This is a genomic window from Spirosoma rhododendri, from assembly GCF_012849055.1.
Taxonomy (GTDB): domain Bacteria; phylum Bacteroidota; class Bacteroidia; order Cytophagales; family Spirosomataceae; genus Spirosoma; species Spirosoma rhododendri.
This window is the reverse complement of sequence record NZ_CP051677.1, coordinates 5,111,861-5,169,402: the sequence shown is the minus strand read 5'-3', so window position 1 is coordinate 5,169,402 and position 57,542 is coordinate 5,111,861. Positions and strand designations below refer to the sequence as shown.

Below are 57,542 nucleotides of genomic sequence, written 5' to 3'. Positions count from 1 at the left end.
ACATCCTCCAGGCCACCGGCAGCTACGAACTCCCCGTGCGGCTCATCGGCGGTATCGTGATTCTGGGCGGCCTGCTCTGGTTCAAAATCGACGCCAGCCAGCAACTCCGCGACGAAACCGACCAGCCCCAACCCGCCACCGAACTGACGGTCTGATAGCGTTTTGATGTTTCTGTAGTAAGCGCCCACAACCAATTGGCCGCTCGATAGTGATTCATTTGCCCCACCGTGCCGATGAATTGCTGTTGAGCGGCCAATTCGTTGTGGGCTTTTTCGTTCCCGGAGTCTGGTTGCGTTGGGGCTGGTTGTTATTCCGCATTTCGGCTACAAATCCCCGCAATTTGCCTACAGCGCCGGAATCACAGCCCCTGACCTTTGTCGTGTCATTAATCAATCATTCATCATGACACAGCAACAGGACACTACTAATGCACAGCCGATCACGAATACAGCGGCTAAAGTTTGGTTTATTACTGGTACGTCGCGCGGGTTTGGCCGCGTCTGGGCCGAAGCCGCTCTCCGGCGTGGCGACAAGGTAGCTGCCACCGCCCGCAGCCTCGACAGTATCGCCGACCTGACCGAAACCTACGGCGACAACGTGCTGACGCTCGCCCTCGATGTCACGCAGCCCGATCAGGTAAAAACTGCCGTGGAGCAGGCGCACGCGCATTTCGGGCGGCTGGATATCGTGTTCAACAACGCGGGCTATTCGCTGGTAGGCACCATCGAGGAAGCCAGCGCGGATGATATTCGCGCGCTCTACGAAACGAATGTTCTCGGCCCGGTTTCCGTTATTCAGGCGGCTTTGCCACTGTTGCGGGCGCAGGGGGGCGGGCATATTCTGGGTACGTCGAGCAATCTGGGTCATGTAACGCTGCCGGTGATCGGATACTACTGTTCGTCGAAATGGGCGTTTGAAGCGATTCACGAAAGTTTGGCGGCCGAGGTCAAACCGTTCGGGATCAACGTAACGATTATCGAGCCGGGGGCCTACGCGACTGAGTTTGGCAGTCAGGAATCGCTGAAGTTCGCGCAGCCGCTTGATTTGTACGCGGGTTTCAAAGACCAGTTTTTCCAGGGCCTACGAACCATGGAACGGGGCGACCCGGCCGCGACACCGGAGGCCTTATTCAGCGTTGTCGACACCGAAAACCCACCGCTGCGGTTCTTTCTGGGTAGTCACAACTTACCCTGGGTGCGTGCTGCCTATGCCGAGCGGATGGCAACCTGGGAAGCGTGGGAGGCTATTTCCAATGCTGCGCAGGGTGGGGCAAAGTAAAGCCTCACCTGCCGCATGGCTGAACCAGAACTAATTTAGTTTTTGGCATGCTGAGGGACGAAGCATCTTTGATAGTAACTGGTTCTTCAGATACCGAAGATGCTTCGTCCCTCAGCATGACAAACCGGTTATTCCAAAAACTGGCGTTATCAATCACTCACGTTAGTCCAGTAAGCAACACATGAAAAAAGACGACGACAGCCCGCTCAGAATGAACTCCCTGACCGAGGTGCACCGGGCCTTCGGATTGCCCAAACCAGCTCATCCGCTGATCAGCCTGCTCAACGGAACCGTCGCGCAGATCGACCCGGGAAGACTCCCCAAAGCGCATGTGCTCGGTTTCTACAAAATATCGTACAAGCCAAGACTCGGCGGCCGGTTAAAGTACGGGCAGAGTTACTACGACTTCGACGAGGGCGGTTTGCTGTTTGCTTCGCCGGGGCAGATCATCGGCAGCAACGACAACGACGCCAGTGTATGTTCGGAATACACGCTGCTGATTCATCCCGATTTTCTGCTGGGCTACCCGCTGGCGAAAACCATCCGGCAGTACGGTTTCTTTTCGTACGCTACCAACGAAACGCTGCACCTGTCTGACGCGGAAAAAACCGCGATTATGGGTGTCTTCGGGATGATCGAAACGGAACTGACCAGCCGGATCGACGAGTTCAGCCAGGATGTGGTTATCTCCCAGATCGAGTTGCTGATGAACTACGCCAACCGGTTCTACAATCGGCAGTTCATTACCCGCAAGGCGGTCAGTCACGAGCTGCTGCAAAAACTGGATGATCTGCTGGATCGGTATTTTACGGATAACACGTCGGCGAGTCAGGGCCTGCCAACGGTCGGGTATCTGGCCGAGCACGTGAACCTGTCGCCTAGCTACCTGAGCGATATGCTACGGGCGCAGATCGGCCAGAACGCCCAGCAGTACATTCACAACAAGCTGATCGAACGGGCAAAAGAACAGCTGTCGACTACCAACGTGTCGGTGGGCGAGGTGTCGTTTGCACTGGGTTTCGAGCACTCGCAGTCGTTCAGCAAATTCTTCAAGACGAAAACTAACCTGTCGCCCCTTGAATTCCGGCGGTCGTTCAACTGACCTTTATCAGCTTTTCTGAGTACGTTCCCGATGGGCTACACCCTCGGTTGGTGGCTTTACACAGCGTGTACAACGTCGTCATGATTGGTATTTGCTGATGCCGCTCGGCAGTTTGCCTCCAAACAATCTCACAGAGGGCGTGGGGTAGTTGAGCGTCGACGCAGCCTTTAAGTCAGTAATCGACGAATTATGCTGACAAGAAGACATCTGCTGAAAGGAATGGCGGGCGCTGTACCTGCCTGGTATCTGTCCAGACTGGAAGGACTGGCGCACCCCAAGGCCCCGCTGGTGGCTGGCGAACCCATGGCTACCGGTAAATTCAAACCCACCTGGGAATCGCTGGCTCAGTACCAGGTACCCAACTGGTACAGCGATGCCAAATTCGGTATCTGGGCGCACTGGGGGGCACAGTGCCAGCCCGAAGACGGCGACTGGTATGCCCGCGAGATGTATGACGAGGGTAGCGGAAAGTACAAATTCCACCTACAGAAATACGGTCTTCAGTCCAAATTCGGCTTCAAGGATGTGATTCACGAATGGAAAGCCGATAAGTGGAATCCCGATCAGTTGCTGAACCTGTACCAGAAGGCTGGGGCGGAATACTTCGTCGCCATGGCGAATCACCACGATAATTTCGACAACTACGACAGCAAGTACCAATCCTGGAATTCGACCCGGCTGGGGCCGAAAAAAGACCTGATTGGCGGCTGGGCCAAAGCGGCCAAAAAACACGGTCTACGCTTCGGCGTCAGCATCCACGCAGCGCACGCCTGGAGCTGGTACGAAACGGCGCAGCGTTCCGACAAAGCTGGCCCTTACGCCGGTGTTCCGTACGACGGGAAGCTAACCAAAGCCGACGGCAAAGGCACCTGGTGGGAAGGCTACGATCCGCAGGAGTTGTATGCCCAGAACCACGCCCTGAGCGAAGGCAGCGCCAATACATCGAGTATTCATAAGCAGTGGGAGTGGGGCAACGGCGCCAGTGTACCGTCGAAGGAATACTGCGAGAAATTCTACAACCGCACGGTCGATCTGATTAACAAATACGGGCCGGATCTGGTGTATTTCGACGATACGGCGTTACCGCTCTGGCCCATCAGCGATGCTGGTCTGCGGATCGCGGCCCACCTGTACAACAGTAATATGAAGCGGCACGGGGGGAAACTGGAAGCGGTACTGAACGGAAAAGTCCTGACGCCCGAGCAGCAGAAATGCATGGTGTGGGACATTGAACGCGGTCAGTCGAACCAGATCGAGCCTTACGTCTGGCAAACCGATACGTGCATTGGGAGCTGGCACTACAACCGGCAGATCTACGACAAAAACGAGTACAAAACGCCCAAAACCGTCATTCACACGCTAGCCGACGTGGTGAGCAAAAACGGTAACCTGCTGCTAAGCGTGCCGGTGCGGGGCGACGGCTCCATCGACGAGAAGGAAACCGCCATTGTGGAAGGCATTGCCAGCTGGATGGCAGTGAACAGAGAAAGCATCTTCGGCACACGGCCGTGGAGCGTATTCGGCGAAGGACCAGCAATCGAGTCAGCCGCTCCGCTGAACGCGCAGGGGTTCAACGAAGGGAAGGGCAAACCGTTTGGGGCAGAAGATGTTCGCTTCACCACGAAAGACAACGCGCTCTACGCCATCGTGATGGGTTGGCCTACAGACGGAAAAGTGCGGATCAAAACGCTGCGTTCGGGCAACACCGCCCTGAAACACACCGTCAACAAGGTAGAACTGCTCGGCCAATCGGGCGGTCTGTCCTTTACCCCGACGGGCGAGGCTCTTGAAGTCACGCTCCCCGATCGCAAACCCACTGACTACGCTCACTGCCTGAAAATCACTTAGAGGTTGTTTGGGGAAGGAATTTTTGTCATCCCTCCTGCGTCGGGATGACAAAAAAGGCGATTCTAGGACCCTGAAATCGTTCCCCAAACAACCTCTTAAGGGCTAACCGTCGGCGGCTGCGCCAGCAGAGGTAGACGATCCTGAATCCTGCGCCATCGTGCTAAAAACAATTTACTGGCTGGGAGGCTTAAACGGTAACGCTGCACAAAGCGGCAGCTTGTAGTTCATAATCGCTCAATCATGAAAATAGGAATTATTGGGGCTGGCTTTATCGGCAGTGCGCTTGCCGTGAGGCTCACCAGTCTCGGCCACTCAGTATTAATTGCCAACTCGCGCGGCCCTGAAACGCTGGGAGAGGTGGCCCAAAAAACCGGCGCTACCCCGGCCACGGCTTACGAAGCAGCTCGTTATGGGGAAATTACGGTGGTAACCATTCCGCTGAAAAACATTCCTGAGTTGCCCAAAGACTTGTTCGAAGGCGTATCTGCTGGCGTGCCGGTAATTGACACCAGCAACTACTATCCCATGCTACGCGATGGTCAGATACCCGAACTGGAGAGCGGTGACTTGACCGAAAGCGAGTGGGTTCAGGCACACCTGGGTCGGCCCGTAGTGAAGGTGTTCAACAACATTCTGGCCGATGACCTCGAAAAATTGGGGAAGCCCGCCGGTACGCCCGGCCGCATTGCGCTGCCTGTTGCCGGAGACGAAGCTGTTGCCAAGCAGCAGGTAATGGCGCTGGTTGAGGAGCTGGGCTTTGATACAGTGGATGGCGGCAACCTGCACGAGTCGTGGCGGCAGCAGCCCGGCACGCCGTGCTACCTGGCCAACATGCCCGCTGCCGAATTACAGCAGCAATTGGCTAGTCTGGGCACGGTGCGGACGGATGCGCAACACGCGCAGTTCCTGGCTAACCACGCTGCGCAGGAAAAGCAAATGGCCGCACAGGGTATCAAACTGTAACAGTAAACACAACTCATCCCGAATGAGCCCCGTTCACTCACGGAGGCTCATTCGGGATGAGTTGTGTTTGCTTAGCAGGTCAGCAACTTGTCGATCAGGTCGGGTGAGCTGTTTTATGCCTTTTCACTGATCATAAAGCTTCGTTCGCTGAAGGCAGGGAACGATACCGCGCTGTCATAGAAGTAGTCTACTTCATCGGTTGGACCCATTAACCCCAGGCTGTAGAGAATGGGCACAAAGTGGTCGGGCGTTGGAGCCGCCAGCTTGCCAAGCTTATGGCTGGTTGCGTAATTGATAATAGCGCTGATATTCCTGTCCTCAATCTGTGTTTTAATCCAGGCATCATAATCAGCTTCCCACCCGAAGGGTGTCATATCGCCACTTCTGAACTTTTGGCCGGCCAGCGGGATGTTGTGGATGATCGAACCGCTGCCAATGATCAGTACGCCTTTCTCGCGCAACGCTTTTAGCTGCCTGCCTAATTCATAGTGATAATCCGGTTTGGCATCGTAATAAATGCTCATCTGAAAAACGGGAATGTCAGCGCCGGGGAACAGGTGCATAAGCATCGGCCAGGCACCGTGGTCCAGTCCCCAGTCGGTTGTTTCTACAGCAGACGGAACAAGTTTCTTTACCTCCCGTGCGATGTCCGGAGCCCCATTGGCCTGGTATTTCACCGTGTAGTATTCCTGTGGAAACCCGTAGTAATCGTAGAGCTGAGTTTGTTTGGGAGCGATGTTCACGAACGTCCCGCTTGTACACCAATGAGCCGAAACGATCAGGGCCGCTTTTATCTCGTATTGATGCTGAAGGCCTTTCCCCAATTCGTACAGGGAATTCCAGAAAGGTTTTTCCTCTTTGGAAAGCGGAATATCCATCGGGTTCCCGTGTGAGGTAAACAGCACTGGCATCCGCTTAGCCTGAGTTGGAAGCGTATCCGTGAATTGTTTAAAAGTGCTTAGTGAGCTCATTGCTGACAAGGCTACTGTTTGATTTATAAACTCCCTGCGATCCATTGATCAGTTGAAATAGACCGGTGCTTTTTTGGCCCTGCCCCAGGCGACCAGACAGGCAAGCGCGCCTAGTACCAGGCTAGGAGCGATCATGGTTACTTCGCCCCGTATCAGGTGAAATCCAGCGGCCAGAACCATCACCAGGGTTAATCCACTGGCGGCTAAACCAGTCAGTGAAGGTCGGATACGGGTTAGCATTGGTACGATCAAACCCAGCGCCCCGGCCAGTTCGGCCCCGCCAATAAATCGAACTAACCCTGCGGGTACCTCCGTCGTCCAGGGCATCTGTTTGGCTAATTCGGCAATCGGTGCGGTAAGTTTCATAAAGCCAGCCATGCCAAAAGCCAAAGCCAGTATTACTTGTAAAACCCAGAGGGCTATGTGCCAGCCCTTCGATGGTGCCTGCTTACTCATGATGCGTGTTTCCATGTTTTTTTTGATACAAAGGTCTCAACGCGTGCCCTGACGCGCCTTAATGTAGATTAAGAAATACTCCCTGTATCTTAGCGGTTCACGCTGCTGACTTATGCAATCGTTTTTAGATCTTATTCCCCAGGGCAAGCTTTCGGATGAAGCGTATCACGCGTTGGCATCGCGGATCATTACCCGGCGGGTGGCTAAAGGGGAAATCCTGCTTAGGAAAGGCGATAAAATGAGAAAGCACTATTTTGTAAAATCCGGCCTGCTACGTAGCTATACCCTGGATGACAATGGGAAGGAGCATATTTTTATGTTTGCTCCAGAGGGTTGGATTATCAGTGATATTGGCTGGCAGGTACCGGGTAAGGAAGCGGATCTGTATATCGACGCCGTTGAAAGTTCGGAAGTAGAAGTAGTGGAAGACGGTCTGATTTCCCCAACAGATCAACCCAGCGAGGAAGCCATTCAGCGGTTGACCAATCGAATCTACGTGCTCCAGAAGCGGATTATTCTCCTGATGAGTGCAAGCCTGCGCGAGCGCTACCTTGATTTCCTGGCCACCTACCCGGCTATCGCGCAGCGGGTACCCCAAAAAATGATAGCCTCCTATTTGGGCGTTACCCCGGAAGCGCTGAGTAAGATACGCGGTGATCTTACCAAACAGGACAGACACCAGTAGCTCACTACTTCTTTTCCAATCTCGTAAACCCGCTCTCGTAGAAACCTAACTCATCCCGAATGAGCCCCGTTTACTCACGGAGGCCACATTCGGGATGAGTTGTGTTGGCTTAGGAGATCAGTAACTTATCGATCAGGTCGGGTGAGCCGACGAACAGAACTGACCGCTGGTGTAGCTCTGTCGGGTCGACGTCGAGGGTGAGCTGCCGCCCGTCGGTGGCGCGCCCACCGGCCTGTTCGGCGATGAACGCCATCGGAAAGCACTCGTACAGCAGCCGGAGTTTGCCGCCCGGCGACTGGCGGGTGGGCGGGTACAAGTAGATGCCGCCTTTGATGAGATTACGGTGAAAATCAGCCACGAGCGAACCAATGTACCGGCCCGTCATCCGGTGCTGCCGACAACTGGTCAGGTACGTCTGCACATAGTCCGGGTAGTCGGCTACGTTGCCGTCGTTGCACGAAAAGATCGAGCCGGTGTGCGGCTGGCGCATGTTGGTGTGCGACAGGATGTACTCACCCAGCGACTGATCGAGCGTGAAGCCGTTGACGCCCTGCCCGGTCGTGAAAACCAGAATCGTCGACGAGCCATACAGCACGTAGCCAGCCGCTGCCTGCTTTCGCCCCCCTTGCAGAAAATCGGCCATCGTAGCCTCCGAACCAATAGGCGACACCCGTCGGTAGATGGAGAAAATGGTCCCAATCGATACGTTGACGTCGATATTGGACGAACCGTCGAGCGGGTCGATGGCGACCACATACTTGCCGTTGGGATTGCCCGTCAGAATCATCTCGTCGTCCTCTTCCGAGATAATCGCGCAGACTTCTCCGCCGTTTTTCAGGGCGCGGATGAACCGGATGTTGGCAATAACATCGAGTTTCTGCTGCGATTCGCCCTGAATATTATCGGTACCGGCCGCGCCCGTCACGTCGATCAGCCCCGCTCGGTTGATCTCCAGATTTATGATTTTGCTGGCCAGCGCAATGTCGCGCAGCAACTGCGAGAGTTCGCCCGTAGCAAAGGGGAATGCACTCTGTTCACGCAGAATAAAGCGGTCGAGGGTGGTACCGACAGGGAGAGCAAGGTTCGGCTGGCCGGATTGTGTCGTTGCGGGTAGGGGCATATCAACGAAGGTAATCATACGGTGACAGATGTAGCGCTGGTGAGCGATGCCCGTTTATCCACAAATAAGCTGTTCAGGTGGTTTGCCTTGGCGTCGTACGCCATCGGGTCGGCCCAGGTCTGGCGCGGGTCCAGGATGGGGGCTGGTACGTCGGGGCAGGCGGTCGGCATGGCAAGGTTGAAAACGGGGTGCATCACAAACGGACCTTCGGCGAGCTGGCCCGTCAGGGCGGCCCGGATGAGCGAGCGGGTGTGGCTCAGTTTCATGCGTTGCCCAACGCCGAAGCCGCCACCCGTCCAGCCGGTATTCACGAGCCAGACATTGACCCCGTGCTGCCGGATTTTGTCGCCGAGCATCCGGGCGTATTCGCTGACGTGCAGCGGCATGAAAGCGGCTCCAAAACAGGCCGAAAACGTGGCCTGTGGCTCGGTAACGCCCATTTCCGTACCGGCTACCCTCGCCGTGTAGCCCAGCACGAAGTAATCCATTGCCTGCTCGGTCGTCAGCCGGGCGATGGGCGGCAATACGCCAAAAGCGTCGCAGGTCAGGAAGAAGATGTTGCGTGGATGGGTACCCACCGACGGTTCAACGGCGTTGCCGATAAACGAAATGGGGTAGGAGGTACGCGTATTCTCCGTCAGGGTCGTATCGGTGTAATCGACGGTGCGCGAGTTACGGATCATCCGGGTGTTTTCCACGATAGAGCCGTAGCGGATGGCGTCGAAAATCTGCGGTTCGCGCTCGCGGGTCAGGTCGATAACTTTGGCGTAGCAGCCCCCTTCAAAATTGAAGATGCCTTCGTCGCTCCAGCCGTGCTCATCGTCGCCAATCAGTCCCCGTTCCGGGTCGGCCGAGAGGGTCGTTTTGCCCGTTCCCGACAGGCCGAAAAACAACGCTACATCGGTGGAATTGTTCAGGTCGACGTTGGCCGAGCAGTGCATGGGCATGACGTTCTTTTGCGGCAGCAGGAAGTTGAGCGCCGAGAAAACGCCCTTCTTGATTTCACCCGCGTAGCCCGTTCCGCCAACCAGAATGACCCGTTTCGAGAGGTTCAGAATGGCAAAATTGGTGCCCCGCGTCTGGTCTTCGGCCGGATTGGCCAGAAAGTCGGGGACGGCCAGGATCGTGAAATCGGGTTCAAAATCGGTCAGTTCGTCGGCCGTTGGGCGCAGGAACATATTCGTGCAGAACAGGTTCTGCCAGGCCGAAGTCGTCAGAATACACAGTTTCAATTGATGGGCCGGGTCAGCACCAGCCAGCGCGTAGCGGACAAAAACGGGGTGGTATTCCACGTAGTGCCGCATCCGGCGGTGAAGCTGCTCGAAACGGGCTTCGTCGTACGGGATATTGACATTTCCCCAGTCGACCCGCCCCTCGGTCAGGCTGTCGCGCACGATGTAACGGTCTTTCGGCGACCGACCCGTGTAGCGACCGGTGGCGCACATGAGCGCCCCCGTTTCGGTTAACGCCCCCTCGCCCCGGCGCAGCGCATGCTCGACAAGTTCGGTGGGCGACAGTTGAAAATACACATCCTTGCTGGTGCGAACGCCCAGAAAATTCAGTGCGGCTTCTTCAGGTAATTCTTGCACAAATCGGGGATTACGGACGACTTCGGCTACCATGGCAGACTGTGTTTGAGGTGAACTGATTGGTGACTTCACAAATGTAGTTAGCGATTATGAATAAAAAAGCGAACGTTCGCTAAAAAGATAGAAATCGCTAAAATTCTTAATTTGCTTACTGAGATTCTTGGAAATGTTATTTTTGTGGCATGACGTCAGACCGGGAAAAAGTGCGGCTCATTTTTGGGCTGAAAATCAAGCAGCTACGTGGGGAGCTTGGCTTGTCGACCTACGACCTCGCCGACAAAACGGGCCTGTCGCCGTCGTATCTCAATGAGATCGAGAAAGGAAAAAAATATCCCAAGACCGAAAAGGTGTTTGCGCTGGCCAAAGCCCTCAACAGCACCTACGATACGCTGGTGTCGTTGCAGGTCAATAAAGCGCTGGAGCCGGTTGTAGAGTTGCTTAACTCAAACATCCTGAACGAGTTGCCACTCGACCTGTTCGGTATTGAGCCGACGTATTTTCTGGAAGTGATGGCGAATGCACCCGCCAAGCTGAGTGCGTTTATCAACACGCTGATTGAGATTGGCCGCAACTACGACCTGAGCGTCGAGCAGTTTTATTTCTCTGTGTTGCGGACGTATCAGGCCATGCACCACAATTATTTCGAGGAACTCGAAGCGCAGGCCGATGCTTTCCTGACCGACAATCCGCTGCCGCAACTGCCCGAACAACGCACCGACTGGCTAATAAGCATTCTGAACCAAACGTATCAATGCACGGTCGAGTTTTACGACGAAACCACCCAGCCAGCCCTGCTGTCGCTGCGGTCGGTGTATTTGCCGGAGCAAAGTAAATTGTTGGTAAATAACAAGTTATCGACAGAGCAGCGGGTGTTTACGCTGGCGCGGGAAGTGGGGTATCACCGACTGAACCAGACGGTTCGCCCGCTGGAATCGTCGGTGCTGGAAGCCCGTTCATTCGATGAGGTGCTGCATAATTTTCAGGCGTCGTACTTCGCCCGCTGTATCCTGATTCCCCGGTCGCGGCTGCTTGACGAACTGCGGACGCTGGTGCAGCAACCGAACTGGAGCAACGACCGGATGCTGGGGATGCTGGCGGAGGCTGCCGTGACGCCGGAAATGTTTCTGTTGCGCGTAACCAACCTGCTGTCGGGCTATTTCGAGTTGAACGACCTGTTCTTTCTGCGGTTCAATCAACTCGCCAGCGGCCGGTTTCTACTGGCGAAAGAATTGCACTTAAGCAAGCTGCACACCCCGCACGGTGTCGCCCGTGATGAACACTATTGCCGTCGGCAGGTATCGGTCACGATCCTGAACGAACTCCGGCAGCTTCAGCAGTCGGGGCAGTGGGACGGGCAACCCATTTGCCGGGCGCAGCGCATCTCGTTTGCCACCAACGACACGACGTATTTCGTGTTTTCCATCGCCAAATCGTCGCCCCCCACCACCGACAACAGCAGCGTCAACATCGGTTTTCCCATCACCGATACCCTGCTCGAACGGTTACCTTTCATCGGCGACCCCAGCCTGCCCACTACGCCCGTGGGAGAAACTTGCGAACGCTGCCCAATTGCCGATTGTACGGTCCGGGCCGCTCCGCCTACCGAACTGAATCAGCAGCAGCGAACCGCCCATATTCAGCAGACCATTGCCCAGTTACGGGCGGGTAATCAACCAGCGTAAGGTAGCCCCCTGCCGTAACAGCGTGTACAAACTCAAAATAGGTTTGTAAATAGTAATAGTTATTCGGTAAATAGTGATATGTGGGCAATATCGATACCTTTGCCCTGCTACATCCGTAAACCGTTCTGCTCATGGCATCCGTATCGTCGACAGGCTACCGTCAGTACATTGACGAACAGCTTGTAACCGCGCTTAGCACCGGCGACCGGAATGCCTTTGCCGAAGTGTACGAGCGGTACTGGAATCCGCTTTACCGGGTGGCTTACCAGAAGGTGCGGTCGCGGGAAGTGGCCGAGGAACTGGTGCAGAATCTGTTTGTGAGTTTGTGGGTAAAGCGGGAGCAGCATACCATCCGCGAATTGCGCCCGTACTTGTTTACGGCCCTGCGGTTTTCCATCATCAACCACATCGAGTCGGAGCAGGTACACGAACGGTTTATCGCGTATTACGAATCGTTTTTGCAGCAAACCGAAGCCCGCCCGGTCGATGACGAACTGGCCCTGCGCGACCTCACCGAAGCCATCGAACGTAGCCTGCATACGCTGCCCGAACAAACCCAGCAGGTGTTCCGGCTCAGCCGCTTCGACTGCCTGACCATCCCCGAAATTGCTGCCCGGCTCAACCTGTCGGAGAAAACGATTCAGTACCATCTGGCCAAAGCCCTGCGCGTCGTCCGGGAAAACCTGCACGGCCTGGGTACACTACTGGCCGTAACGTTTGCTGAGTATTTATAACTATTCGTGGATATTTTTGGTCGATAGCTATCCTGAGTATAAACTTTCAGGGAAATACTGATTTTATTCAGGGTAATGACCGGGTTTGCCTGACTTACACTATGAACGGTAGCTAACGCCGTTCACTGACTCATGAACCCGTTCGAATTCCGTCTGCTGCTGCGTCGCTACCGGCTTGGGCAAACTACCGACGAAGAATCGGCCCGGCTGGAAGGCTGGTACGATGAACTGGGCGCTGATGCCGTTGGGCAGGCTGCTGACGAGCCAAATAAGACGCAGCAACAGCGGATGTGGGCCCGGATTCAGGCCGATACGTTCAGCGAACCGATGGTGCGGCCCATGCCCGTTTACCGGCAAAGCTGGTTTCGCGTGGCAGCTACGGTACTGCTGCTGATGGGGCTGGTTGGCTACGGGCTCTGGCAATGGCCGGGGCAGCGGTCCGGGCAGGTTGAGCTGATGTCGGTGCGGATGAATAATACGCAGCAGCCCATGCCGATCCGGCTCGACGACGGTAGTCAGGTCACGCTGGCACCGGGCAGTTTTCTGCGCTACCCCGACCGGTTTGCCGCCAACAAACGCGAAGTATTCCTGACCGGCGACGCTTTTTTCAATGTGACGCGCCAACCCGAACGGCCGTTTCTGGTCGTGACCGACCGGGTGGTAACGCGGGTGCTGGGAACGAGTTTTCGGGTAAACACCCTCGGCGACCGCTCGAATGTGTCGGTTACGGTGCGGACCGGGAAAGTATCGGTATTTAGCCGGGCCGCGCCGAATTCGGGAGGGAAAGAATTCTCGAATGCGGTGGTGCTGGTGCCGAATCAGCGGGCAGTGTTCTACGCGGCCGATGCCCGGCTGGTGAAAACGCTGGCCGAGAATCCGGTGCTGCTGACGCCCGCGAGCGAGAAGCCGGATTTCAACTTTGTAGATACGCCCTTGCCAGTGGTATTCGCCCGGCTGGAAAAAGCCTACGGGGTTGATTTTGTGTACGATGCCGACGTCCTGTCGCGCTGCACGCTCACGGCCCGGTTAACAAACGAATCGCTTTACGACAAGCTGACGCTCATTAGCGAGGTGACCCACGCCCGGCACGAAATTATCGATGGGCAGGTGGTTATCGATAGTCGGGGGTGCGTACCTGCTCAACCTGTTACCAGTCCATAAACCTGATTCACCGATGAAAAACAAGTACTGACCTACCCGTTTTCGCGTAAAAAAGCCGGTGATGTGCCACCATCACCGGCTTTGACTCCCCAATTTTTTCGAGCTGCGAACCGCCCGTTTACCGGGCGAGGGGACTCGTTTTGTCCAGATTTCTCAAACCCGTTCCAAAACCACTTAAAAGTATGCATCGACAGCCAACTTTACCAGCATTGCTGCGGGCTATTATGAAAATCACCGTCTGCCAGTTCCTTCTCGCCATTCTGTTTGTCAGCATCGCCGTTGCCCGCGAAGGTCGGGCGCAGGAAGTGCTTGGCCGACGAATCACGCTGACGGCAGTGGGTCAACCTGCCCGGTCAGTACTCAGTCGCCTGGAGCAGCAGGCCGACATCCGGTTTATGTACAGTGCCGAAGTGATTCAGGCCGACCGGGCCGTGTCGATTTCGGTACAGGAACAGCGGCTCGATAACGTGCTGAATCAACTGCTTAGCCCGCTCCGCATTACGTACCGGGTTGTGGGGCAGCAGATTGTGCTGAACCTTGACGAAGCCTCCGCCAAGTCAGAACTACAGATGCCTGCGGCAGCTCCGACCATATCGGGAAAGGTGACGGCCAAAAACGGGGAAGCGCTGCCGGGGGTGAACGTAACCATAAAAGGAAAAACGCGCGGTGCCTCGACCGACGCGCAGGGGCAGTTTAAACTCGAAGCCGACGCGGGTGAAACGCTGGTCTTCTCGTTTATCGGGTATAAAAATCAGGAGGTAGCCCTGACCGGGCAAACCACCGTCGACGTGGTACTCGAAGAAAGCTCGGCTACGTTACAGGAGGTTGCCGTGGTGGGGTCGCGCTCGAACGTAGCCCGTACCGACGTTGAGCGGCCCGTGCCGGTCGACGTGTTGACGGCCAAGGAGTTGCAGTCGACGGGGCAGACCGAACTGAGCCAGCAGGTGCAGTTTACGTCGCCTTCGTTCAACTCGGCCAAAAACGGAATCAACGGCGTGGCCAGCTACGCCGATCCTTCGTCGCTCAAGGGCTTGTCGCCTGATCAGATGCTGGTGCTGGTTGACGGAAAGCGTCGGCACCAGTTTGGAGCCGTTAACCTGAACGTGACGGTGGGTAAAGGTACCGTTGTGACCGACATGAACGCCGTGCCATCGCTGGCGGTGGAGCGGCTGGAAATCCTGCGCGACGGAGCCGCTGCTCAGTACGGTTCCGACGCCATTGCGGGTATCGTTAACCTGAACCTGAAAAAATCGGTCGGGGTGGGTAGTGCGCTGGTGCAGTACGGCGTCACGAGTCAGGGCGACGGTGGTGGCTATACGGTAGGCGTGAACTACGGCTTCCGGCTCGCCAAAACGGGTTACCTCAACGTAACGGGTAGCTATCAGGACGCGGCCGGTACCGACCGTTCGGACCCGTACAACCCGCAGCCCGTAGCGGGTGGTGCCTACACGGGCGCATACACGACCAACAGAACCACCGATGAGTCGACCCGGGAAGCGCGGGGCGTGTATGGTCAGTACGGTACCTTCAAGGTAACACAGTACGGCAGCAGCGCGCTCAAATCAGGGCAGTTGTTTTATAACGCCGGAATTCCGCTGACCAACAACTGGTCGCTGTACTCGTTCGGCGGGTACTCACGCAAGCGGGTCAATGCACTGGGCTTTTTCCGCACGGCCATTCCGACCGTCGGCACCACGAACCCATCCATTTACCCCGACGGATTCACCCCGCAACTGCCCGGCAGCGTGCAGGATTACTCGGTCGTGGTGGGGATTCGGAAGAAAGTGCTGACCGGCTGGAACTTCGACTTCAGCACCGGCTACGGCTACAACTACCTCGATCAGAACGTAACCAACTCGACCAATGCCTCGCTGGGAGCTGCGTCGCCGAAGGATTTTTACGTGGGCCGTATCACGTTCGGGCAAAGTGTGAGCGAAGCCAACCTTAACAAAACGATGTTTGGCGTGGCTGGTACCAAAACGCTTAGCCTGGCTTTGGGCGCGCAGTACCGCGTCGACCGGTTTCAGCTGATGGCGGGCGACCCGGCCAGTTTTCAGGTGGGCCCACTAGCCGCTACCAACAACAAGATTCCCGGTTCGCAGGGGCGCGTCGGTATCAGCACCGACGACGAAACCAACCGGACCCGTTCGAACGTGGGCATCTACGCCGACGTTGAGAGCGACCTGACCGACAAGCTGCTGGTGGCGGCTGCGCTGCGGTACGAAAACTATAGCGATTTTGGCAGCAACCTGTCGGGTAAGCTGGCAACGCGCCTGAAGCTAAACGACAATTTCTCGATTCGCGGCTCCATCAACCGCGGCTTCCGGGCTCCGCTGCTTCAGCAGGTTGCTAACGCCGTAACCACATCGACGGTACAGAACGGCGTCGTAACCTCGACTAAGGAGATTCCCAACAGCGACCCACGTCTGGCTCAAATTGGTATCGAAGACCCCAAAGCGGAAACGTCGTGGAACTACAACATTGGTCTGACGGCAAAAGCGGCCCGCAACAAACTGCTGTTTACGCTCGACGCTTACCAGATCGACATCCGCGACCGGATTATCATCACCGAAAACCTGCGCGTTGCCAACATTGCCGCGCTGAAACCGCTGTTCCCCAACTTGCAGGAGATTACGTTCTTCACCAATCAGGTCAATACGCAGACGCGGGGCGTTGATTTCGTGACGTCGTTCCGGCAGACGCTCCGGCGCAGCAACGTCTTCACGGCGAGCGTAGCCCTGACGGTCAACAAAACGAGCATTGTCGGTACGAAGGGTACACCCGCTCAGTTGCAGGCTGGCACCGCCACCCCGATTCTGCTGATCGACACGGTAAGCCGCGCCCTGATTGAAACCAGTCAGCCGCACACGAAAGTGATGGTATCGCTTGGCTATCAGGTGGGTAAATTGACGGTGACGCTGCGGTCGAGTTACTTCGGTGCTGTAACGGCCTGGGAAAAGCCGAGCGGCCTGCCCCACCGTGCTCAGACCTTCGGCGGCAAAAACCTGTTCGATCTGTCGGCGGTGTATGCCCTCAACAAAATGTTTTCCCTTACGCTTGGCGGTAACAACATCACGAACGTGTACCCGGATCGGGTCTTTACCAATTACGCATCGTACAGTAACGGGCAGGTGCCATTTACCCGAAACGCCAACCAGTTTGGCTTCAACGGGTCGTACTACTACGCCAATCTGATGATTAATTTTTAAAGGGATGAAAGTACCCCCGTCCCCCTGAAGGGGGTGAGGACTCATCTCAAAAACTTCCGTGGACGTCCTCACCCCCTTCAGGGGGACGGGGGGTACTTACGAGATAATCGATGCTAAACGTCGTACTGCTGCTGGTTTGTCTTATTGTAGGTGTTGTGCTGCGGCAGATAAAACTGGTGCCGGACGATGCGCACCTGACGATCAATCAGTTGCTGGTGGCGGTGTTTATCCCGGCCCTGACGCTCCTCTACATTCCCGATATGCACCTGACCCGGCAGTTCTGGTTGCCGGTACTGGTACCCTGGCTCGTGTTTCTGATTGGGTTGCTCGTGTTCGGGCTGTTCAGCCGGTTTGGTACCCAACTCGACCGCTCGTCGCTGGGGAGCCTGCAACTGACGGGTGGCATCAGCAGCGTATCGTTCGTCGGTTTTCCGCTGTTCGAACTGCTCTACGGCAAGGCGGGGCTGGCGGTGGGTATCGTGATGAGTCAGGCCGGTACGTTTCTGGTGGCCATGACAGTGGGCGTGGCGCTGGCAAGCTGGCATTTGGCAAAGCAGTCTCCGTCGGGTCAACAGCCGTCAGGTCGGCCATCGGTGAAGCTGATACTAGGTAACATGCTCCGGTTTCCGCCCTTCCCGGTGTTTCTGGTGGCGGTGGTGGCCAATCTGGCTGGATACCGGCACCCGGCGCTGGTGCGCGAACTGCTCGAAAAAATCAGCAGTCCGTTTTCGGTGCTGGCGCTGCTGTCGGTCGGGTTGCAACTGCGGCTGCGGGTTAGTCCCGAACAGCAGCCCAACCTGCTGCTGGGGCTATCCTACAAGCTGCTGCTGGCTCCACTGCTGGTGTTTGTGCTGTGCCGACTGTGGCTGGGGCGGCACGATTACGTGGCTGACCTGTGCATATTGGGTTCGGCCATCGGGCCGATGAATACGGCGGCTATTCTGGCGCAACGGTACGGCCTTAACGCCCCGCTGGCCGCGCAGATGGTCGGGCTGGGCATTCCGCTTTCGTTTCCTGTTCTCTTTTTACTCTACTACCTGATGGAACACTGATTTTTATGAAAAAAATAGTCACAAATCTCACCTTCTGGGTCCTGACTGCTATCGTGTCGGGCGCATTGCTTGGTCACTTCGCCCCGGCCACCGCCGTGAAGATGGAGTTTCTGGGCAAGTGGTTTATCAGTGTCGTTAAGCTCTTTATCAACCCTATCATCTTCCTGACCATTACGCTGGGAATCAGCAGTATGGGCGACCTCAAAAAGGTAGGCCGGGTAGGGGGAAAGGCCCTGCTGTACTTCGAAATCGTTACGACCGTAGCGTTGCTGATTGGGGTGCTGGTGGCGAAACTGATCCGGCCCGGCGAAGGCGTTGATACGGGTAATCTCAACGGCGGGGCCATCAGCCAGTATACGGAGCGGGCCGAAGCGTTTTCGTGGCTTAAGTTTCTGGCCGACAACGTAACCCTTCAGGTACTGCTGGTGTCGATTGTGGTTGGGATTGTGCTGAGCCGGTACGAAGGGCGCGAACGGGTGCTGGGCTGGCTGTCGGCTGCGTCGAAATGGGTGTTCAAAGGGCTGCATCTGGTGATGCGGTTTGCGCCCATCGGGGCGTTCGGCGGTATGGCGTTCACCATCGGAAAATACGGTATTGCCACGCTGATTCCGCTTGCCAAGCTGATGACGACGGTCTACGCAACGATGTTCCTGTTCGTGTTTGTGGTGCTCAACGCCATTCTGCGGTACTACAAAGTCAGCCTGTGGTCGTTCCTGAAATACATCCGGGAAGAACTGCTGATTGTACTCGGTACGTCGTCGTCGGAAGCTGCGCTGCCCGCCCTGATGGAAAAGCTCGAGCGCATGGGTTGCGCCAAACCCGTTGTGGGACTGGTGGTTCCGGCGGGGTATTCGTTCAACCTCGACGGTACCACGATTTACCTCTCGCTGGCCACGCTCTTTCTGGCGCAGGTGTTCGGCGTCGACCTGACGGTTTCCCAGATTCTGACCATTATCGGCATCCTGATGGTGACGTCCAAGGGCGCAGCGGGCGTTACGGGCAGCGGCTTCGTAGTGCTGGCCAGTACGCTGACAGCCATCCGGGTGATTCCGGTGGAAGGGCTGGCCCTGCTGCTGGGTGTCGACCGGTTTATGTCGGAAGCGCGCTCGATTACCAACTTCATCGGAAACGCCGTCGCGACGATCTTCCTGGCTAACAACGAAAAAGCGTTCGACCGTTCGATGATGGAGCAGGCGTTCGACCCGCAGACTCCTCCGCCCAGCGTACCCGACCTGCCCCAGCCCGAGCTGACGATTTGACACAGCTTGTCCGGATTGTAGTGCTTACATGACGGAAGCAGGATGGTTAGTATGACGTTGCTCGCTGATGGGCGTTCGCAGTGTATTCCCGGCGTTATTTGCTCAACTTTCGCAGCTGATTACGGGTTTATAGGTAAACAGTCAATCAACTACGAGCATGAACGCAACGGAACAAGAACCGACGGCCGACCATAGCGCCAACCCATACTATTCCCGCACCGACCACCACCACCTCGACGTATCGAATCAGGAGTGGAAGCAGATACTACCCCGCGACCTGTACGCGGTTGCGCGGGAGCAGGGCACGGAGCGGGCCTTTACCGGTAAATACTGGAACACCCATGAACTTGGCACCTACTACTGCGCCGTGTGCGGCAACAAGCTGTTCCGCTCCGACGCCAAATTCGCCAGCAGCTGCGGGTGGCCCAGCTTTTTTCAGGCCGACCGCCCCGACAGCGTCGTTTATCACCACGACAATTCGTACGGGATGCGCCGGGTTGAAGTGGTGTGTGGTCGTTGCGACTCGCACCTGGGCCACATCTTCAATGACGGACCCGCGCCAACCGGCCAACGCTACTGTATGAACTCCGTTTCGCTTGACTTCGAGCCGGATAGTTCGGCGGAGTAAGCGAAAGCCGGACTTTGCCCGGCACAGTGTAAGATTTATAGTCGCTGAACTTGTACGCATAAGACAAGTTCAGCGACTTTTTCGTACAATGGTATTTTGAGTTTCGTAGCCACTGTTTTGTATGCAGCACCTGGAAATTGAATCGCCTGAAGCCTTACGAAGCCTCATCAAATGCTTTTGGTACACCAGCATTGAGTTTGCAGATGGGCAATCGAATTTTGAGGTCGTGCCAGATGGGTACGCCGAACTGATTTTTCACTTCGGGAGTCCTTGCAGTATCGGGTCTGATACAGGGTTAAAACCCCTGCCGTCGCCGTTTCTGGTAGGGCTGCTCAACCAGCCGATTCATTTTTATTCGCAGAATCGGCTGGAAATTATAGGCGTTCGCTGCTTCCCCTGGACTGTGTTCGATCTGCTCGGCCTGCCGTCGGGAAAAGATGGAGTTCGCACGGTCGAGCACCCCGTGGCCCGGCTTCAGGCTACCCTCGCCGAGCTTGTCCGGGTGGGGAATATCGACGAAGCACTGGCGCAGGTGGCCGCGTATTTTCTGGCCATGCAGTCGCCGACGAGCGACGACAAAACGCTGAACAAGGCAGGGGCTGCGATGCGGCAGGCCAACGGTACGCTGCCGGTGAGTCAGGTAGCAGCAGCCGCGCACGCCACCGTCCGTACGCTGGAACGGAAGTTCAGGCAGGCGGCCGGCCACACCGTGAAAGACGTGTCGGCGCTGATCCGCTTCGAGCAGGTACGCGACAGTCTGTGGCACGACCCCGACACCAAACTTGCCGGGCTGGCCCATGAACTGGGCTATACCGATCAGGCGCACCTAAGCCGGGAATTTAAACGCTACACCGGCACAACGCCCGGCGCGTTTGCCCGTAAAACCAAGCGGGCAAGGGAGGCATTGGGCAGCGATTTTGTCGTGTTTGTACAATCCTGACGGGCCCGGATTCCGGAATTTTGTGTGCTTAACAACCAAACGAGCATCGGAACATGGAATCAGCAAACGGAAAAAGTGTCCTTATTTCGGGGTCGAGCATCGCCGGTCTGTCGGCGGCTTACTGGATGAACCGGCTGGGCTACAGCGTGACGGTTATTGAACGGGCCAACGAGGTGCGGACGGTTGGCGGGGCTGTCGACATCCGCGACGAGGCCGTCGATGTGGCGAAGCGGATGGGTATTTTCGAGCCGCTAACCGCCAATCGACTGACGGTCGACCGGGTCGAGTTTAAAAACGCTGACGACTCCACGGCCGGCACGATGGAACTCACAGCCGAAGGCGAGTCCACGCCGGGCGATGCGTCACCCGGCGATGTGTTACCCGGTGAGGACATCGAAATCGAGCGGGACATATTCGCGGCTATCCTGCTTGAACAGCTACAGGGCCGGGTAACCTTCATCTTCAACGACAGCATCACCGCCCTGGCCGAAGCCGACGACGCGGTACTTGTCACGTTCAAACAGGGCAAGCAGCAGACCTTCAATTTGGTGCTGGGCTGCGACGGTATTCACTCGGCCGTCAGAAACTGCTGGTTCGGCCCCGAAGCGGCCTATTCCCATTTTCTCGATGCTTATTTCTCGATTTCGATTGTCAAAAAATCGCTGGTAAGACCCCGAACGATGCAGATGTATAATGTGCCCGGTAAGGCTATTATGCTGAATGCGTACAAGAATAAAACCGACATTATTTTCTGCTTTTCTTCGGAGAAAGAAATCCCGTACGACTACCGAAATGTGGAGCAACAGCGAGCCATTATTCTGAATCAGTTTGCCGGAGGAGATTGGCGAACCGAAGCGCTGCTGGACGAGATAAAACAGTCGACAAATTTTTACTTCGACAAATTCTGCCAGATAAAAATGCCGACCTGGACAAAAGGCCGGGTGGCGTTGATTGGCGATGCTGGCTACTGTGCTTCGCCCGCTGCGGGCATGGGAGCTTCCCTATCGATGATTGGTGCCGCTACCCTGGCCGATGCGCTGGAAAAACACGACGGTGATGTTGAAGCCGCCTTCCAGGACTATAACCAGAACCTGCGCCCATTTATCGAGCAGGTACAGGCGCGGGCCGCGACAAATGTGAAGGAAAACTTCATCCCCGAAACCGCCGAAGCAATTCACAAACGGAACACACAGACAATCGCATTTTGAGGGGCTGGATGAACAGGCTGTTTGTCCCCGGCAGCTTCCAGCTGTCGGAGCCGTCAGGCTAAATGGTAGAGACTTGTTAGCCGCTATCGCGGCTCCGACAGCTGGAAGCTGCCGGGGACAACCAATATCACCGCTAAATTCCGTGTCATTAGCGACCCTCGCCCGACTGTCCCCTTCGGCTAATATGGCGCTTAAATCCCCACTGGTTTTGTCGCGTTTATACAAGCTTGCCCCCGCTTCGCGCCAGACATTTGTAGGGTAGTTCACGCATTGATCTACACAACACGATGCTACTGAATCAAAAGAAAGTCGCTATTCTCGGGGCGGGTCCCGTCGGGCTGACAACCGCAAAATTGCTACAACAGGCGGGCGTCGACGTGACGGTGTACGAACGCGACAAAGACGCCAACGCCCGAATCTGGGGCGGCACTCTCGACCTGCACGAATCGTCGGGGCAGGAAGCCATGAAACGGGCCGGGCTGCTGGACCAGTATTTCGCCGAAGCGGTACCGATGGGCCGGATTATTGCCGACGAACAGGCCAACGTGCTGTTTGTCAAAGAAGAAGCCGTCGACAATCCCGAAATTAACCGAAACGAACTGCGGACGTTGCTACTGAACAGTCTAACGGAGGGCACCGTGGTGTGGGACGGTAAATGCACCCAGCTCGACGCCCACGACGGCAAATGGTTGCTGCATTTCGACAACGGCATACAGACCACCGCCGACCTGGTTATTGGGGCCAACGGAGGTATGTCGACGGTGCGGAAATACATCACCGATGCGGCCGTCGAGTACACCGGCACGATTTTCATACAGGGCGAAGTCGCCGAGCCGCAACTTGCCTGCCCGGAGTTTTACGAGCTATGTACTGGAAACATTCTGATGGCGTCGTACAAGGGAAATCTGTTTGGGGCGAATCCGAGGAACAACGGCATCCTGACCTACAATGTCATTCTCAGCGAGTCGGAACAGTGGGTACACGAACACCTCAATTTTGAGGATGCCGCCAGTGTGGCCCGGATTCTTTCCGACCGGTTTGCCGACTGGAATGCGGTGTACCACCAGTTGTTTCAGGCCACCGATTTGTTCCGGGCGTTGCCGATTAAGAAACTGCCGCTAACGAAACCCTGGGCGCAGGACCGTCCGCTGCCCATCACGGTCATTGGCGACGCGGCCCACCTGATGCAGCCCTTCGCCGGTCAGGGTGTCAACACCGGACTGGTCGATGCCCTGACGTTGTCCGATAATCTCACCAATGGGAACTTCACGACTATACAGGCGGCTATCAGCGATTACGAACAGAAAATGCTGATTTACGCAACCGCAGCCCAGCTTGAATCAAGCCAGAACGAGTTGGCCCTGCGCCACCCCGATTTCTCGTTCAAAAACCTGTTTCACCGCGCTGTTCAGGAGTAATTTACGCTGTTCAGGGTTACGGATTGAGTGTACCGGTCGGGCTTGATTCCCTGCCCCGGCCACTGATAATCCTATCAGTACGGGTACTGCGCGGTAACTATCCCGCCTGTTTCCCCGTTGAAAAGAATAAGACGCTACCACAGGCAGGGTATGTTGCCCGGCCCGGCAGTAGCGCATTAGTCAACGTTAGTATGGATAAAGTAGCCCTTGTTGTGGGTGTAAGTGGCATTGCCGGAAGTAATCTGGCTACGGAACTGGTCGCTCAGGGATGGACCACCTACGGCCTTGCCCGCAACCCAAACCCCGGCATCGAGCATGTGCGGCCCCTCGCGGCTGACCTGCTCGACCCCGCCAGCCTTGAGACTGCCCTGGCGGGTGTCTCGCCGACGCACGTCTTTTTTACAACCTGGATGCGGCAGGAAACCGAAGTCGACAACATCAGGGTCAACAGCGCGATGGTCCGTAATCTGCTGGCTGTGTTGCGGCCTAAAAACTCGGTACAGCACGTCGCGCTGGTAACGGGTCTCAAACATTATCTGGGACCTTTCGACGCGTACGCCAAAGCGGGTTCTCTGCCCCAGACACCCTTGCGCGAGGACCAGCCCCGGTTAGCCATCGATAACTTTTACTACGCGCAGGAGGATGAGGTCTATGCGGCTGCCGCGCAGGCGGGGTTCTCGTGGAGCATCCACCGTCCACACACCATCATCGGCAAAGCGGTGGGCAACATGATGAACATGGGCACGACGCTGGCCGTTTACGCCACAATTTGCCGGGAGCGGGGGCAACCCTTTCGCTGGCCGGGTTCCAAAGCGCAGTGGGAAGGCATTTCCGACGTGACCGATGCGCGGGTACTGGCGAAACAGTTGATTTGGGCTGCCAATACCGAAGCGGCTCACAATATGGCGTTTAACATCACCAACGGCGATTTCTTCCGGTGGAGTTGGTTATGGCCACAGCTAGCCAGCTATTTTGGTGTCGAAGCCGCTGGTTTCGACGGGACCATTCACCCGCTTGAAGCCACGATGGCCGACGATGACGCGGTCTGGCGCGAAATCGCAACGGCGCATAACCTAATCGAGCCCTCGCTAACCCGACTGGCTTCGCCCTGGCACACAGACCTTGACCTGGGACGGCCCATCGAAGTCATGACGGATATGTCGCGAAGCCGGGAGCTAGGCTTCTCCGTGTACCAACGAACCGACCAATCCTTTTTCGACCTGTTCAACCAGCTACAGGCCGACCGAATCATTCCGGCTGTAACTCGCTAGACAACAGGTTCAAATCACCGCGCCCGTTTGCCGACTCTATGATAAAGTCGGCAAGCGGGCGCAGGGTTTTTTTACGACATTTTCTGTATGACAATGGACAGGGTTCGGATGCGTTGGCCGGTGGTTGTTAAATCTGCTGTTCACGCTTAGGCCGTACTGAGTTCTTTTTCGAATTATTCTTTGCCCTGATAGCACCCATTACCTTTCTGAAATCAGTAAGATCCTCCTCTGTCCAAGGTTTCGATTTTATGGAGAAATCGACGTCTAGTGGTTCTCTGATAAGTCCCATATATTCATGAATTGTAATAGCGAATGATAAGGCGATAATCGTTAGCCTATTCTCTATTCCGAGCATGTCGCTCTGCTCTGACGGCTTCAACTTCTGCTGTGATTTCTTCCATGGTTAAATCAGGCAAGCCGTGATTCCGTATCTTATTGATGCACTTCTCAAGTTTTTGACGGCTCAATTCTTTTTCGACAATCACGACCAGTTCAGCGAAACTTAGATTGCCTGTCACGAATCCAAACTTGTCAAAGTCAGACTCATCGATTGAAATGCTTATAGTTCTCATTTTAATTAAAAACACTCACTCCTGTGTCAGAATTAACGACAATGAGTTGGATCAATATATCTAGATGTAGCAATGATTATCTCATTTCCATTACACCTTTGGGTTTCTTGTGAGCACAGTAAACTTCGATGCCGAATTTGAGAATTAATGCGGTTATGGATGCCGCAATCATTTTAATTCCCACACCTAGACCTGCAAGTGTACTAACTACAGCTCCAGTAATATATTTCTTAGAAAGAAGAGAGTTCACGCCATTAGTGAACCAAGCTTTATAAATATCGCTCTCTGGGTCACATAAAGACTTGTATATAGTTCTTTTAAAAGAGGAAAATATTGTTTCTCCAACTTTGTCGTCTTGTATCTGTTCGGTTGGGCTAGGTAATTTTAGTTTCTCAGCAGAAGATAACTGATTTTTTGAAAAACTGTCTATTTGCAAGATTGAGGTCACTACGTTAGAAGGTGTAGCATTCCCTATAGATTTCAAAAGCTCGTCTTTACCCTTCTCCAATAATTTTTGAGCTTGGGTTGTAATTTCTTCAACGTCTAGAACCTCATCTCCGAGCCCTTTCAAAGATGAGAGAGAAACTTCTTCATTAAATCTTTAAATAATTGATTTTCTGAATTCTGTCCTCTTCTTCTCTGATTTTATTACTTTATCGTTTGTCAGTACTTCTTTTACAAATGGTTCTGCCTTGTCAATCGCATTACTTCTTAGATGGGCGATGGCTAATAAAGCTGTCGCTTCAAGATGTACTCTAGTGTTTTTGTTTGTTTTTTGCTTTATAATTTTGAGTCCCTCTATAGCCAATGGATAGTCACCTGCTTCTATACTTGCTTCGTACAGCCAGTTTTTTGCCTGCATTAACCGTGTTTCATATCCATGTGGTCTGAGGAGCGTCTTAATGTCTTGGATTAAATCCTTCGCAGCTTTCAGATTACCATTGTATGCGGCAACTTGGAGTTTAGTCTCGAGTCGTTTGAGCGCGCCGTTTTGACTATCACTCAGTTTTTGCAAGCTCATTTTATGTAGTGGTAGTGGTTCGAATCGACATAAATATAAAAATGAAAATGTAGAAAAACTCCGCTGCCGCTACCTTTGTAAAGATGGCAGCAGCGGAGCTAAATTGAATCGCGACGGCTTACACCTGCTTGTGCATGACCTTGTCGGTTGTAATGAGCAGGGTGCCGATGCGATTAGGAGAGTTGGAAGAGTATCTTCAGTTTGCTGTTTGAGTCCTGTATATCGCTGGTTGAAAGCCGACCCAGTAAGCCTTCGCTTTTAGCCAGCGATTTGTCCAGCGTAGCGATTTTGCTGGTTCGGATCAGTGATTGCTTTTTCAGTCCGTTTCCGGGCGTCGGTAATAACAGCACGTCCGTTGATTCCTGCCAGTCGATTTGCGAGGTGATAAAGCAGACTGTTAGGTCAAGGTCTGTTGTGGTCAAAACAACCGCCGGACGTAGTTTGCTGCCGCTGAGATCGGTGAATGGAAACGTAATCAGTACGATGTCGCCCTTATTCATTGTGTGGTACTTTCAGATCATCCACAGAATAAATGTCATCGTCGTCTTGTAAGAAGCTAAATGCCTGACTTTCTGCCATTGCTGTTTGTAAGCCGGCCGTCAACTGTTGCTCTTCGTAACGTTTGCTGATGAATTCGACGAAATCTGAAATTTCTGCTGCTTTATCGTCCGGGAGTTGACTTATCGCTTTGACTGTTCGGTCTATGATTGCCTGTTTAGTCATGTCAGATTCAATTTAGTTCATAATGCAAAAACTCCGCTGCTGCGACCTTCGTAAAGATAGCGACAGCGGAGTGAAGTTGATATGCGATGGTTTACACCAGCTTCTGCATGACCTTGTCGGGGGTGATGGGCAGGGTGCGGATGCGTTGGCCGGTGGCGTTGAAGACCGCGTTGGCGACGGCAGCGGCAAAGCCAATCAGCGCAATTTCGCCCATACCTTTCGCGCCCATCGGGTTGATGTACGGGTCGGGCTTGTCGATGACGATGGTCTCCGTGTGGGGAACGTCGGCGTTGACGGCAACGTGGTAGTCGGCGAGGTTGTTGTTGACGTAGCGGCCGTAGCGGTGGTCAATGACGGCTTCTTCGGTCAGGGCCATGCCAATACCACCCGCGACGCCCCCAATCATCTGACTGGCGGCCGTTTTGGGACTGACAATCCGGCCTGAATCGGCGACGCTCACGGCTTTCGACACGCGCACAACGCCCGTAACGGGGTTGACGCGCACTTGTACGAAATGCACCGAGAACGAATACATCGAGTACTTCTCCTGCTCCGGCCCGCCCTTCGACTGTAGCGTTTTGTCGATGGTCGACTGGTTGTTGCTGCGCATCAGGTCGGCCACGGCGACTTTCTTACCGGTGTCGTTGCTGGCCGACAACATACCATCGGCAAGGGTCAGGCTATTGGGTGCGACGCCCGCGAGGGGAGAGCCGGACTTGGTCGCCATCTCGGCGAGGGCGGTTTTGACGGCCGTACAAACATCGTGGACTGCCGAACCAACCGTCGAGGTGATGGTTGAGCCACCCTGCATCGGCGCGTTGGGCAATGACGTGTCGCCGTATTCGACTTTTATTTTCTCAACCGGAACGCCCAGTACGTTGTGGGCGATCATGGCCATGGCCGTTCCCGTTCCCGGCCCGATGTCGGTAACGCCACATTGCACCTTCAGCGAACCGTCGGCGTTCAGGATGGCGCGGGCGGTGGCTTGTCCCCGGCTGGCGTTGAACACCCCCGAACTCATGCCGTAGCCCACGAGCCAGTCGCCGTCGCGGTTGTTGCCGGGCTGATTACTGCGTTTGGTCCAGCCGATAGCATCGGCCCCGCGCTGATAGGCTTCCTTCAGGTTTTTGTCTGAATAAGGCCGGTTGTGTTCGGGGTCGGTTTCGGTGTAGTTGAGCAGGCGGAACTGGATCGGGTCGAGGTTGAGCTTGTGGGCCATCTCGTCCATCGCCGATTCAAGGGCGTAGGCCCCCGTCGCTTCGCCCGGTCCGCGCATCCAGATGGGTACGCCCCGGTCGAGCGGCACAATTTTGTAGCGCGTGCTCACGTTCGGGCAGTCGTACATAAACTTGGTCATGCCGACAGTGCCTTCCGTAAAATCCTCGTAACTGGCCGTTTCGCCGGTAGCCGCGTGGGCGATACCGATGAGTTTGCCGTTTTTGTCAGCCCCCAGGTTAATCGTCTGCACCGTGTATGGGCGGTGGCCCACCAGCGTAAACATCTGCGAGCGGGTCATGACCAGTTTTACCGGCCGGCCGACTTTCTTCGCGATGGCGACGACGGCCGTTTCCTGCGGCCACGTGCGCAGGGCCATACCAAAGCCACCACCCATGAACTCGGTATGGACGTGAATGCCGTCCGGGGCTATTTTGAACGCCTGGGCCATCGCCCGCTGTGTGGCTTTCACACCCTGCGTTTTGGCGTAGATCATTATCTTGTCGTCGCCGGTCCAATGCGCCAGAATGCCGTGCATTTCCATCGGGTTATGCACCTCGGTGGGCAGCGTATATTCGGCTTCCAGCGTCACCGGGGCCGTTTTGTAGCCGTCGGCGGTACCGCGCACGTAGTCGGCAGAGCGCTCACCCTTGGGCGTTACACCCTTCGCCAGATTCTTTTCTAAATCCGTTTTGGGCGTCTGCTTGTTGTAGGTCGCTTTTACCAGCGAAGCCGCGTAAGTGGCCCGCTCGAAGGTATCGGCAATGACCATTGCAATCGGCTGACCGTCGAACAGAATTTCCTTTGTGTGCAGAATCCGGTACTTCTCCCCACCCGACGGCGGGCCCGGTGGTGGTCCGTTGCCATTTCCCTGCGCGGGCGCGTCCCAACCCGGAATGGGGGGCATATTCTGGTGGGTAAATACCCCGACGACGCCCGGTGCGTTCTCCGCCTTTTTGGTGTCGATGCTGGCGATGGTGCCCCGCGCAATGTCGCTGCCGACGATGACGCAGTAGGTCATATTCGGCATCTCAAACTCGGCGAAGTACTTGGCCCCGCCGGTCACTTTCATCCGCCCGTCGACCCGGTCGATGGGCGGGTTTTTCGTGTCTTTGGTCATGGTCAGGCGGTTTTAGTAGCGGTTTTCAGGGCTTCCACAATCGAGTTGGGGGCCATCGTCAGTTTGAAATCGTTCTCGCCGTAGCCTTTCGCACCCTTCATCGCCAGCGCTGCCGCCTGTTTGAAATTGGCTTCCGTAGCCGGTTTGCCTTTCAGAAACTGCTCGGCAGCGGTCAGCCGCCAGGGTTTGTGCGCTACGCCACCCATCGCCAGCCGAACGTCCTGAATCGTGTTACCTTTCATCGAAACACCCGCCCCGACCGAAATCAGCGCGAAGGCATACGACGCCCGGTCACGGACTTTCAGGTAGTGCGAATTCTCGGCGAAGCTGTTCATCGGCAAATCGACTGACATAATCAGTTCGCCGGGTTGCAGCGTGTTGTCTTTCTGTGGCATGTCGCCTGGCAGGCGGTGGAAGTCGATGAATGGAATTTTACGGTCGCCTTTCGGCCCCGACACGTTCACCGTCGCGTCCAGTGCCACCAGCGCGATACACATATCGCTGGGGTGAACGGCAATACACTTTTCAGATCGGTCCGACGCTTCGGTGCCGAAAATGGCGTGCATCCGGTTGTAGCCGCCAATGGCTCCGCAACCCGTTGGGCCGTTGGGTTCGCCTTTGTCGGGGCCGGCCTGCACGGGACTGCGCTTGTTGCAGGGCATGGTGTTGTCGTAGAAATACGAGCACCGCGTGCGCTGCATCATGTTGCCACCCACGGTCGCCATGTTGCGCAACTGCGCCGACGCCCCCGCATTCAGGGCCTGCGACAGCAGCGGGAAGTTCTTCTTCACCAGCTCGTTTTCGGCTACGGTCGAGTTTTTGGCCATCGCGCCGATACGCAGTCCGGTCGCCGTTTTTTCAATCGTCGCCAGCGGCAGCTTGTTGATGTCGACCAGCCGTTCGGGAACGATGACTTCCCGCTTCATCAGGTCGATGAGGTTGGTGCCGCCCGCCAGAAAGTAGGTGCCGCTTTCTTTGGTAACTGCCGAAATCGCGGCTTTGGGGGTCGTAACCCGCGTAAATTGAAACGGATTCATACCTTTTGCCCTCCCTGTTTTACGTCCATAATCGCGTCGACAATGTTGGAATACGCGCCACACCGGCAGATGTTGCCACTCATGTACTCGCGGATTTCGTCGGGGCCGTCGGCGTGCCCCTCGCGGATGCAGGCGACGGCCGACATAATCTGACCGGGCGTGCAGTAGCCGCACTGAAAGCCGTCGTGCTTGATAAACGCTTCCTGCATTGGGTGAAGCTGATCGCCGTCGGCCAGTCCTTCGATGGTCGTGACTTTGCAGCCTTCAGTGGTCATGGCCAGCGTCAGGCACGAGTTAACCCGCGTACCGTCGACGTGGACTGTGCAGGCTCCGCATTGGCCGTGGTCGCAGCCTTTCTTGGTGCCGGTCAGGTTGAGTTGTTCGCGGAGCAGGTCGAGGAGCGTTACGCGGGGTTCGATGTTGAGTTGCTGGGCCGTGCCGTTGATCGTAACCCGGAGCGGCATCTGCTCGAAGCGGGTCGCCACACGTTCGTGTAACCCCTTCTCGACGGCTGTTACGGCGGCCGGGGGCGTCATGGCGAAAGCCGCCATTATCGACGACTGCTTGAGGAAATCCCGGCGCGAGGCACCCGAATTTTCCGCTGATTCGTCAGGGTGTTGTTGATCTGTCATTTCTTGTGTTGAGTTGATACATCCAAGTTACACATTATAACCCGCTGTGTCGGCAAATTGTCATTGACTAATTACTCTATAAACGTGCAGGGCCACTATTTTTCTGTCATCCCGACGTTAGGAGGGATCTTCGCTAATAGGCAGTTTTTTCGCTCCTAGCGAACCGGGCCGCCGGAGCGGATCCCTCCTGGCGTCGGGATGACAAATGGTCTACAATAACTATTTGTTAATCAAGTATTTAACTATAGGTCTATCTCAAAGCGTCTTGACAACCTTCGCCGGAACGCCTGCTACGACCGTGTTGGGCGGTACGTCGCGGCTAACGACAGCACCGGCGGCTACGATGGCGTTTTCGCCCACCGTTACGCCCGGCAGAATGGTAGCCCCGGCACCAATCCAGGCGTTTCGCTTAATCACAATGGGCTGGAGAAGCAGCGTTTTGCGGTCTGCTGGATCGAGGGGGTGGTTCTCCGATGTCAGGTTGACACGCGGACCAATCTGCACGTCGTCTTCAATCGTAATACCGCCTATGTCTAAAAATGAACACGCGTGGTTGATGAAGACGTTTTTACCCAATCGAATAAACCGTCCGAAGTTGGTGTGGAACGGCGGGAAGATAGCCGTCGACGGGTCGATTGCCTGCCCCGTTATCTCGCTCAACCGATGCCGCATCTCATCGACTTCCGTAACTGTGGCGTTCATCGCAACACAGAGCCGGATGGTGCGGGCTACGATTTCACTAAATTGGGCGTATTCGGGGTCGTCTTTGCGGAGCGGTTCTCCGGCGGCAAGGCGTTCGAGAATGTTACCGGGGCGAGGGGTCATTTTGTGTCGTTTAGTTTCCTGAACAGCAAAGGCATCGTGGCCGGGTCTAGCGCGGTCATGTCGATCAGTTTCAGCGACTTCACCATCGGCAGCGTCGTGGTTTTGTATTTCTGGAAGTGGGGCGATTTGATATGAGACTCATACGCGGCCCGATTGGCGTAGATTTCCAGAATCCGTATCGACGTGGGGTTTTCGTTCTGATACATCGGGTAGATCGCCACGACGCCCGGCTCCAGTTTGACGGATGCCGCCGACTCTTCGGCCAGAATCGCTTTGTACTGCTCCAGATCAGCCGGGGCGATTTCGATCTCCGACAGCCGCACCATCATGCCCGGCTGTTGCGCCGACGCGGTTTGAAAACCTACGGTCATGAGCAGGAACAGAAGAAAGGCGGGGAGCAGACTGACTATGTTGATTCGGTTCATGGCAGGATACGTTTGTGTGGGTTAATTGGCTATTTCTGGCCTGCGTACTCAGCATCTGTCACCTGCTTAAACCAGATGGTTTTGCCTTTCTGCGTGGGCGTCGTTGCAATGTAGGTAACGCCAGTTGTGGGCGTAGCTCCGTGCCAGTGCTCCACGCCCGGCTGGCATTTGATAACCTCGCCCTTGCGGACGGTTTGCCGGGGTTTGCCGCGCTCCTGGTAGTAGCCCACGCCGTCGGTAAAGAGCAGAATCTGCCCGCCCGGATGCGCGTGCCAGTGCAGCCGGGCGTCGGGCGCGAACGTCGCCATCGCAACGGAATAGGTAAACGTGCTGTCGGCCGCGCTTAACTCGTTGAGCCAGATTTGACCGACTTGGTGGGCGGTCTTTGCCTCTTCGCCTTTTGGGAAGATAGTCGTCTCCTGCGCCATCGCCTGCGTCGATAGGACGGCCAGAGCGACGGCCAGCAACGAAGTGAAAAACAAGTGCTTCATGGTGGTTTCTACTTTATCGGTTTATCATGGTCTGCATTTGCTGGGGGTAACGGTCGCCCTGCACGTCGATGGCCGACAGAGCCTCATTGATGGTTGCCAAATCGTTGGTACTAAGGGCGATGGCGGCTGCACCGTTGTTCTCCGTCAGGCGGCTGATTTTGGTCGTTCCCGGAATTGGTACAATCCACGGTTTCTGGGCCAGCAGCCAGGCGAGGGCAATCTGTGCCGGGGTAGCGTTGCGTTCCTGCGCCATCCGACTCAGCAAGTCGACCAGCGCGCTGTTGGCTTTGCGATTCTCTTCCGAAAAACGGGGTACGATGTTGCGGAAATCTGTTTTGTCGAAAGTCGTGGTTTCGTCGATTTTACCGGTTAGAAATCCCCTGCCGAGCGGGCTAAACGGCACAAAGCCGATACCCAGTTCTTCCAGTGTCGGTAGGATAGTCTGCTCCGGTTCGCGCCACCACAGTGAGTATTCACTTTGCAGCGCCGTTACGGGCTGTACGGCATGGGCCTGCCGAATGGTTTCCGCCCCGGCTTCTGATAGGCCGAAGTGCTTTACTTTTCCCTCGCTGATTAGCTGCTTTACCGTCCCGGCCACGTCTTCGATGGGTACGTTCGGGTCGACGCGGTGCTGATAAAACAGGTCGATGACGTCGGTGCGCAGCCGTTTCAGCGACGCTTCCGCAACCGCCCGGATGTTGGAAGGCCGACTGTCGAGTCCCAGGGCGGTTTTCCCTTCGGTAAACCCAAATTTGGTGGCAATCACCACATCATTCCGAAACGGGGCCAGGGCTTCGCCGAGCAATTCTTCGTTGGCATACGGCCCGTAGGCTTCAGCGGTATCGAAGAAAGTGACGCCCTGCTCCACCGCCGAACGGATGAGGGTGATAGCCGCTTCTTTATCGGTTGCGGGTCCGTAGCCGAAGCTAAGCCCCATGCAACCCAGGCCGAGGGCAGATACCTCCAGGCCGCTTTTTCCCAATGTGCGCGTTTCCATGTTTTTCTGCGTTTAGTACGTTGTCGTTAACCCAGACCGGGTTGACACAGTACAAAGGTCAGCCGGATTTGTCGGGTTAATCGTATACAGATTACTGAACTATCTACCACTATTACTGATTTGGCCGGGTAGGCCGTCAAAGCCGATGAGTAGCCGTTATCTTCGTTGTAGATCAGTCAGAAACAGGTATGGAAACGATGGTTCGGTTTGAGTCGGTGGGGCAGTACAATGCGTTCAACAACAACGAGACACGCCACCCATTGGTGAGCGTCGTCGACCTGTCGAAGGCCGATCCCCGGCAGGGTTCGCGGATGTATGTCGGCCTGTACACCATCTTTCTGAAAGACGTAAAATGCGGAGATCTGGTGTATGGCCGGGACACCTACGACTATCAGGAGGGAACGCTGGTGTTTATGGCACCGGGACAGGTCGTAGGCATCAACAGCAACGGCGAGATGTACCAGCCTAAGGGCTACGCGCTCGTGTTTCACCCGGATTTGCTGCTGGGTACCTCGCTATCATCGACCATCCACGACTATTCGTTTTTCGGCTATCAATCGAACGAAGCCCTGCATTTGTCGGAACGGGAGCGGCAGATTGTACTCGACTGTTTCGCCAAAATCGACTACGAGCTTCAACACGCCATCGACAAGCACAGCAAGAAGCTGATTGTGGCCAACATCGAACTGTTTCTGGACTACTGCATGCGCTTCTACGACCGGCAGTTCATCACCCGCGACCACGTGCATCAGGGGGTTCTGGCCCGTCTCGAAACGCTGCTGACGCACTATTTTCAGTCAGAAGCCCCGCAAACGGTCGGCCTGCCTTCGGTCGGGTATTGTGCCGAGCAATTGAATCTGTCGGCCAATTATTTTGGCGATCTGGTGAAGAAAGAAACGGGCCAATCCGCGCACGATTACATTCAGGCGAAGCTGATCGGCGTTGCCAAAGAGCGAATTTTCGACCGGCACAAAACCGTCAGCGAGATTGCTTACGAACTGGGTTTCAAGTACCCGCAACACTTTAGCCGGTTGTTCAAACAGCATGTCGGCCACTCGCCGAATGAATACCGGATGCTGAACTAGCGGGGGGATTTTTATCTGTATTTTTTGTCATCCCGACGTCAGGAGGGATCTTCGCTAACAGGTGATTTTTTTGCTTTCAGCGAAGATCCCTCCTGACGTCGGGATAACAAAAAGCTCAGAAAGCTGTCGTTAAATCCCCGCTACCGCGCGCGGTCTGTACAACTCTTCCAACTGCTTAACCTCATCGTCGGAAAGCTTCACTGAGAGCGCATTGACGGCATCTTCGAGGTGGCCGGGTTTGCTGGCTCCAATGATAGGGGCGGTGATAACTGGTTTTTGCAGCATCCAGGCGAGGGCCACCTGTGACGCCGGAATGCCACGCGCTTCGGCCAGTTGCGTAACGCGGTCGGCAATAGCAAAATCGGCGTCAGTGTAGAGCGATTTGCCAAAGGCGTCGGTCTCAGCCCGTTTGGTTTCGTTTCGCTCTTTGGTGCGCTTACCCGTCAGCAGGCCCCGCGCCAGGGGCGACCACGGAATGACGGCGATTTTCTGGTCTTCACAAAACGGTAGCATCTCGCGCTCCTCCTCCCGATACACCAGATTGTACTGCGGCTGCATCGACACGAAGCGCGTCCAGCCGTGGAGGTCGGCGGTGTACTGCGCTTTAGCAAACTGCCACGCTGCCATCGACGATGCGCCGATATACCGTGCTTTGCCTGCTTTCACGATGTCGTGCAGGGCTTCCATCGTTTCCTCGATAGGCGTATTGTCGTCCCAACGGTGAATCTGGTACAGGTCGACGTAATCGGTACCGAGCCGTTTCAGGCTGGCATCGATGGCGCTCATAATGTGTTTGCGCGACAGACCTTTGTCGTTTGGGCCGGGACCCATCGGATTGAATACTTTAGTGGCCAGCACGATTTCGTCGCGGTTGGTAAAGTCGCGGAGGGCGCGGCCAGTTACTTCTTCGCTGGCACCGTTGGCGTAGATGTCGGCGGTGTCGAAAAAATTGATGCCCAGATCGAGGGCTTTCCTGAAGAAAGGACGGCTGGTCTCTTCGTCCAGCGCCCAGGGCCAGCGGTCGGTCGGCTTGCCGTAGGTCATGCACCCCAGACACAGTTTCGACACGGTCATCCCCGTATTTCCAAATCGTACGAATTCCATAACAGTAGTTGCTTGCTGTCTGATTAACCCCTGTTTCCGGTATACGGTTTACAGTTTGCTGGGTTCAGGAACCGGGTCCGTAGTTGGACTGACAAGGTCAGGCTGTTTCCGACGAGCTTTCTGCCCAACCGCCGGTTTCGATGCTTTGCTACTTTTCGGTTTCGCCGGTTTGGTGTGACGCGATGCGGGTAACGTGTGCTTGTTGAGGATACGCTCCTTCTCGGCTTTACCCGCTTCCGTTTTCCGGGGCTGATGTAATTGCTGTCGTGCTTGCCGGGCCGTCTGCACCGTGTCGATAATAGGAGCGGGGTAATCGATACCCACGTGAAAATGAGCCATCGTTTGCTCCAGGGGTGGCATCGTCCACGGTTCATGGATGTACGCCAGCGGGCAGTTGGCCAGTTCGGGCACCCACTGCCGGATAAACACCCCCGCCGGATCGTGTTCCTGCGATTGCTTGACGGGATTATAAATCCGAACGGTGTTGGTGCCCGTCATACCCGACTGCATCTGGATCTGCGCGTAGTGAATGCCCGGTTCAAAGTCGGTGTAGAGTTGGGCGAGGTGCCAGCCGCCCTCCTGCCAGTGCTGAAGCAGGTGGTGGGTCAGAAACGAAGTCAGCATGGCCCGCATCCGAAAGTTGATGTAGCCTGTCGCCCGTAAGCAGCGCATGCACGCATCGACGAGTGGGTAACCCGTCTGCCCATCCCGCCAGGCTCGGTAGTGATCGACGTTGACCTGCTTCTCGATGGCGTCGAACGCGCGGTTGACGTTGGCAAACTCCATCCGGTCTTCATTCTCAAATTTCTGAATGAAGTGGCAGTGCCAGCGCAGCCGCGACGCAAACGCGATCAACTGCCGACCAATACCGGGTAACGTTGGATACCGGGCCGCTTCACGCTGGGCCTGATACGCCTGCCGGATGCTCAGGCACCCCCAGGCTATGTAGGGCGACAAACGACTACAACCCCGGCGGCTTTCGAGCGGTTTGGAAATGGACTGGGCGTACAGCGCGATGCGTTCGTTCAGAAAACTAACCAGGTAGCGATGCCCATTGCGCTCTCCGCCCGGCTGAAACAGCGGGTGCGGTCGCTGCCAATCGGCGGGTAAGTCGGGACCCCGTTCGGCGTCGTGCCTGGCCGTGTCGATGGGGGCGGGGTACCAGAGCGCGAGGTCGGGGTGCTGCTGCGGAGCCAGCATAGTCTGTTGCCAGTCAGCGGTCCAGGTGTCGCGGTTTTTCAGGCCTCGTATCACGCCGTTGCTCTGAAATTCCTGCCAGTCGATACCCTGCTGCTGGCAAAACCGGGTTACGGCTTTATCCCGTTCGTAGGTTAGGCGAATGCCTGTTTCCTCGTGGGAGTACAGCGTGTGAATGGTAAACTGGCTCTGCAATGCCGCAAGTACGTCGATGACCTCTCGGTGAAAGATCCAGATGACTGGCGACCCGGTGGGTGGGGCAGGAGTTGGCTCGTCGTCGAACTCGAAGGGTAGCCACTCATGCACCAGTTCAACAGAGTTGGTCTGCGCTGACTCGGCGACGGGCGGAAGCTGGGCCAACTGCTGATTCAGATCGGTCAGCGATTCGAGCACGAAACGCCAGTGACGCGTGTCGTAGTTAGGATCGGCAATGAGCGACGGCTCGAAACAGTACATCAGCAGCAACGGGCGCGTCGGCGTACCCCGACCGGCGGTAATAGCGGCCTGTAGGGGCGCGTGGTCGCGGAGCCGTAGATCGCGTTTGAACCAGAGAATGTCCAGACCGGGGCGGTTTTCCATAGATTAGGTAAACCGGTTGTTGGGGCAAATGGATTTAAGCGTCGGCGTAAAAATAGTTTAACACAGAGTCACAGAAAACGCAGAGATATATTGGCAACAATCTGTTGACTATCAGCTAATTAAAACTCCGTGTTCTCTGTGCCTCTGTGTTGAATTACTTTTTATCGGCAACAATGTTGAGTCAAACGGTACCAATGTGTATGCCCGGTGCCAAACGCCAAACGCCCGGATCGAGGTGATCCGGGCGTTTGGCGTTTGGTAGAAACTCGATCAGCCGAAGGCGTTGATGTGCTTCTGGAAGATGGCTTCGTATTTGCTGGCGGCTGCCGTTTGCTTGGCTTCCTTACAGGCTTCGATAATCGTTTGCAGCGTGTACAGGTCCGAATTCGGGCTGCCGAACTGATGGCCGCTCTTGTCGTAGGTCAGCGCCTGATCGGCCCGCATCGCCATGGTATCAGCAATTTCCAGTGCCCGCTTTGGCTCGCCCAGTTCAAACAGGAACCGTACGTAGTTCGACGAAATCTGGTCGTACGGGATGCTCTTGTCGGGGATCGTTTTTAGCGAATAGTTGATCACTTCCAACGCCTTGTCTCTCTTGCCCTCGCGTAGTAACTGATCGGCGAGTCGGAAGAACGCGATCCGGGCCGATACGATAGGCGTGCGGTACGTTTCGTCGTAGTACACGTTCGGGTTGTCGAACTCACGGAAGTACGATTTCTTCATCATGTTGGTATACATGATATCGGAATTGACGTAGCCATCCGACGCGCCCGGCACCCCGACCGGCATCAGGCGGTAGGCATAGCCTTCCAGCTGCATGTGGTCTTTCAGGTTCAGGTAGTTATCGTTGGCCAGCGTGCTCGAAAAGTAAATCGGCCGCTTCCAATTGTTCGTCGCGATCATGTCGAGCATAATCAGATCCGGCTTGTAGAGGTCCTTCTTGCCGATGGTCCATTGCAGCGTGTCGCCGATCATCGGTTTGAGCAGGCCCGGCACAAAATTGGCTTTCTCGACAGCCGACTTATCGATGGGCAGGAACAGCACCGACGAAGGCAATACGCTGGTCATGTCGCCGGTCGATAGCGGTACCTGAATGGCTGGACTATTGGTCTGAACCAGACTGATGTACTGTTTCAGGTCGATGCCGTTTTTCACGCCCGGCACTTCGTAGAACGGAATGACGTCGTTTTTGCCTTTGTTGAAGTTGTCGAACGTCAGCGAGATTGGCAGCGCGTCAGACTCGTAGGTCTTGCGCTTCATCTGCTGAATGTACCACTCCGTACCGAGCAGGCTCAGGTTACACACCCGCACGTCGCGCCGGAAGCCTTCGACCTCCTGCACGTACCAGAGCGGGAATGTATCGTTGTCGCCACCGGTAAACAGAATCGCGTTGGGGGCGCAGGAATTGAGCAGGTTCTTTGCGAAGTCAACCGACTGATACCGTTTGTTGCGGTCGTGGTTGTCCCAGCTTTTGGCACCCATCATCAGCGGCACCAGCAGACATAGCCCGGCCACCAGCCCGTTGCGCATCACATCGGCTTTGACGTACTGCCGCAGTCCTTCGGCAATACCCATCACGCCCAGACCCAGCCAGATCGCGAAGAAGTAGAACGAGCCGACGTAGATGTAATCACGTTCGCGGGGCTCCGATGGGGGCGAGTTCAGGAATACCTGCAATGCGATACCGGTGAAGACGAACAGCAGCAACACGATCAGGAAATCGCGCCGACGGCGGAAGTACTGGAACACGATACCGAACAGGCCCAGCAAAAACGGCAGCATATAGAAGTTGTCGCGGGCTTTATTCGCCACCAGCAGGTCGGGGGCACCGGCGTTGCTCGACCAGGGGAGCAGATAGCCTGCGCCTTCTTCGTCGCTCTCGCGGCCGGTGAAGTTCCACATCAGGTACCGCCACCACATGTGGCCCAACTGGTAGTCGAACAGGAACTTGATGTTATCGCCCATCGTCGGTTTCTGCCCTTCGGCTAAGCCGAGCATCTGTCGATATAATTGTGGGTGATTCTGCTGCGAACTGTAGACGCGGGGAAACAGCATCTCGTCGCCGGGGGCGTAGACGTACTCCGGCTGGTAGTCGAAGATCACGTACTTACTGCCTTCTTTTTTCCAGACAGGTGCGCCTTTCTTGCTGTCGATGGGCCGCGACGTGAAGACCGGGCCGTAGAGCAGCGACCGGCTACCGTACTGCTCCCGACGCAGGTACGACAGGAAGTTCAGCGCGTCGCTGGGGTCGTTTTCGTTGATCGGCGGGTTGAAATCGGCCCGGACCAGCACCTGCATGTACGATGCATAACCGATCAGGACGAACGCCAGTGCCAGCAGTGAGGTGTTGAGCATGACCCGCTTTTGCCGTGCCGACCAGATGATGCCGTACACGACCGCACCGATGAAAATGACGGTGAAGGCGATGGTACCCGAGTTGAACGGCAGGCCCAGCGTGTTGACGAAGAACCGCTCGACGAAGAAGGCCATGCCCGGCAGACCCGGAATGATACCCGAGTTGATAATACCCAGCACGACCATCCCAACCGCAAAGGCCGCTGTACCGCCCCAGAACGTTGGCTTAGCCGTTTTCTTGAAGTAGTAGATCAGGGCCAGCGCGGGCAGCGTAACGAGGTTCAGCAAGTGAACACCGATCGACAGGCCCGTCAGGTAGGCAATGAAAATCAGCCAGCGGTTGGCCGCAGCCGGGTCTTCAACGCGCTCCCAGCGGAAAGCAGCCCACACGACGATAGCCGTAAAAAACGACGACGTGCCGTACACTTCGGCTTCAACGGCCGAGTACCAGAACGTGTCGGAGAAGGTATAGGCCAGCGCGCCGACGGCTCCCGAACCAAGCACCAGCAGCGTATCGGCGGTGGTGTATTCGCTTTCGGGTTTGCCCAGCAGCTTCTGCGCCAGCATCGTGATCGTCCAGCACAAGAACAGGATCGTGGCGGCACTGGCCATTACCGACACCATGTTGATCCAGTAGGCCACGTTGGTCAGGTCGCCCAGCGAGAGCATCGAAAAGAGCCGCCCCGTAAGCAGGAAGAACGGCGCACCGGGCGGGTGAGGAACCTGGAGCTTGAAGGCACACGCAATGAATTCACCACAGTCCCAGAAGCTGGCAGTTCGTTCGACGGTCATCGCAAACGTAATGAGCGCGACGACAAACGTGAACCAGCCGGTGAGGGTGTTCAGGCGTTTAAATGATTGCATAGAGGTGACGGTGCTTTTGTGTAAGTAGCCTCAAAAATACAAAAAGACAGCCCGACCGGGTTGGGTCAGGCTGTTAAAGTTTGTTAAGGTTGCAACCCGCCGGGCGTTACACGTAATGACCGAAATACATACCTTAGCCCGCGTATTCTATTCTGTTTCAGCATGAAAGCGTTGCTGTTGCTCATCGGGTTGGCCTGGGCATGGGCGGTGCCGTCTGCGCGGGCGCAATGGCGGCTATTTTACCAGAGTCAGGATCTTTTTCGGAGAGCTGTGCCCTCTGTTCCGTCCGATAACGCCGATCCTATCGTGCTGATCGAACCCCGTGGCGAACTCAGTAAGTACCTCATCGTGCGGTACGCGCACAGCAAACGGGCGTTGGTGCTCAAAAAAAGTGTGTGGGGTTTTTCCGATAGTACGAATGTCATCTGGCGGGTGTATCGAAACGACCTGTGCCGGGTAACGAAATACAACGATACATGGGTCGAATACGGCCTCTATCGCAGCCGAAGCACTCGTGGCGGTCTATCGATCTGGTATGAACCAGGCTTCAGCCGTGGGCTTGACGGCAAAATCTGGAGCCGCTGGTCGGAAGCTATGGCTGATGCACCACCGGGACACATTGTGCCGTAATAATCAGGCTGGATTCTCAATTATCAGAACCCCGTGCCGGTAACATTTTGTGTGATGAGTGACTGCCCGCTTGCTGCCTGAACACGCCAGTTGGTCATCGTGACGTTTCGGGCGTTTTGCAAAACCAAGCCCGTCTGCGCGCTGATCTGAACCGCCGAGAGCGTCAGGTTTTGAATCAGACTGTTGGTGAGTCCCACCATATTACCCGCGCTTTTCGCCCCGGTCGCGGTCAGCTGACTGATCGTGATGTTGCCAACGGCGGGTACGTCGGTCGGGTAGCTGTTATTGGCGTTCAGCGCGTAAGCCAGATCGATAATCAACGGATTGGTAACGTCGGTCATCGTGATCTGACTGTAAGCCAGGTTCTGCACGGATCCACCCAGCCCTGTTTGCGATTTGATTCGAATCCCGTTGGTCGTACCGGTAAACGTGCAATTGCTCACCGCCACATCGGCTACCCCGCTCGACGCTTCGCTGCCCACCGACAGGCCGTGTCCGTGTAAAAAGCGGCAGTTACTAATCTGAATATCCCGGCAGGGCTGCGCGATCTGCCCGCTGACACGCCCACCTTTGATCGCGATATTATCGTCGCCCGTGTCGATGGTGCAGTTCTGAATCACGACGTGGGTACAGTTGGCGGGGTCGATGCCATCGGTGTTCGGCGAGGTAGCGGGGGCGGTGATCGTCAGGTTTTTAATAGTAACGTTCTGGCACTGATACGGTACGAGGTGAAACGACGGCGAATTGGTCAGCGTCAGACTATCGACGGTCAGGTTGCTTGAGCGGGTGATGTAGATCAGTCGCGGACGGTTCAGTGTCTTGCCGCTATCCAGATAGCGCTGCCACCAGATTGCACCGTTCCCGTCGATAGTGCCCTGCCCGGTTAGGGATGCGTTCGTCAGCGAGTCGCCGTTGATGAGGTTGCTCAGTTTACCGCTATAGTCGGCTGCGTTGGTGCTGGCGAGCAGCGTTGCCCCGGCCGATAGTTGTAGCGTCACCTGACTGCGGAGCGTGATCGGGCTGATGAGGTACGTACCAGCCGGAATGACTAACGTGCCACCCCCCGCTGCCCCGCAGGAGTCGATCGCCCGTTGCAGCGGCTTTGTCTGATTAGTAATTCCGTCGCCGATCAACGCCAACACACCCGCAGATGGCGTAGGCGTGACGCTTTGACCGGCGGAATGACAGGCAGCCGTTTCAATAAGCAAGCCCAGTATGAATAGCCAACGGACGTTGGCAATAAGGCGATTAGCAAGGGAATAAGTCAGCACAGCGAGAGGTGGTAAAACAGGACGGCAAAGTATAGACAGACGCGGTTTGACCGATGAACTACGGGTTAAAACTCACGGCTGTATCTGCATTACCATAACGGCTACAGCCCCCTGAAGGGGGAGAGGTTCATTTGCGGGAGGCTCCCCCTTCAGGGGGGCTGGGGGGTAAGTCTGCTGGCCCTCACTAACTCCCATTTAAGACGCTAACAACACTACGTTTAACGATACGGCTTAAACGCCAACAGCCGGACCCACACGAGTCCGGCTGTTGACGATTGCTGCTCAACTTATATTTACTGCGCTGGATAGCCCGGATTCTGCTTTAGATTCGGGTTGGCGGCTAACTGACGCTGCGGAATCGGGAAGATATTCTTGTTCGGGTCGCTGGGCTGATGGTCCCACCACGACGCGCGGGTAAAGGCGCCTGCCCGGATCATATCGGAGCGTCGCTTACCCTCAAAAATGAACTCCCGGCCCCGCTCGGCCAGCAGTTCAGTCAGCGTCAGCGTCGTTGGCGTGTAGGCTTCTTTTACGAAGTTAGCCTCGCTGAAAGCCCGTTTCCGGCAACTGTTTACCAGATCGACGGCTTCGGCCGGGGCCGTGCCGCCGTTTTTCCGCATCAGCGCTTCGGCCTTGTTGAAGTAGATTTCCGTCAGTCGGTAGACCATCCAGTCGTTGCTCCAGTACTTAGCCTCCGACTGACGACCGGGGCGGTATTTGTTGAACCGGGCACCGCTGTTTTCTTCCCCGTCGATCATGGTCGAACTGGTTTTGTTTTCGCTCGCCCGACGGATTTCCTTTACAAACACCAGCGGCTTGTCGCGGTACTCCTCGGTGCCTAGTACCGGCTGACTGGGGTTCGCTGCCTGATACTGCGGACCGATAAGCATCCAGGTCGATTTCCGCAGGTCGGTATCGCTGAACGCATCGTACGCACTCGGAATCACAACCACACCATTATTGCCGTTGGCGTCGCCGTCGTAGATCAGTCGCTGTGCGAAGTGGTAGAAATCGCTGTTCCAGCCGCAGCGCGTGGGTGTGGCCTGGTAGTCGTAGGTCAGTTGAAACAGGGCTTCCTTCGAGATGTCGTTGGTGTTGTTGAACGTCGAGATCAGGTCGGTATCGAGGGCCGGTGCGCCGTTCAGACCACCCGTTTCACCCCGGATAATCTTGTCGCAGGCGGCAATGCACTCGTCCCATTTGGCCGTGCCGAGCCACACTTCGGCGTTCAGGTACAGTTCGGCCAGCATGGCGTATCCGGCTGCTTTGGTGATGCGGCCGATCTGCTGTTTGCTTAGATTGGGTAGCAGGTCGACGTTTTCCTTCAATTCCTTTTCCACGAAGGCAAACACCTCCGCACGCGGGGCAGTGGGCGGACTCAGGGGCGTACCAACCGTCGTGACGATGGGAATATTGCCGTACAGATCCATCAGTTTCATGTAGTGGAACGCCCGGAACACCTTCAGCTCGGCGATAAACGCGGCCTTTTCGGTGTCGTTCACGCCCGCACGGGCAAAGTCGACCTGGTTGAAATCGCCTAGCGCACTGTTGCAGAAGCCAACGCCGGTAAACAGCAGCGACCAGGAGTTCCAGATGTTGTTTTCGGTGAACACCCAGCTGTGGCCGTGCAGGCGAATCCACTGCGCGTCGTCGTAGCCGTGCCGCCCTTTCTGGGGCCACGCCAGCTGATCGGCCGAGAGTTCGTTCATCCGCCAATAGCCTTGCTGACCCGTGGGAGCGACCCAGGCGTTGGCGTGTGTGTAGGGGCGTAGCACCGCCGATAGTATTTCCTGCCGGTTGTTGTAAAACTGGCTGGAGTTGATCTGACTGTATAGGGTTTCGTCGAGATTGGTGCAACCGTTCAGACCCGACAACGTCAGAAGCCCGGCCAGTCCCAGACTGATATGTATTCGTTTCATGCGTGTTGAGTTAGAAGCCAAAGTTTAAACCGGCGGTAAACGAGCGGGTGCGGGGGTAGAAGCCCCGGCCGTCGATGCCCGGTGCCAGACCCGTATCGTCCACTTCGGGATCCTGGCCCCGGTATTTGGTGAAGGTCAGTAGGTTGCGACCGGTCAGGTAGACGCGCAGGTTGCGGATCAGGGGCGTGTTGAACTTGAAATTGTAGCCCAGCGTCACGTTGTCGAGCTTCACGAACCCGCCCGGTTCGAGGTAGTAATCCGAGAATTGTAGGGCGTCGTTGATCTGATTGTTGCGCGTAATGGCATCCTGCAACACGTTGTTGGGCAGGTAGATTTTGTTGCCAAAAAACACCTGTTGCAGGTTCAGAATATCGTAGCCGAACTTACCCCGGAAAAACAGCGTCAGGTCCAGATTTTTGTACTGAAACCGGTTCGTCCACGACGCGTAAACCTTCGGTACGCCATTGCCGATGTAGGCGTAATCGTCGTTCGGTACGATCTTGTCGGCCGTGACGGCTTCCCCAGTGGCTTTGTAGAACAACCACCGACCTTCGGGCGTAAACCCGGCGAACCGCTTGCCGTAGAAGCTGCCCAGCGGACCGCCTTCGATGGTGCGGATGGCTGGTCCGAGCGCACCGAACCCGCCGATGTCGCCGAAGGTCAGGAACGTCACTTTGAAGACGTCGTCGGAGAACGATACCAGCTTGTTCGATTGGGTGCTGGCCGCTACGTCCATACCCCAGCTGAAATTTTCCTTCTTCAGTACCGAACCGCTCAGCGTCAGTTCGACGCCTTTATTCTGAATCACCCCGACATTAGTAAACAGAGTCGACTGCACGAAGGGCGGCAACTGCGTGTTGAAGCTGCCCAGCAGGTCGGAGGTGCGACGCTGGTACAGATCGAGCGCACCCGTCAGCCGACCGTTGAAGAGCGCGAAGTCGAAGCCGAGGTTAACCTCCTGCTTGCGTTCCCAGCGCAGGTTGGGGTTGGGGTTGTTGCTGGGGCCGTAGGTTTGCCGCCATACCCCGTCGTCGTTGAGGTACTGGTTACCCGTGCTGAGTCGCACCACCGACTGGTAATTTGGGATGCCCTGATTCCCCGTCACGCCGTAACCGATCCGCAGTTTCAAGTCGTTGATGAACGTCAGTTTGCTCATAAACGGCTCCTTACTGATGGTCCAGCCCGCCGATACGGCCGGGAAATAACCGTACTTGTAGTTGGCCCCAAAGCGCGACGAACCTTCCCGGCGCAGAATGGCCTGAGCGATGTACTTGTCTTTGTAGGCGTAGTTGAGCCGCCCGAAAAAGGCGATCAGCGTGTTGTCTTCCTTGTTGCTGGCCAGCGACGACTTGCCCAGTTGCAGGAAGTTACCGGCACCCAGGTTGTTTTCCTGAAAAATGTCGTTCAGGAAGCCGCTGTTTGCCCCCGAAAACTCTTCGAAGACGAAGTACTGGTAGGAGTACCCGGCCAGCGCTTTCAGGCTATGGTCCTGATTGATGGTCCGGTTGTATTCGAGCGTCGATTCAAAGGTCGAACTGGTCGACAGGTAGTTGTATTTGCGGGCGTAACCAGTCTTGCGGACAGGGGTTCCGTTGAGCGTACCGATGTCTGAGAAGCGGGACTGTGTCGAGCGGTACTCGTTGTCGTTCCACGTATCCCGAATGATGGCTCCGAAGGCCGACGCCCGTAGGCCGGGGATGGGTTCGAGCGTGAAGCGGGCATCGGCCGACGTGGTTTGCTGCGAGCGCAGGTTTTTCTCCTGATTCAGCCGACCAATGGGGTTCGTTGTCGAGCCTTCTTCAAAGTACGTCCCGTTAGGATTAAATACCGGCTGCGTTGGGTTGCGGCCGAGGGCGTTCTCAAAGTCACCGGCATTGCCGCCGAGCAGATTTGCCCGGCTGAAATTAGTGGCCAGGTTGACCTGCGCAGTGAGCATATCGCCCAGGCCGCGCTGATTGAAACTCAGCCGACCGCCAAACTGCCGACGCCAGTTCTGAATCGTGATGGGGTCGGCACCGTTGTAGTACATCGACGCGCGGTAGCTGCCTTTTTCGCCCCCACCCGACAGGGCCAGGTTGTGGTACTGACTCAGGTTGCCTTTGTTCAGTAGTAGGTCGTAAAAGTCCGTCGACGCACCCAAGTCCTGCATCTGCCCGGCTTTCTGATTGGTCGGGTCATTGCGGTAGGCCCGCCATTCCTCGGGCGTCAGGAAGCGGGGTCGTTTGGCAACCGATTCGTGCTGCGTGTACGTCGAGTAATCGAACCGGGCCGGACCTGCTTTGCCTTTCTTTGTCGTAATCAGAATAACCCCGGCGTTGCCTCGCGTACCATAGATGGCAGCCGCCGAACCATCTTTCAGCACGTCGAACGACGCAATATCGTCTTGCTGCAATAGGTCCAGGTTACCGCCGGGAATGCCGTCGATCACGATCAGTGGCGATAAACTACCGTTTACCGATACGATCCCGCGCAACTGCACGGCCGGGCTGGCGTTGGGGTTATTGCCCTGCGTCCGAGTGATTTGCAGACCCGCCACTTTACCCTGCACCAGATCGAGGGCGCTACGCGTGCCGCCCTGGTTGAAGTCCTCTGATTTCACTGTCGCCACCGCCGACGTTACCTCCGCCCGGCGTTGCGTACCGTACCCCACCACAACCACTTCATTGAGCGATTTGACGTCGGTCTTGAGCGTAATATCGATTGACGACCGGTTATCGATGGGTACCTCCAGCGCCGAAAACCCAATCGACGATACGATGAGCGTACCCGTACCATTGGGTACGGTCAGCGTATACGTACCATTGGCATCGGTCACGGTTCCCGTACTCGACGTACCTTTCAGTAATACCGTCGACCCCGGAATGGGTTTGCCCAACTCATCGAGTACCCGGCCTTTGATAGTGATCGGGGGCGGAGTCTGCTTGTTGGTCAGCGCGATAGGCTGTGCCGGACTAAGCGCGTATACGGTACCGGGCCGGGGGGCACTGGTAAAGCGCGCGTCCGGGCGGTTGGGACTGGCAGCGGCTGGTGCTGCTGATAAGGCGGAGAGGGTACCGCCGGTGAGCCATAAGCCCAGAACGAATGGGTTGGCTGAACCACAGCGTAACCGCCGTCTTCCAGCTACTGAATTGTACAATTGACTTGTCATTCAGAGAAAGATTAAGTGAAACAGGTTGTATTTGGTTGTGCAACGAATTGCCGGGTTTGGGGAGCGTACCAGCAGGACACGCTCGAAATACTTGCAATAGCGGAAGGGGCGGTGCGGACAGGGAATGAAGCGGCTCTCTAAGTAGTGTAGAGTACGTAATTATACTTACTCTATAGATATACTTATTAAAAAGAAAATGCTTTCTTTAATTTTTTATAAATGTCTCTTTAATGTGCATTCTACTTTCGCCAGATCAAAAAAAGGGGATTGCAGGCGGCAAAGTTATGCGCATCACTACCGCTTCACGAGGATATAGTACGATAGATATCTAATTATCAATAGGTTAATGATTATCTCTGGGCAGGTAAAATTTTCAGTGTCGACGTTCAAAAAAAGAGGGCGATTCACACACGTGAATCGCCCTGATCAATCTTATGCATGTCTTGTATCAATACACCTCACTACGCGCAGCTTTGAGCGTATTCTGCATCAGCTAACAACACCGGTACTCACCAAGGATAGTGGCACGGATAGGCGTACAGCAGTACCTAGAATACTGCTTTTGTAGGAAAACGAGTATCGGCAGCGTTTATCCTCTCCTTACTATTGGGCTATGTCTAAACTCTTACTGATCATCAGACTAACACTACTTATGGCAACGCTATTTTCTACTGTGCTTGCCAAGCCAAGACCGGATTTTCTAAAGCCATATACCTATAGTAAACAACTCGGCACGTATTACCTGGTTTACCAGCAGCGTCATTGTGGCTTACTGGATTCTGTGGGGCGTTTGATCGTAGCCTGCCAATTTGATGACATTGACAAATTCTATGATGGTATGGCCGAGGTGGTATTGAATGGCAAGCACGGGTATGTAAATCAACAGGGTAGGTTAGTCGTGCCAATGCTATATGTGCGCGCCAATCCCTACCATAACGGCGAAGCCCTTGTCGTAAGCACTGAGGGCAAGTTCGGGTACCTGAATACAAAAGGTCAGCTCGTGAAACCTTTTAGTCAACTTGCTCATGCTTATATAATAGGAAACTATGTAAAAAGCTGGGTCTGTCAGCCATACGTCAAATGCTTTCGTGAAGGAGCGGGTGAGTTTTATATAGGCTCAGGCGGGGCTGTAGATTACATACCACAACATCTCTCTAGAGGGCAGACTTACCGCGAAGATGGGTTGACGGTCCTTGTCAGTGGCAGTGGAAAAGACCGGCGGTACGGGTTCTCGGATTCGGTTGGGCACATCGTCTGGCCCCTAGTCTTTGAGGAAGCTGATGAGATAACCTATGCCTGGAAAGACTGGGTTCGTGTTCGAAAATATGGGCGTTATGGATTCCTGAATCGCCGGTCCGGAAAAATGATGGTGCCCCTCATCTACGAGGATTCGCGACCATCTGCCCTTGCTCGTATCTGGGTAAAACGAAGTGAAAAATGGGGGATGGTTGACCGCACGGGAAAAACAGTAATTCCGTTTCAGTACACAGCCGTATCCACGTATTGCGAAAATCGGGCGCTAGTAAGAGCTGGCACCCGGTTGGGATACGTGGATACAACCGGTAAGCTAATTACACCTATTCAGTTTGACAAAGCATCCTATTTTAAAGATGGTCGAGCTAAAGTATATCAGGGTAACAAATGGTTCGAAATTAATTCACAAGGGCGGGTAATAGATAGCGGAATTCAGATGGATGTTTTCTGGACTTGGGTCCGCTACGGCGGACTGTTTACCGGAATACTCTTCTTTGTTATTTGCGTTTGTCGCTATCGCATAGCCCTGATTAAATGACTTTACGCAAATAATCAATACACTTCCCCCCTTGCGGCTTTAAGCGTATTCTGCATTAGTGAGCAGATCGTCATCAGGCCGACGCCACCGGGGACGGGGGTAATGTAGCTGGTCTTCGGGGCTACCTCGTCAAACTTTACATCGCCTTTCAGGGCAAAACCGCTCTTCTTGCTGGCATCCGGTACGCGCTCCAGACCCACATCGATCACGACGGCTCCTTCCTTCACCATGTCGCCGGTGACGAATTCGGGCTTGCCGAGGGCCGCTACCAGAATGTCGGCGGTGCGGCAGATCTCGGCCAGATTCGTCGTGCGCGAGTGGGTCAGCGTAACGGTGCAGTTGCCGGGGTAGGTGTTGCGTTGCATCAGAATCGACATGGGCAAACCCACGATCTGACTCCGGCCTACCACCACGCAGTGCTTGCCACTTGTTTCGATGTTGTAGCGTTTCAGCATTTCGAGAACGCCCTGTGGCGTTGCCGATACGTAGGCGGGGAGGCCCTTCGCCATCCGGCCGATGTTGATCGGATGGAAGCCGTCGACATCTTTGGCGGGGGCGATGGTTTCCATGATCCGGTCGGGGTTGATATGGCCGGGGAGAGGGAGTTGCACGATCAGCCCGTCCATGTCGGGGTTGTCGTTGACTTCCTGAACGGCGGCAAGCAACTCGGCCTCCGTAACGGTCGGCTCGAAGCGGATCAGCGTCGATTTCATGCCGACTTCCTCGCAGTTCTTCATCTTCGACGCGACGTACGTTTCCGATGCGCCGTTGGTGCCGACGAGGATCGCGACGAGGTGCGGAATCTTGCCACCCTGTTCGCGTATCTGCGCGACTTCAGCCGCTATTTCCTGTTTGATCTGTGCCGAAAGAAACTTACCGTCAAGAAGCTGCATACAATCAGTTTAAAGTTTTCAGTTCAAGGTGCAAAGTTGGGCGACCTCAAACCGGGGGCAAAATTACGGAAAGATCAGCCGTACTGCGCCTGCCAGTCTTTTTTCATCCGCTTGTAGTCGGGGTCTTCGCGCGCTTCGAGGTATTTGGCGTAGAAAATCCGGGCCGATTCCGCTTTTACGGGGTCTTCTTCGCGGGGTAGCTGATCGCGGCCGTGTGCGCCCGACCGCCCTTTTTGATCGTCGGGCACGGGCCCATCGTATTTTTTTCCCGTTCTGTGATTTGCATACCGCCTTGCTCTGGTAACTCCCATTTGCAAAAACTTACGAGCCATGTCCATACCGACGAAATCACCTTGCGCCTTGTAGTCGAGGAATAGCTGGTAGATTTTTTCCGATGACTCGCGGGCAATATCCGGGGTCTTGAAGCGCCAGTACGGGACGATTTCGGATTTGTAAGGCTGCACCAGCAAAACGCCCTGCTCGCCCTTACCAACCCGGTAGAGGTCGGGCTGCTCGCGCAGGTCCAGGGTTCGGTAATCGAGCGAATAATCGAATGGCGTTGGCATCGCGTATAGGGTAAAGGTGAGTGTAGGTAATAAACTGACTGAATCGAATGTGGTTAATCAATAAGCTGCGATTCAGACAAACCCGAACTGGTCGCGCTGATTTACCATGAATTCATGTACCAAATGATCCGTCATCTACTCGTTATAAGCTGTTGGCTACTAAGCCTGACTGGATCGCATGGGCAGCGTACCGGACAGGATTCGTCGGCGGCAACGGGGAACGAGCGACCCCAAAAAGCACGGTTTATCGCCGAACTCGACCAGCGGTTTTTCTATTTCAAAGACCGTCGTCAACCGCTGTTCTCCAACTCGACAAGCGTGTGGGGCGGCCGGGCGGGATTCCTGCTGCCCAGCAATATCAAAGTTGGACTGGGGTATTATTTCACAAACCACGACGTCGACGAGCCGTGGGATGGGCATCAGACTATCCGCCGACGGCTCAACTACGCAACTGCCTACGTCGAGCCGTATTTGTTCCGGCGAACTTATTGGGAGCTCAGTGTGCCAATTGAAGCGGGGGTCGGATCGGTACGATACCGGTTCGAGGATGCGGACGCAACCCTGTCGCGCACGGTGCAGACCACGGTAATTCCGCTGAGCGTGGGCGTGTCGGTGTCCCTCAAATTTCCAGTGGTGTTCAATATCAGACCCATCCGCTGGTTCGGGGTCAACCTGATTACCGGCTATCGATACACACTTTACGACGAAGCCCCGACGCAGCGCGTGACGCTCAATGGCCTGTATTACTCCGTCAGTCCCGCCATTTTTCTGGACCGGATTTATGCCGATTATGAGGTGTGGCGCAAAAAACACCGGGCGCGAAAGGCAAAGTGATCGCCGTTTACTCAAATGAGTATCGTTCCGTTAATGTCTTGAAACGCAACTAGATAAGTTTACTTAACTTGGCTGAAACCTCCTCATAATCAGCCATGAACATGCTCTTTCCTCCGCCCGCCCCGTCGGTTCGTACGGAATCGTATCAGCCGACTGCCAGCGGTCAGCGTATCCCGTCGCTCGACTTGCTGCGGGGGGTAGCGTTGCTGGGTATTCTACTCATGAACATTCTGGCGTTCGGCAAGACCGAAGCGAGCGTGTACCAGGTCGTTCGGGGGCACACGGGGTAGACTACTGGGTTGTCGTCGTTATCCACGCGCTGTTTGCCAACAAGATGCGGGCCTTGTTTTCGATGCTGTTTGGCGCGGGCATTATTCTGTTTCTCACCCGCAAGCGCGACGGGGCGGGGATGGCACCCCCGGAACTGTTTATCCGGCGGCAACTGTGGCTGATCGGTTATGGGCTGGTCAACGCGCTGGTGCTGCTGTGGCCCTACGATATCCTGTTTCACTACGGCATTGTCGGGATCCTGCTGTTTCCGTTCGTGCGGCTCCCGGCCCGGTCGCTGCTGATCGGCGCGGTCGTAGCGGGGCTGATCTACGGTGGGAAAGCGTACTGGAACGGGGTCGAGGAGCAACAGAAATATGCCAAGTACCAAACGGTCGTCGCGTTTGAGAAAGCGCACAAAAAAGCCAAACTCACCGACGAGCAGAAGGACGATAAGTCGGGCTGGGAAGGGCTGGTAAAAAGCCAGAAATTCGACCCGAAAGCCGACAAAGCCGACGTGGTTGCCATGCGCTCCGACTACGCAACGGTCTGGACTCAGTTGCTGCCCAAAATTCAGCAAATGGAAGCCCCTATGTTTTACCGTACACTGCTGTGGGATATTGTGTCGATGCTGCTGCTGGGGATGGCGCTGTTTAGATGGGGCTTCTTTTCCAACGAGCTTACGACCCGGCGTTATGGGCTGCTCTGCGTGGCCGGGCTGGGTATCGGGCAGGGTATTGCCTGGCTGACGATGCCGTACGCAGAGACTAAAATCACGGATTTTACCCAGTACGTCAGTCGGCATACACTGCCGCTGGATGAGATGCTGCTGCCGTTCGAGCGGGGTTTTTCGGCCGTCGGCTGGGCGAGTCTGGTGCTGTTGCTGTACCGGGCCAACGTGCTGACGTGGCTGTGGAAAGCGGTCGGGGCGGTTGGGCAAATGGCGTTCACCAATTATCTGATGCAGTCGGTGATCTGTACGCTGCTTTTCTACGGATACGGCTTCGGCTACTTCGGCGACCTGCGCATTCATCAACTCTACTACATCGTTGCCGAAGTATGGCTGATCCAACTGGTATTCAGCGTTGTCTGGCTGCACTATTTCCGCTTCGGGCCGCTGGAATGGCTCTGGCGGTCGCTGACCTACGGCTACCAGCAACCCATGGCACTACCCACCGCCACAACAGGCCCTTCGGCCACAGCAGTCCTTTCCTGATTCGTTTCCTCTCCACTAACCAATCACGCCATGATAACGTCTTTATCACCCATTCATTCGGCCGGTGAGTCGGATGACACGCTGCGAATTGATCCGGCAATCGATCGCGCTACCGGGCCGCAGCCCGTTGCCAAAGTCGACCGGATTCAGACGATTGACATGATCCGGGGGCTGGCTCTGCTGGGTATCCTGATGATGAACATTCCCGGCTTCGGCTATCTCTGGTCGATGCTGCCCATCGCGCTGAAGACGCCCGGTAGTGCCGACTATTACGCCTTCACGATCGTCGGTACGGCCTTCGAGGGGACCATGCGCGGCCTGTTTTCGATGCTGTTCGGGGCTGGTATGGTGCTGTTTACAATGAATAAGCGTGAGTCGGAAACGGGTCCGACCGTGGCCGAGTACTACTATCGGCGTCTGCTGTGGCTGGTGCTGTTCGGCGTTATCAATGCCTACATACTCATGTGGCGGGGCGACATCCTGTTTTTCTACGGCCTGCTGGGCATGACGCTGTACCCGTTTCGCCACGCCAAACCCGTCTGGCTGCTGGGGCTGGCCGTGATCTGTATGGGTATCGGTATGTTTCGCACGGAGCTATGGTACGGCGACCTGCGCGCCAACCGGGCTGGGTATCTGGAATCGGTCAGGCTGGAGAAGGCTAAGAAGAAGCCATCGGCTGAGCAGATGAAGCAGAAAACCGCGTGGGAAGGGTTTATGAAAAACCGCAAACCGGACGCCAAAAAACAGGCAAAGGAACTGCGTGAGATGCGGGGCAGCTACGCGACGGTGTTTGCTCACCTGCTGCCCCGCAACAGCGAGAGCGAAACCTATGGGATGTACTTCGGCGGGTGGGATATGCTGATGATGATGTTTATCGGGATGGCTCTGCTGCAATGGGGCTTCTTTTCCAACAAACTGCCCAACGCTGCCTACGCCCTGACGCTGCTGATCGGCTATGGCGTAGGACTACCCCTGAGTTGGTTCTACGTAAAAGCGGAACTGGGCTGGGTACTGAATCCCGCCACTATTGTCGATACGTACCGCACCGTTCCGTTTCAGGTGTACGACATCCGCCGGGTGTTACTGGCTCTGGGCCACGCGAGCCTGCTCATGCTGGTGTACCGGGCTGCGATCGTACCTTGGCTGACGCGCGCCCTGACGGCGGTCGGGCAGATGGCGTTTACCAACTACCTCATGCAATCAATTATCTGCACGCTTATTTTTCACGGCTACGGCCTGGGTTACTATGGCAAGCTGGCGTACCATCAGCTTTACTACGTGGTGGCAGGGGTATGGGTGTTTCAGTTGATTCTGTCGCCGATCTGGCTGCGTTATTTTCAGTTTGGGCCGTTCGAGTGGCTCTGGCGAAGCCTGACCTACTGGCAACCGCAACCCATGCGTCGGGTGCAACAGGAAACTTCGGTCGTATCTTTGGCGGGTTGACGGCCAACTATACTCCGTTTCATGTCTGAACAACAAAACAACCCCCTGCACGGCAAGACGCTGGAAGCCATCGTAACCGAACTTGTCGATCGCTACGGATGGGCCGAACTGGCTAAGCGCATCCCGATCAACTGCTTCAAAAGCAATCCCAGCATAAAGTCGAGTCTGACGTTTCTACGAAAGACCGCCTGGGCGCGCGAACAGGTCGAAACTTTGTATGTCAAAGGGTTGAAACGATAATTGCCTAGCCAGGGGCTGTGTAGTCATAGCCCCTGGCGTACTTGCCAAAAAAGCTATCTACGGCGCCAGCCAGCTCATTTTCGACACGGGTTCGTACTGGAAGCGGGCGCGGGTCTGCCCCTGTTTGCTCAGATGGAGGTATTCCATGCACAGCACCCGGCACTCGATAGCCGCGAAATTCTGTCGGCCAAACGCGCGGTCCTCCGGAGTCAGTTCACCCTGCCTAACGTGGTCGGGGAAGCCGGGATAGGGGCCAGGCTGTTCGGTGCCGGGTCTGTACTCAGACAGATACGACCGAATACTACCGTCGTGCAACTTATCCCACTGTTCATCGGCGAGGTAATCGTCGGTGTGCAGGCGGGTTTCAACCACTAGCCGAAGCTGAATCTGCTGCTTTTCGTCCCAGAACAATAATGTCGCCTGCGGAAACGCTTCCAGTTGCAGCACTTTCTCCGACCGGGCGTCGGTGTGAAACCAAACGTATTTGTGGGCCACATCGACATGGCGCAGCACCACAACGCGCGCATCGGCCCCCGAACTGGTGCAGGTTGCCACGGTCAGGTTGCGGAAACCGGCATCCGATGATTTGTCGGAGCTGGCACTCTGGGCCAGCTGTTGCCAGCAGCGTTGGTCAAGGTCGGGCAGGCGGGTAGCCTGGGATATGGAATCGGTGGACGCGGGGGCGGAATTTGCAGAGGGCATAAAGCGGACGGGTTGATAACCGACGCTGGCATAACCGCCCGTCTATTTTGATTGTTTACCCATCAGCAACCCCCAAACCCTATGTGCTTTCATAAATCTCTCAACGTCACGGCTCCGCAACTGGAAGAACGATTTGGCGCGACTGTGCCCCAATCGGCCGATATCAAACCTGTCTACCACGCCAACGCGTACCAGCTACCGCAGTGGCCCATCCTGACGCATCAGCGCCCCGACCGGTTCGAGCTGATGACGTGGGGGCTGATTCCGCATTGGGCAAAGACCGCAGTCAGCGCGTCCGAACTGCGCACTGCGACGATCAATGCCCGCTCCGAAACGATCTACGAGAAGCCGTCGTTCCGGTCGGCGGCACGGGCCGGCAATCGGTGTCTGATTCCGGTAACGGGCTTTTTTGAATGGCATACCGAAGGGCGCAACAAATACCCGTTCTACATCACGCCCACCGACCGGAAAATTATCTCGATCGCGGGTTTGTGGGACGAGTGGGCTGACCCCGACACGGGCGAAGTGACCCGAACCTATACGCTGCTGACAACCGACGCCAACCCGCTGCTGGCGGCCATCCACAATGCAAAAAAGCGAATGCCCTGCCTGCTCTCACCCGATGATGAGCAGAAATGGCTGCACGATGACCTGACCGAAAAGCAGGCACTCACCCTACTGGCCGATCAGTACGCCGACCGTAATCTGCACAGCTATAGCATTAGCAAGCGCATCACCTCGCGCTCCGAAGCGACCGATGTGCCTGCCGTGCTCGATCCGTTCACGTATCCAGAGCTGGCAAAACAGGCTGATCTGTTTGCCTGAGTCGCGTTGTCCGTTTGTCCGGGTTAGTTTCCGTTTGTGTAGTATTCCAGCCGGAACGCCGATTTAGACGAACTTTGAGGTTGCTTAATTGTCTTTTTCCGTGAACCCGCTTTCAAAGGGGTTCTTCAGAAGACAAGCATACAACCGCAATCAACGCAATGAAACACAGTTTACCACTCCTGCTCGCAGGCGTCTGTCTGGCCGTTACGGTGCAGGCTCAACAACCGGCCGCTGCCCCGTCGCAGCCAGCCGCTGCAACGGCAGACTCCCCGCGCGGTGCTGCCCGCCTGACGGGTACGATCGTCGATTCAACGTCGGGCAAACCCGTTGAATTTGCCAGTATCGCCCTGATTGATCCGCAGACGAAAAAGCCGCTCGACGGAGCCGTGGCGAACGAGAAAGGGCTGTTTACCATCGAGAAAGTGCCCGCCGGTCAGTTTAACCTCCTGATCTCGTTTGTTGGTTATCGCAACAAGACGATCAGCAATGTCCGACCCGGCAGTCAGGGAACGACCAGCTTGGGGACGATCCGGTTGATGGCCGATGTGAAAACGCTGAGCGAAGTAAACGTAGTGGGGCAGGCGGCCATCGTCGAAGAAAAAGTCGACCGGATCGTGTACAATGCCGAGCGCGACATCACTAACAAAGGCGGAGACGCCAGCGACGTGATGCGGAAAGTGCCGCTGCTGACGGTCGATATGGACGGGAACGTCAGCCTGCGGGGCAGCAGCAACGTGCGGGTACTCATCAACAACAAGCCCAGCACGATCGTGGCCAGTAGCGTGGCCGATGCGTTGAAGCAGATTCCGGCCGACATGATCAAGACGGTTGAGGTGATTACCAGCCCCTCGGCCAAGTACGACGCGGAAGGTTCGGCGGGGATTATCAATATCATCACCAAAAAATCGAGTCTGGCCGGGTTTACGCTGAACGTCGATTCGGGCGTGGGCAACCGGGGGCAAACCTGGGACTGAACGGCA

51 protein-coding genes and 1 pseudogene (2 of these 52 running past the window's edge) are annotated in these 57,542 nt (G+C 55.8%); 27 read left to right on the top strand and 25 right to left on the bottom strand.

From position 1 onward, the window contains the following. The 5 genes from HH216_RS21525 to HH216_RS21505 all read left to right on the top strand — a co-directional run. Positions 1 to 155: the 3' end of an MFS transporter gene (locus HH216_RS21525; RefSeq protein WP_169552732.1), read on the top strand. Its footprint begins 1,126 nt before the window's first position; only the last 155 of its 1,281 coding nucleotides appear in the window; the start codon falls outside the window, past its left edge; its stop codon occupies positions 153 to 155. 247 nt (positions 156 to 402) lie between these two features. After that, positions 403 to 1,278, top strand: a complete 876-nt coding sequence (locus HH216_RS21520) for an SDR family NAD(P)-dependent oxidoreductase (protein ID WP_169552731.1) — start codon at positions 403 to 405, stop codon at positions 1,276 to 1,278. Between the two features lie 181 nt (positions 1,279 to 1,459). After that, complete coding sequence (locus tag HH216_RS21515) at positions 1,460 to 2,380, top strand: helix-turn-helix domain-containing protein (protein ID WP_169552730.1); 921 nt, start codon at positions 1,460 to 1,462, stop codon at positions 2,378 to 2,380. A gap of 189 nt (positions 2,381 to 2,569) precedes the next feature. Beyond that, positions 2,570 to 4,228 carry an alpha-L-fucosidase gene (locus HH216_RS21510; RefSeq protein ID WP_169552729.1) on the top strand — a complete coding sequence of 553 codons (1,659 nt, stop codon included), beginning with the start codon at positions 2,570 to 2,572 and terminating at the stop codon, positions 4,226 to 4,228. Between the two features lie 240 nt (positions 4,229 to 4,468). Next, complete coding sequence (locus tag HH216_RS21505) at positions 4,469 to 5,191, top strand: NADPH-dependent F420 reductase (RefSeq protein WP_169552728.1); 723 nt, start codon at positions 4,469 to 4,471, stop codon at positions 5,189 to 5,191. Between the two features lie 113 nt (positions 5,192 to 5,304). On the opposite strand, the gene HH216_RS21500 is transcribed toward HH216_RS21505, so the two are convergent. Both HH216_RS21500 and HH216_RS21495 read right to left on the bottom strand, forming a co-directional pair. Further along, entirely contained in the window at positions 5,305 to 6,069 is a 765-nt protein-coding gene (locus tag HH216_RS21500) for a dioxygenase family protein (protein WP_254448558.1), read from the bottom strand. Between the two features lie 141 nt (positions 6,070 to 6,210). Then, complete coding sequence (locus HH216_RS21495) at positions 6,211 to 6,633, bottom strand: DoxX family protein (RefSeq protein WP_254448557.1); 423 nt, start codon at positions 6,631 to 6,633, stop codon at positions 6,211 to 6,213. Between the two features lie 97 nt (positions 6,634 to 6,730). On the opposite strand from HH216_RS21495, the gene HH216_RS21490 reads away from it, so the two are divergent. Continuing rightward, positions 6,731 to 7,303, top strand: a complete 573-nt coding sequence (locus HH216_RS21490) for a Crp/Fnr family transcriptional regulator (protein ID WP_169552726.1) — start codon at positions 6,731 to 6,733, stop codon at positions 7,301 to 7,303. 109 nt (positions 7,304 to 7,412) lie between these two features. Here the strand turns inward: HH216_RS21490 and fbp are convergent, their stop codons facing one another. Together fbp and pckA are read right to left on the bottom strand one after the other, a co-directional pair. Then, entirely contained in the window at positions 7,413 to 8,441 is a 1,029-nt protein-coding gene (gene fbp / locus HH216_RS21485; RefSeq protein WP_254448556.1) for a class 1 fructose-bisphosphatase, read from the bottom strand. Continuing rightward, complete coding sequence (gene pckA / locus HH216_RS21480) at positions 8,438 to 10,012, bottom strand: phosphoenolpyruvate carboxykinase (ATP) (protein WP_408641743.1); 1,575 nt, start codon at positions 10,010 to 10,012, stop codon at positions 8,438 to 8,440. Before pckA ends, fbp begins: the two co-directional genes overlap by 4 nt. A gap of 182 nt (positions 10,013 to 10,194) precedes the next feature. Here pckA and HH216_RS21475 point away from each other — a divergent pair, with 182 nt between their 5' ends. The 11 genes from HH216_RS21475 (at position 10,195) to HH216_RS21425 (ending at position 24,574) form a co-directional block, all read left to right on the top strand. Then, a complete protein-coding gene (locus HH216_RS21475) occupies positions 10,195 to 11,694 on the top strand; it encodes a helix-turn-helix domain-containing protein (RefSeq protein ID WP_169552724.1) in 1,500 nt (499 codons plus the stop codon). Positions 11,695 to 11,825: 131 nt separating this feature from the next. Further along, on the top strand, positions 11,826 to 12,428 hold the full coding sequence (locus tag HH216_RS21470; protein ID WP_169552723.1) for an RNA polymerase sigma-70 factor: 603 nt from the start codon (positions 11,826 to 11,828) through the stop codon (positions 12,426 to 12,428). A 132-nt stretch (positions 12,429 to 12,560) separates the two neighbouring features. Then, positions 12,561 to 13,589 carry a FecR family protein gene (locus HH216_RS21465; RefSeq protein ID WP_169552722.1) on the top strand — a complete coding sequence of 343 codons (1,029 nt, stop codon included), beginning with the start codon at positions 12,561 to 12,563 and terminating at the stop codon, positions 13,587 to 13,589. A 182-nt stretch (positions 13,590 to 13,771) separates the two neighbouring features. Continuing rightward, positions 13,772 to 16,798: a TonB-dependent receptor gene (locus tag HH216_RS21460; protein ID WP_169552721.1), complete on the top strand. Its 3,027-nt coding sequence runs from the start codon at positions 13,772 to 13,774 to the stop codon at positions 16,796 to 16,798. A gap of 110 nt (positions 16,799 to 16,908) precedes the next feature. Further along, complete coding sequence (locus tag HH216_RS21455; protein ID WP_169552720.1) at positions 16,909 to 17,850, top strand: AEC family transporter; 942 nt, start codon at positions 16,909 to 16,911, stop codon at positions 17,848 to 17,850. A 5-nt stretch (positions 17,851 to 17,855) separates the two neighbouring features. Then, positions 17,856 to 19,109, top strand: a complete 1,254-nt coding sequence (dctA, locus tag HH216_RS21450) for a C4-dicarboxylate transporter DctA (RefSeq protein WP_169552719.1) — start codon at positions 17,856 to 17,858, stop codon at positions 19,107 to 19,109. Between the two features lie 157 nt (positions 19,110 to 19,266). Beyond that, the gene (gene msrB / locus HH216_RS21445; RefSeq protein ID WP_169552718.1) at positions 19,267 to 19,737 is read left to right on the top strand and encodes a peptide-methionine (R)-S-oxide reductase MsrB; all 471 of its coding nucleotides are present in this window, start codon (positions 19,267 to 19,269) and stop codon (positions 19,735 to 19,737) included. Between the two features lie 121 nt (positions 19,738 to 19,858). Continuing rightward, positions 19,859 to 20,677, top strand: a complete 819-nt coding sequence (locus HH216_RS21440; protein ID WP_169552717.1) for an AraC family transcriptional regulator — start codon at positions 19,859 to 19,861, stop codon at positions 20,675 to 20,677. 53 nt (positions 20,678 to 20,730) lie between these two features. Continuing rightward, complete coding sequence (locus HH216_RS21435) at positions 20,731 to 21,885, top strand: FAD-dependent monooxygenase (protein WP_169552716.1); 1,155 nt, start codon at positions 20,731 to 20,733, stop codon at positions 21,883 to 21,885. 287 nt (positions 21,886 to 22,172) lie between these two features. Next, positions 22,173 to 23,303, top strand: coding sequence for an FAD-dependent oxidoreductase (locus HH216_RS21430; protein ID WP_169552715.1), 1,131 nt, complete (start codon positions 22,173 to 22,175; stop codon positions 23,301 to 23,303). Between the two features lie 191 nt (positions 23,304 to 23,494). Continuing rightward, complete coding sequence (locus HH216_RS21425) at positions 23,495 to 24,574, top strand: SDR family oxidoreductase (protein WP_169552714.1); 1,080 nt, start codon at positions 23,495 to 23,497, stop codon at positions 24,572 to 24,574. A gap of 335 nt (positions 24,575 to 24,909) precedes the next feature. On the opposite strand, the gene HH216_RS21420 is transcribed toward HH216_RS21425, so the two are convergent. From HH216_RS21420 to HH216_RS21365, 12 genes are all read right to left on the bottom strand, one after another. Beyond that, entirely contained in the window at positions 24,910 to 25,146 is a 237-nt protein-coding gene (locus HH216_RS21420) for a hypothetical protein (protein WP_169552713.1), read from the bottom strand. Between the two features lie 76 nt (positions 25,147 to 25,222). Continuing rightward, a complete protein-coding gene (locus tag HH216_RS21415; protein ID WP_169552712.1) occupies positions 25,223 to 25,717 on the bottom strand; it encodes a hypothetical protein in 495 nt (164 codons plus the stop codon). 30 nt (positions 25,718 to 25,747) lie between these two features. Continuing rightward, entirely contained in the window at positions 25,748 to 26,167 is a 420-nt protein-coding gene (locus HH216_RS21410) for a hypothetical protein (RefSeq protein ID WP_169552711.1), read from the bottom strand. A gap of 173 nt (positions 26,168 to 26,340) precedes the next feature. Then, the gene (locus HH216_RS21405; RefSeq protein WP_169552710.1) at positions 26,341 to 26,667 is read right to left on the bottom strand and encodes a type II toxin-antitoxin system PemK/MazF family toxin; all 327 of its coding nucleotides are present in this window, start codon (positions 26,665 to 26,667) and stop codon (positions 26,341 to 26,343) included. Further along, the gene (locus HH216_RS21400) at positions 26,660 to 26,890 is read right to left on the bottom strand and encodes a hypothetical protein (protein WP_169552709.1); all 231 of its coding nucleotides are present in this window, start codon (positions 26,888 to 26,890) and stop codon (positions 26,660 to 26,662) included. Before HH216_RS21400 ends, HH216_RS21405 begins: the two co-directional genes overlap by 8 nt. Positions 26,891 to 26,981: 91 nt before the next feature. Further along, complete coding sequence (locus HH216_RS21395) at positions 26,982 to 29,225, bottom strand: xanthine dehydrogenase family protein molybdopterin-binding subunit (protein WP_169552708.1); 2,244 nt, start codon at positions 29,223 to 29,225, stop codon at positions 26,982 to 26,984. Between the two features lie 2 nt (positions 29,226 to 29,227). Next, the gene (locus HH216_RS21390; RefSeq protein ID WP_169552707.1) at positions 29,228 to 30,262 is read right to left on the bottom strand and encodes an FAD binding domain-containing protein; all 1,035 of its coding nucleotides are present in this window, start codon (positions 30,260 to 30,262) and stop codon (positions 29,228 to 29,230) included. Then, positions 30,259 to 30,894 carry a (2Fe-2S)-binding protein gene (locus tag HH216_RS21385; protein WP_169552706.1) on the bottom strand — a complete coding sequence of 212 codons (636 nt, stop codon included), beginning with the start codon at positions 30,892 to 30,894 and terminating at the stop codon, positions 30,259 to 30,261. Before HH216_RS21385 ends, HH216_RS21390 begins: the two co-directional genes overlap by 4 nt. A gap of 255 nt (positions 30,895 to 31,149) precedes the next feature. Beyond that, positions 31,150 to 31,719: a sugar O-acetyltransferase gene (locus HH216_RS21380; protein ID WP_169552705.1), complete on the bottom strand. Its 570-nt coding sequence runs from the start codon at positions 31,717 to 31,719 to the stop codon at positions 31,150 to 31,152. Continuing rightward, positions 31,716 to 32,144: a putative quinol monooxygenase gene (locus tag HH216_RS21375; RefSeq protein WP_169552704.1), complete on the bottom strand. Its 429-nt coding sequence runs from the start codon at positions 32,142 to 32,144 to the stop codon at positions 31,716 to 31,718. Before HH216_RS21375 ends, HH216_RS21380 begins: the two co-directional genes overlap by 4 nt. A gap of 29 nt (positions 32,145 to 32,173) precedes the next feature. Next, a complete protein-coding gene (locus HH216_RS21370) occupies positions 32,174 to 32,635 on the bottom strand; it encodes a cupin domain-containing protein (protein ID WP_169552703.1) in 462 nt (153 codons plus the stop codon). Between the two features lie 13 nt (positions 32,636 to 32,648). After that, complete coding sequence (locus tag HH216_RS21365) at positions 32,649 to 33,632, bottom strand: aldo/keto reductase (protein WP_169552702.1); 984 nt, start codon at positions 33,630 to 33,632, stop codon at positions 32,649 to 32,651. Positions 33,633 to 33,820: 188 nt separating this feature from the next. Between HH216_RS21365 and HH216_RS21360 the strand changes: the two genes are divergently transcribed. Further along, complete coding sequence (locus tag HH216_RS21360) at positions 33,821 to 34,717, top strand: helix-turn-helix domain-containing protein (protein ID WP_169552701.1); 897 nt, start codon at positions 33,821 to 33,823, stop codon at positions 34,715 to 34,717. A 129-nt stretch (positions 34,718 to 34,846) separates the two neighbouring features. Here the strand turns inward: HH216_RS21360 and HH216_RS21355 are convergent, their stop codons facing one another. The 3 genes from HH216_RS21355 to HH216_RS21345 form a co-directional block, all read right to left on the bottom strand. Next, positions 34,847 to 35,821: an aldo/keto reductase gene (locus HH216_RS21355; RefSeq protein ID WP_169552700.1), complete on the bottom strand. Its 975-nt coding sequence runs from the start codon at positions 35,819 to 35,821 to the stop codon at positions 34,847 to 34,849. A gap of 48 nt (positions 35,822 to 35,869) precedes the next feature. Beyond that, positions 35,870 to 37,597: a cryptochrome/deoxyribodipyrimidine photo-lyase family protein gene (locus HH216_RS21350; protein ID WP_169552699.1), complete on the bottom strand. Its 1,728-nt coding sequence runs from the start codon at positions 37,595 to 37,597 to the stop codon at positions 35,870 to 35,872. A gap of 270 nt (positions 37,598 to 37,867) precedes the next feature. Beyond that, positions 37,868 to 40,816: a glycosyltransferase family 117 protein gene (locus tag HH216_RS21345; protein ID WP_169552698.1), complete on the bottom strand. Its 2,949-nt coding sequence runs from the start codon at positions 40,814 to 40,816 to the stop codon at positions 37,868 to 37,870. 162 nt (positions 40,817 to 40,978) lie between these two features. On the opposite strand from HH216_RS21345, the gene HH216_RS21340 reads away from it, so the two are divergent. Beyond that, a complete protein-coding gene (locus HH216_RS21340) occupies positions 40,979 to 41,446 on the top strand; it encodes a hypothetical protein (protein ID WP_169552697.1) in 468 nt (155 codons plus the stop codon). 23 nt (positions 41,447 to 41,469) lie between these two features. On the opposite strand, the gene HH216_RS21335 is transcribed toward HH216_RS21340, so the two are convergent. From HH216_RS21335 to HH216_RS21325, 3 genes are all read right to left on the bottom strand, one after another. After that, positions 41,470 to 42,717, bottom strand: a complete 1,248-nt coding sequence (locus tag HH216_RS21335; protein ID WP_254448555.1) for a glycoside hydrolase family 28 protein — start codon at positions 42,715 to 42,717, stop codon at positions 41,470 to 41,472. Positions 42,718 to 43,010: 293 nt separating this feature from the next. Further along, positions 43,011 to 44,636, bottom strand: a complete 1,626-nt coding sequence (locus HH216_RS21330; RefSeq protein WP_169552696.1) for a RagB/SusD family nutrient uptake outer membrane protein — start codon at positions 44,634 to 44,636, stop codon at positions 43,011 to 43,013. 10 nt (positions 44,637 to 44,646) lie between these two features. After that, the gene (locus HH216_RS21325) at positions 44,647 to 47,784 is read right to left on the bottom strand and encodes a SusC/RagA family TonB-linked outer membrane protein (protein WP_254448554.1); all 3,138 of its coding nucleotides are present in this window, start codon (positions 47,782 to 47,784) and stop codon (positions 44,647 to 44,649) included. Between the two features lie 652 nt (positions 47,785 to 48,436). On the opposite strand from HH216_RS21325, the gene HH216_RS21320 reads away from it, so the two are divergent. Continuing rightward, a complete protein-coding gene (locus tag HH216_RS21320; protein ID WP_169552695.1) occupies positions 48,437 to 49,576 on the top strand; it encodes a WG repeat-containing protein in 1,140 nt (379 codons plus the stop codon). Positions 49,577 to 49,590: 14 nt separating this feature from the next. On the opposite strand, the gene HH216_RS21315 is transcribed toward HH216_RS21320, so the two are convergent. Beyond that, on the bottom strand, positions 49,591 to 50,469 hold the full coding sequence (locus tag HH216_RS21315) for a bifunctional 5,10-methylenetetrahydrofolate dehydrogenase/5,10-methenyltetrahydrofolate cyclohydrolase (RefSeq protein WP_169552694.1): 879 nt from the start codon (positions 50,467 to 50,469) through the stop codon (positions 49,591 to 49,593). Positions 50,470 to 50,543: 74 nt separating this feature from the next. Then, the gene (locus HH216_RS21310; RefSeq protein WP_169552692.1) at positions 50,544 to 51,035 is read right to left on the bottom strand and encodes a DUF4385 domain-containing protein; all 492 of its coding nucleotides are present in this window, start codon (positions 51,033 to 51,035) and stop codon (positions 50,544 to 50,546) included. A 123-nt stretch (positions 51,036 to 51,158) separates the two neighbouring features. Here HH216_RS21310 and HH216_RS21305 point away from each other — a divergent pair, with 123 nt between their 5' ends. The 5 genes from HH216_RS21305 to HH216_RS21285 all read left to right on the top strand — a co-directional run bounded on the left by HH216_RS21305 (position 51,159) and on the right by HH216_RS21285 (position 55,035). After that, positions 51,159 to 51,869 (top strand): hypothetical protein, encoded by a 711-nt coding sequence (locus HH216_RS21305; protein ID WP_169552691.1) that lies wholly within the window; start codon positions 51,159 to 51,161, stop codon positions 51,867 to 51,869. Between the two features lie 95 nt (positions 51,870 to 51,964). Further along, entirely contained in the window at positions 51,965 to 52,159 is a 195-nt protein-coding gene (locus HH216_RS21300) for a hypothetical protein (RefSeq protein WP_169552689.1), read from the top strand. Between the two features lie 44 nt (positions 52,160 to 52,203). Then, complete coding sequence (locus tag HH216_RS21295) at positions 52,204 to 53,352, top strand: DUF418 domain-containing protein (protein WP_169552688.1); 1,149 nt, start codon at positions 52,204 to 52,206, stop codon at positions 53,350 to 53,352. Between the two features lie 30 nt (positions 53,353 to 53,382). Next, positions 53,383 to 54,795 carry a DUF418 domain-containing protein gene (locus HH216_RS21290; RefSeq protein ID WP_169552686.1) on the top strand — a complete coding sequence of 471 codons (1,413 nt, stop codon included), beginning with the start codon at positions 53,383 to 53,385 and terminating at the stop codon, positions 54,793 to 54,795. Between the two features lie 21 nt (positions 54,796 to 54,816). Next, entirely contained in the window at positions 54,817 to 55,035 is a 219-nt protein-coding gene (locus tag HH216_RS21285; protein WP_169552684.1) for a VF530 family protein, read from the top strand. 57 nt (positions 55,036 to 55,092) lie between these two features. Here HH216_RS21285 and HH216_RS21280 read toward each other — a convergent pair whose 3' ends face one another. Further along, positions 55,093 to 55,737 (bottom strand): pyridoxamine 5'-phosphate oxidase family protein, encoded by a 645-nt coding sequence (locus tag HH216_RS21280; protein ID WP_169552683.1) that lies wholly within the window; start codon positions 55,735 to 55,737, stop codon positions 55,093 to 55,095. 81 nt (positions 55,738 to 55,818) lie between these two features. Between HH216_RS21280 and HH216_RS21275 the strand changes: the two genes are divergently transcribed. Further along, complete coding sequence (locus HH216_RS21275; RefSeq protein WP_169552682.1) at positions 55,819 to 56,562, top strand: SOS response-associated peptidase; 744 nt, start codon at positions 55,819 to 55,821, stop codon at positions 56,560 to 56,562. A gap of 158 nt (positions 56,563 to 56,720) precedes the next feature. Then, positions 56,721 to 57,542: pseudogene (locus tag HH216_RS21270) on the top strand (TonB-dependent receptor domain-containing protein); it runs 1,823 nt beyond the window's last position.

What these genes read in the sequence shown, in the direction of transcription:
- HH216_RS21520 (WP_169552731.1), top strand. Translation starts at nt 403, where the DNA reads ATGACACAGCAACAGGACACTACTAATGCACAGCCGATCACGAATACA.
- HH216_RS21515 (WP_169552730.1), top strand. Translation starts at nt 1,460, where the DNA reads ATGAAAAAAGACGACGACAGCCCGCTCAGAATGAACTCCCTGACCGAG.
- HH216_RS21510 (WP_169552729.1), top strand. Translation starts at nt 2,570, where the DNA reads ATGCTGACAAGAAGACATCTGCTGAAAGGAATGGCGGGCGCTGTACCT.
- HH216_RS21505 (WP_169552728.1), top strand. Translation starts at nt 4,469, where the DNA reads ATGAAAATAGGAATTATTGGGGCTGGCTTTATCGGCAGTGCGCTTGCC.
- HH216_RS21500 (WP_254448558.1), bottom strand. Translation starts at nt 6,069, where the DNA reads ATGGATATTCCGCTTTCCAAAGAGGAAAAACCTTTCTGGAATTCCCTG.
- HH216_RS21495 (WP_254448557.1), bottom strand. Translation starts at nt 6,633, where the DNA reads ATGGAAACACGCATCATGAGTAAGCAGGCACCATCGAAGGGCTGGCAC.
- HH216_RS21490 (WP_169552726.1), top strand. Translation starts at nt 6,731, where the DNA reads ATGCAATCGTTTTTAGATCTTATTCCCCAGGGCAAGCTTTCGGATGAA.
- fbp (WP_254448556.1), bottom strand. Translation starts at nt 8,441, where the DNA reads ATGATTACCTTCGTTGATATGCCCCTACCCGCAACGACACAATCCGGC.
- HH216_RS21475 (WP_169552724.1), top strand. Translation starts at nt 10,195, where the DNA reads ATGACGTCAGACCGGGAAAAAGTGCGGCTCATTTTTGGGCTGAAAATC.
- HH216_RS21470 (WP_169552723.1), top strand. Translation starts at nt 11,826, where the DNA reads ATGGCATCCGTATCGTCGACAGGCTACCGTCAGTACATTGACGAACAG.
- HH216_RS21465 (WP_169552722.1), top strand. Translation starts at nt 12,561, where the DNA reads ATGAACCCGTTCGAATTCCGTCTGCTGCTGCGTCGCTACCGGCTTGGG.
- HH216_RS21460 (WP_169552721.1), top strand. Translation starts at nt 13,772, where the DNA reads ATGCATCGACAGCCAACTTTACCAGCATTGCTGCGGGCTATTATGAAA.
- HH216_RS21455 (WP_169552720.1), top strand. Translation starts at nt 16,909, where the DNA reads ATGCTAAACGTCGTACTGCTGCTGGTTTGTCTTATTGTAGGTGTTGTG.
- dctA (WP_169552719.1), top strand. Translation starts at nt 17,856, where the DNA reads ATGAAAAAAATAGTCACAAATCTCACCTTCTGGGTCCTGACTGCTATC.
- msrB (WP_169552718.1), top strand. Translation starts at nt 19,267, where the DNA reads ATGAACGCAACGGAACAAGAACCGACGGCCGACCATAGCGCCAACCCA.
- HH216_RS21440 (WP_169552717.1), top strand. Translation starts at nt 19,859, where the DNA reads ATGCAGCACCTGGAAATTGAATCGCCTGAAGCCTTACGAAGCCTCATC.
- HH216_RS21435 (WP_169552716.1), top strand. Translation starts at nt 20,731, where the DNA reads ATGGAATCAGCAAACGGAAAAAGTGTCCTTATTTCGGGGTCGAGCATC.
- HH216_RS21430 (WP_169552715.1), top strand. Translation starts at nt 22,173, where the DNA reads ATGCTACTGAATCAAAAGAAAGTCGCTATTCTCGGGGCGGGTCCCGTC.
- HH216_RS21425 (WP_169552714.1), top strand. Translation starts at nt 23,495, where the DNA reads ATGGATAAAGTAGCCCTTGTTGTGGGTGTAAGTGGCATTGCCGGAAGT.
- HH216_RS21420 (WP_169552713.1), bottom strand. Translation starts at nt 25,146, where the DNA reads ATGAGAACTATAAGCATTTCAATCGATGAGTCTGACTTTGACAAGTTT.
- HH216_RS21410 (WP_169552711.1), bottom strand. Translation starts at nt 26,167, where the DNA reads ATGAGCTTGCAAAAACTGAGTGATAGTCAAAACGGCGCGCTCAAACGA.
- HH216_RS21405 (WP_169552710.1), bottom strand. Translation starts at nt 26,667, where the DNA reads ATGAATAAGGGCGACATCGTACTGATTACGTTTCCATTCACCGATCTC.
- HH216_RS21400 (WP_169552709.1), bottom strand. Translation starts at nt 26,890, where the DNA reads ATGACTAAACAGGCAATCATAGACCGAACAGTCAAAGCGATAAGTCAA.
- HH216_RS21395 (WP_169552708.1), bottom strand. Translation starts at nt 29,225, where the DNA reads ATGACCAAAGACACGAAAAACCCGCCCATCGACCGGGTCGACGGGCGG.
- HH216_RS21390 (WP_169552707.1), bottom strand. Translation starts at nt 30,262, where the DNA reads ATGAATCCGTTTCAATTTACGCGGGTTACGACCCCCAAAGCCGCGATT.
- HH216_RS21385 (WP_169552706.1), bottom strand. Translation starts at nt 30,894, where the DNA reads ATGACAGATCAACAACACCCTGACGAATCAGCGGAAAATTCGGGTGCC.
- HH216_RS21380 (WP_169552705.1), bottom strand. Translation starts at nt 31,719, where the DNA reads ATGACCCCTCGCCCCGGTAACATTCTCGAACGCCTTGCCGCCGGAGAA.
- HH216_RS21375 (WP_169552704.1), bottom strand. Translation starts at nt 32,144, where the DNA reads ATGAACCGAATCAACATAGTCAGTCTGCTCCCCGCCTTTCTTCTGTTC.
- HH216_RS21370 (WP_169552703.1), bottom strand. Translation starts at nt 32,635, where the DNA reads ATGAAGCACTTGTTTTTCACTTCGTTGCTGGCCGTCGCTCTGGCCGTC.
- HH216_RS21365 (WP_169552702.1), bottom strand. Translation starts at nt 33,632, where the DNA reads ATGGAAACGCGCACATTGGGAAAAAGCGGCCTGGAGGTATCTGCCCTC.
- HH216_RS21360 (WP_169552701.1), top strand. Translation starts at nt 33,821, where the DNA reads ATGGAAACGATGGTTCGGTTTGAGTCGGTGGGGCAGTACAATGCGTTC.
- HH216_RS21355 (WP_169552700.1), bottom strand. Translation starts at nt 35,821, where the DNA reads ATGGAATTCGTACGATTTGGAAATACGGGGATGACCGTGTCGAAACTG.
- HH216_RS21350 (WP_169552699.1), bottom strand. Translation starts at nt 37,597, where the DNA reads ATGGAAAACCGCCCCGGTCTGGACATTCTCTGGTTCAAACGCGATCTA.
- HH216_RS21345 (WP_169552698.1), bottom strand. Translation starts at nt 40,816, where the DNA reads ATGCAATCATTTAAACGCCTGAACACCCTCACCGGCTGGTTCACGTTT.
- HH216_RS21340 (WP_169552697.1), top strand. Translation starts at nt 40,979, where the DNA reads ATGAAAGCGTTGCTGTTGCTCATCGGGTTGGCCTGGGCATGGGCGGTG.
- HH216_RS21330 (WP_169552696.1), bottom strand. Translation starts at nt 44,636, where the DNA reads ATGAAACGAATACATATCAGTCTGGGACTGGCCGGGCTTCTGACGTTG.
- HH216_RS21325 (WP_254448554.1), bottom strand. Translation starts at nt 47,784, where the DNA reads ATGACAAGTCAATTGTACAATTCAGTAGCTGGAAGACGGCGGTTACGC.
- HH216_RS21320 (WP_169552695.1), top strand. Translation starts at nt 48,437, where the DNA reads ATGGCAACGCTATTTTCTACTGTGCTTGCCAAGCCAAGACCGGATTTT.
- HH216_RS21315 (WP_169552694.1), bottom strand. Translation starts at nt 50,469, where the DNA reads ATGCAGCTTCTTGACGGTAAGTTTCTTTCGGCACAGATCAAACAGGAA.
- HH216_RS21310 (WP_169552692.1), bottom strand. Translation starts at nt 51,035, where the DNA reads ATGCCAACGCCATTCGATTATTCGCTCGATTACCGAACCCTGGACCTG.
- HH216_RS21305 (WP_169552691.1), top strand. Translation starts at nt 51,159, where the DNA reads ATGATCCGTCATCTACTCGTTATAAGCTGTTGGCTACTAAGCCTGACT.
- HH216_RS21300 (WP_169552689.1), top strand. Translation starts at nt 51,965, where the DNA reads ATGAACATGCTCTTTCCTCCGCCCGCCCCGTCGGTTCGTACGGAATCG.
- HH216_RS21295 (WP_169552688.1), top strand. Translation starts at nt 52,204, where the DNA reads ATGCGGGCCTTGTTTTCGATGCTGTTTGGCGCGGGCATTATTCTGTTT.
- HH216_RS21290 (WP_169552686.1), top strand. Translation starts at nt 53,383, where the DNA reads ATGATAACGTCTTTATCACCCATTCATTCGGCCGGTGAGTCGGATGAC.
- HH216_RS21285 (WP_169552684.1), top strand. Translation starts at nt 54,817, where the DNA reads ATGTCTGAACAACAAAACAACCCCCTGCACGGCAAGACGCTGGAAGCC.
- HH216_RS21280 (WP_169552683.1), bottom strand. Translation starts at nt 55,737, where the DNA reads ATGCCCTCTGCAAATTCCGCCCCCGCGTCCACCGATTCCATATCCCAG.
- HH216_RS21275 (WP_169552682.1), top strand. Translation starts at nt 55,819, where the DNA reads ATGTGCTTTCATAAATCTCTCAACGTCACGGCTCCGCAACTGGAAGAA.